General features: G+C 73.2%; 54 protein-coding genes and 1 riboswitch (2 of these 55 running past the window's edge). Of the genes, 11 read left to right on the forward strand and 43 right to left on the reverse strand.

The genetic code is table 11. From position 1 onward, the window contains the following. The 8 genes from trpA to P4R38_RS07710 form a co-directional block, all read right to left on the reverse strand. Positions 1–579: the 5' portion of a tryptophan synthase subunit alpha gene (gene trpA / locus P4R38_RS07675; RefSeq protein WP_275238542.1), read on the reverse strand. Its footprint begins 222 nt before the window's first position; 579 of the gene's 801 nt are visible here — the first part of the coding sequence; the start codon lies at positions 577–579; the stop codon falls past the left edge of the window. After that, positions 576–1,784, reverse strand: a complete 1,209-nt coding sequence (gene trpB / locus P4R38_RS07680) for a tryptophan synthase subunit beta (protein ID WP_275238543.1) — start codon at positions 1,782–1,784, stop codon at positions 576–578. The genes trpA and trpB overlap by 4 nt, the downstream gene beginning before the upstream one ends. Then, positions 1,781–2,587: an indole-3-glycerol phosphate synthase TrpC gene (gene trpC / locus P4R38_RS07685; protein ID WP_277191723.1), complete on the reverse strand. Its 807-nt coding sequence runs from the start codon at positions 2,585–2,587 to the stop codon at positions 1,781–1,783. The genes trpB and trpC overlap by 4 nt, the downstream gene beginning before the upstream one ends. A 47-nt stretch (positions 2,588–2,634) precedes the next feature. Next, positions 2,635–2,874: an HGxxPAAW family protein gene (locus tag P4R38_RS07690; protein ID WP_275238546.1), complete on the reverse strand. Its 240-nt coding sequence runs from the start codon at positions 2,872–2,874 to the stop codon at positions 2,635–2,637. Positions 2,875–2,949: 75 nt separating this feature from the next. Beyond that, complete coding sequence (locus P4R38_RS07695) at positions 2,950–3,537, reverse strand: Trp biosynthesis-associated membrane protein (RefSeq protein WP_277191726.1); 588 nt, start codon at positions 3,535–3,537, stop codon at positions 2,950–2,952. Continuing rightward, the gene (locus tag P4R38_RS07700) at positions 3,534–5,075 is read right to left on the reverse strand and encodes an anthranilate synthase component I (protein WP_275238548.1); all 1,542 of its coding nucleotides are present in this window, start codon (positions 5,073–5,075) and stop codon (positions 3,534–3,536) included. Before P4R38_RS07700 ends, P4R38_RS07695 begins: the two co-directional genes overlap by 4 nt. Beyond that, entirely contained in the window at positions 5,072–5,428 is a 357-nt protein-coding gene (gene hisI / locus P4R38_RS07705) for a phosphoribosyl-AMP cyclohydrolase (protein WP_275238549.1), read from the reverse strand. Before hisI ends, P4R38_RS07700 begins: the two co-directional genes overlap by 4 nt. Positions 5,429–5,473: 45 nt before the next feature. Next, positions 5,474–6,100, reverse strand: coding sequence for a class I SAM-dependent methyltransferase (locus P4R38_RS07710; protein ID WP_277191729.1), 627 nt, complete (start codon positions 6,098–6,100; stop codon positions 5,474–5,476). Positions 6,101–6,249: 149 nt separating this feature from the next. Here P4R38_RS07710 and P4R38_RS07715 point away from each other — a divergent pair, with 149 nt between their 5' ends. Continuing rightward, positions 6,250–7,347 carry a hypothetical protein gene (locus P4R38_RS07715; protein ID WP_277191731.1) on the forward strand — a complete coding sequence of 366 codons (1,098 nt, stop codon included), beginning with the start codon at positions 6,250–6,252 and terminating at the stop codon, positions 7,345–7,347. Between the two features lie 19 nt (positions 7,348–7,366). Here the strand turns inward: P4R38_RS07715 and P4R38_RS07720 are convergent, their stop codons facing one another. Then, complete coding sequence (locus P4R38_RS07720; protein WP_277191732.1) at positions 7,367–9,160, reverse strand: ABC transporter ATP-binding protein; 1,794 nt, start codon at positions 9,158–9,160, stop codon at positions 7,367–7,369. After that, on the reverse strand, positions 9,157–10,944 hold the full coding sequence (locus tag P4R38_RS07725; RefSeq protein WP_277191734.1) for an ABC transporter ATP-binding protein: 1,788 nt from the start codon (positions 10,942–10,944) through the stop codon (positions 9,157–9,159). The genes P4R38_RS07720 and P4R38_RS07725 overlap by 4 nt, the downstream gene beginning before the upstream one ends. A 237-nt stretch (positions 10,945–11,181) precedes the next feature. Between P4R38_RS07725 and P4R38_RS07730 the strand changes: the two genes are divergently transcribed. Further along, positions 11,182–11,835, forward strand: a complete 654-nt coding sequence (locus tag P4R38_RS07730; protein ID WP_275238554.1) for a TIGR03085 family metal-binding protein — start codon at positions 11,182–11,184, stop codon at positions 11,833–11,835. A gap of 145 nt (positions 11,836–11,980) precedes the next feature. Here P4R38_RS07730 and hisF read toward each other — a convergent pair whose 3' ends face one another. Further along, positions 11,981–12,736, reverse strand: coding sequence for an imidazole glycerol phosphate synthase subunit HisF (gene hisF / locus P4R38_RS07735; protein WP_277191737.1), 756 nt, complete (start codon positions 12,734–12,736; stop codon positions 11,981–11,983). Between the two features lie 24 nt (positions 12,737–12,760). On the opposite strand from hisF, the gene P4R38_RS07740 reads away from it, so the two are divergent. After that, positions 12,761–13,354 (forward strand): uridine kinase family protein, encoded by a 594-nt coding sequence (locus tag P4R38_RS07740; RefSeq protein ID WP_277191739.1) that lies wholly within the window; start codon positions 12,761–12,763, stop codon positions 13,352–13,354. Then, on the forward strand, positions 13,351–14,499 hold the full coding sequence (locus P4R38_RS07745; RefSeq protein ID WP_275238557.1) for an FUSC family protein: 1,149 nt from the start codon (positions 13,351–13,353) through the stop codon (positions 14,497–14,499). The genes P4R38_RS07740 and P4R38_RS07745 overlap by 4 nt, the downstream gene beginning before the upstream one ends. On the opposite strand, the gene P4R38_RS07750 is transcribed toward P4R38_RS07745, so the two are convergent. From P4R38_RS07750 to ribD, 9 genes are read right to left on the reverse strand one after another with little or no spacing between them, the layout of a single operon-like run. Next, positions 14,500–14,943, reverse strand: a complete 444-nt coding sequence (locus P4R38_RS07750; protein ID WP_275238558.1) for a PH domain-containing protein — start codon at positions 14,941–14,943, stop codon at positions 14,500–14,502. It lies immediately after the preceding gene. After that, positions 14,940–15,785: an ATP phosphoribosyltransferase gene (hisG, locus tag P4R38_RS07755; RefSeq protein ID WP_277191741.1), complete on the reverse strand. Its 846-nt coding sequence runs from the start codon at positions 15,783–15,785 to the stop codon at positions 14,940–14,942. The genes P4R38_RS07750 and hisG overlap by 4 nt, the downstream gene beginning before the upstream one ends. A gap of 8 nt (positions 15,786–15,793) precedes the next feature. Continuing rightward, complete coding sequence (locus P4R38_RS07760) at positions 15,794–16,057, reverse strand: phosphoribosyl-ATP diphosphatase (protein ID WP_277191743.1); 264 nt, start codon at positions 16,055–16,057, stop codon at positions 15,794–15,796. Between the two features lie 19 nt (positions 16,058–16,076). Beyond that, the gene (locus P4R38_RS07765) at positions 16,077–18,590 is read right to left on the reverse strand and encodes a bifunctional FO biosynthesis protein CofGH (RefSeq protein ID WP_277191745.1); all 2,514 of its coding nucleotides are present in this window, start codon (positions 18,588–18,590) and stop codon (positions 16,077–16,079) included. A gap of 10 nt (positions 18,591–18,600) precedes the next feature. After that, the gene (gene ribH, locus P4R38_RS07770) at positions 18,601–19,074 is read right to left on the reverse strand and encodes a 6,7-dimethyl-8-ribityllumazine synthase (RefSeq protein ID WP_277191746.1); all 474 of its coding nucleotides are present in this window, start codon (positions 19,072–19,074) and stop codon (positions 18,601–18,603) included. Next, the gene (gene ribB, locus P4R38_RS07775) at positions 19,071–20,285 is read right to left on the reverse strand and encodes a 3,4-dihydroxy-2-butanone-4-phosphate synthase (RefSeq protein ID WP_277191748.1); all 1,215 of its coding nucleotides are present in this window, start codon (positions 20,283–20,285) and stop codon (positions 19,071–19,073) included. Before ribB ends, ribH begins: the two co-directional genes overlap by 4 nt. Further along, positions 20,282–20,986, reverse strand: a complete 705-nt coding sequence (locus P4R38_RS07780) for a nicotinamide mononucleotide transporter family protein (RefSeq protein WP_275238564.1) — start codon at positions 20,984–20,986, stop codon at positions 20,282–20,284. Before P4R38_RS07780 ends, ribB begins: the two co-directional genes overlap by 4 nt. After that, complete coding sequence (locus P4R38_RS07785) at positions 20,983–21,594, reverse strand: riboflavin synthase (protein WP_277191750.1); 612 nt, start codon at positions 21,592–21,594, stop codon at positions 20,983–20,985. Before P4R38_RS07785 ends, P4R38_RS07780 begins: the two co-directional genes overlap by 4 nt. Next, a complete protein-coding gene (gene ribD / locus P4R38_RS07790) occupies positions 21,594–22,616 on the reverse strand; it encodes a bifunctional diaminohydroxyphosphoribosylaminopyrimidine deaminase/5-amino-6-(5-phosphoribosylamino)uracil reductase RibD (RefSeq protein WP_277191752.1) in 1,023 nt (340 codons plus the stop codon). The genes P4R38_RS07785 and ribD overlap by 1 nt, the downstream gene beginning before the upstream one ends. Before the next feature lie 158 nt (positions 22,617–22,774). Next, a riboswitch (FMN riboswitch) is annotated at positions 22,775–22,906 on the reverse strand. A gap of 184 nt (positions 22,907–23,090) precedes the next feature. Here ribD and P4R38_RS07795 point away from each other — a divergent pair. Further along, positions 23,091–24,125 (forward strand): glycosyltransferase, encoded by a 1,035-nt coding sequence (locus tag P4R38_RS07795; protein ID WP_277191754.1) that lies wholly within the window; start codon positions 23,091–23,093, stop codon positions 24,123–24,125. Beyond that, complete coding sequence (gene glf / locus P4R38_RS07800) at positions 24,125–25,258, forward strand: UDP-galactopyranose mutase (protein ID WP_277191756.1); 1,134 nt, start codon at positions 24,125–24,127, stop codon at positions 25,256–25,258. Before P4R38_RS07795 ends, glf begins: the two co-directional genes overlap by 1 nt. A gap of 10 nt (positions 25,259–25,268) precedes the next feature. Here glf and rpe read toward each other — a convergent pair whose 3' ends face one another. From rpe to def, 4 genes are read right to left on the reverse strand one after another with little or no spacing between them, the layout of a single operon-like run. Next, positions 25,269–25,925, reverse strand: a complete 657-nt coding sequence (gene rpe, locus P4R38_RS07805) for a ribulose-phosphate 3-epimerase (RefSeq protein WP_277191823.1) — start codon at positions 25,923–25,925, stop codon at positions 25,269–25,271. Positions 25,926–25,945: 20 nt separating this feature from the next. Next, entirely contained in the window at positions 25,946–27,463 is a 1,518-nt protein-coding gene (locus tag P4R38_RS07810) for a transcription antitermination factor NusB (protein ID WP_277191759.1), read from the reverse strand. After that, on the reverse strand, positions 27,456–28,388 hold the full coding sequence (gene fmt / locus P4R38_RS07815; RefSeq protein WP_277191761.1) for a methionyl-tRNA formyltransferase: 933 nt from the start codon (positions 28,386–28,388) through the stop codon (positions 27,456–27,458). The genes P4R38_RS07810 and fmt overlap by 8 nt, the downstream gene beginning before the upstream one ends. Next, a complete protein-coding gene (gene def, locus P4R38_RS07820) occupies positions 28,389–28,898 on the reverse strand; it encodes a peptide deformylase (RefSeq protein WP_277191763.1) in 510 nt (169 codons plus the stop codon). A gap of 178 nt (positions 28,899–29,076) precedes the next feature. On the opposite strand from def, the gene P4R38_RS07825 reads away from it, so the two are divergent. Then, positions 29,077–30,609, forward strand: a complete 1,533-nt coding sequence (locus P4R38_RS07825; RefSeq protein ID WP_277191766.1) for a hypothetical protein — start codon at positions 29,077–29,079, stop codon at positions 30,607–30,609. A gap of 3 nt (positions 30,610–30,612) precedes the next feature. On the opposite strand, the gene P4R38_RS07830 is transcribed toward P4R38_RS07825, so the two are convergent. The 7 genes from P4R38_RS07830 to mihF form a co-directional block, all read right to left on the reverse strand. Continuing rightward, entirely contained in the window at positions 30,613–31,311 is a 699-nt protein-coding gene (locus P4R38_RS07830; protein ID WP_277191768.1) for an HAD family hydrolase, read from the reverse strand. Positions 31,312–31,355: 44 nt separating this feature from the next. After that, positions 31,356–33,422, reverse strand: coding sequence for a primosomal protein N' (locus P4R38_RS07835; protein ID WP_277191770.1), 2,067 nt, complete (start codon positions 33,420–33,422; stop codon positions 31,356–31,358). Between the two features lie 103 nt (positions 33,423–33,525). Then, a complete protein-coding gene (gene metK, locus P4R38_RS07840) occupies positions 33,526–34,746 on the reverse strand; it encodes a methionine adenosyltransferase (protein ID WP_275238575.1) in 1,221 nt (406 codons plus the stop codon). 56 nt (positions 34,747–34,802) lie between these two features. Beyond that, the gene (gene coaBC / locus P4R38_RS07845) at positions 34,803–36,020 is read right to left on the reverse strand and encodes a bifunctional phosphopantothenoylcysteine decarboxylase/phosphopantothenate--cysteine ligase CoaBC (protein ID WP_277191773.1); all 1,218 of its coding nucleotides are present in this window, start codon (positions 36,018–36,020) and stop codon (positions 34,803–34,805) included. A 28-nt stretch (positions 36,021–36,048) separates the two neighbouring features. Next, the gene (rpoZ, locus tag P4R38_RS07850) at positions 36,049–36,312 is read right to left on the reverse strand and encodes a DNA-directed RNA polymerase subunit omega (protein WP_275238577.1); all 264 of its coding nucleotides are present in this window, start codon (positions 36,310–36,312) and stop codon (positions 36,049–36,051) included. A 15-nt stretch (positions 36,313–36,327) separates the two neighbouring features. Further along, positions 36,328–36,900 (reverse strand): guanylate kinase, encoded by a 573-nt coding sequence (gene gmk, locus P4R38_RS07855; RefSeq protein WP_277191774.1) that lies wholly within the window; start codon positions 36,898–36,900, stop codon positions 36,328–36,330. A gap of 7 nt (positions 36,901–36,907) precedes the next feature. Next, complete coding sequence (gene mihF / locus P4R38_RS07860; RefSeq protein WP_275238579.1) at positions 36,908–37,225, reverse strand: integration host factor, actinobacterial type; 318 nt, start codon at positions 37,223–37,225, stop codon at positions 36,908–36,910. A 223-nt stretch (positions 37,226–37,448) separates the two neighbouring features. On the opposite strand from mihF, the gene P4R38_RS07865 reads away from it, so the two are divergent. Further along, the gene (locus P4R38_RS07865) at positions 37,449–38,339 is read left to right on the forward strand and encodes an RNA polymerase sigma-70 factor (protein WP_277191775.1); all 891 of its coding nucleotides are present in this window, start codon (positions 37,449–37,451) and stop codon (positions 38,337–38,339) included. 36 nt (positions 38,340–38,375) lie between these two features. Here the strand turns inward: P4R38_RS07865 and pyrF are convergent, their stop codons facing one another. The 7 genes from pyrF to P4R38_RS07900 all read right to left on the reverse strand — a co-directional run bounded on the left by pyrF (position 38,376) and on the right by P4R38_RS07900 (position 49,625). Then, positions 38,376–39,236 (reverse strand): orotidine-5'-phosphate decarboxylase, encoded by an 861-nt coding sequence (gene pyrF / locus P4R38_RS07870; RefSeq protein WP_277191776.1) that lies wholly within the window; start codon positions 39,234–39,236, stop codon positions 38,376–38,378. After that, entirely contained in the window at positions 39,233–42,604 is a 3,372-nt protein-coding gene (gene carB / locus P4R38_RS07875) for a carbamoyl-phosphate synthase large subunit (RefSeq protein ID WP_277191777.1), read from the reverse strand. The genes pyrF and carB overlap by 4 nt, the downstream gene beginning before the upstream one ends. Further along, positions 42,604–43,845, reverse strand: coding sequence for a glutamine-hydrolyzing carbamoyl-phosphate synthase small subunit (gene carA / locus P4R38_RS07880; RefSeq protein ID WP_409201246.1), 1,242 nt, complete (start codon positions 43,843–43,845; stop codon positions 42,604–42,606). Before carA ends, carB begins: the two co-directional genes overlap by 1 nt. Further along, entirely contained in the window at positions 43,842–45,161 is a 1,320-nt protein-coding gene (locus tag P4R38_RS07885; RefSeq protein WP_277191778.1) for a dihydroorotase, read from the reverse strand. Before P4R38_RS07885 ends, carA begins: the two co-directional genes overlap by 4 nt. After that, positions 45,158–46,093 carry an aspartate carbamoyltransferase catalytic subunit gene (locus P4R38_RS07890; protein WP_277191779.1) on the reverse strand — a complete coding sequence of 312 codons (936 nt, stop codon included), beginning with the start codon at positions 46,091–46,093 and terminating at the stop codon, positions 45,158–45,160. Before P4R38_RS07890 ends, P4R38_RS07885 begins: the two co-directional genes overlap by 4 nt. Further along, positions 46,090–46,698: a bifunctional pyr operon transcriptional regulator/uracil phosphoribosyltransferase PyrR gene (gene pyrR / locus P4R38_RS07895; RefSeq protein WP_275238586.1), complete on the reverse strand. Its 609-nt coding sequence runs from the start codon at positions 46,696–46,698 to the stop codon at positions 46,090–46,092. Before pyrR ends, P4R38_RS07890 begins: the two co-directional genes overlap by 4 nt. A gap of 161 nt (positions 46,699–46,859) precedes the next feature. Then, on the reverse strand, positions 46,860–49,625 hold the full coding sequence (locus tag P4R38_RS07900; RefSeq protein ID WP_277191780.1) for a helix-turn-helix transcriptional regulator: 2,766 nt from the start codon (positions 49,623–49,625) through the stop codon (positions 46,860–46,862). Positions 49,626–49,794: 169 nt separating this feature from the next. Here P4R38_RS07900 and P4R38_RS07905 point away from each other — a divergent pair, with 169 nt between their 5' ends. Continuing rightward, positions 49,795–50,877, forward strand: a complete 1,083-nt coding sequence (locus P4R38_RS07905; RefSeq protein ID WP_277191781.1) for a class I SAM-dependent methyltransferase — start codon at positions 49,795–49,797, stop codon at positions 50,875–50,877. Positions 50,878–50,902: 25 nt separating this feature from the next. Further along, positions 50,903–51,199: a hypothetical protein gene (locus tag P4R38_RS07910; protein WP_277191782.1), complete on the forward strand. Its 297-nt coding sequence runs from the start codon at positions 50,903–50,905 to the stop codon at positions 51,197–51,199. A gap of 30 nt (positions 51,200–51,229) precedes the next feature. Here P4R38_RS07910 and P4R38_RS07915 read toward each other — a convergent pair whose 3' ends face one another. Genes P4R38_RS07915 through efp form a run of 3 tightly spaced genes read right to left on the reverse strand, consistent with a single transcriptional unit; the run spans position 51,230 to position 53,014 of the window. Then, positions 51,230–51,982, reverse strand: a complete 753-nt coding sequence (locus P4R38_RS07915) for a DUF1624 domain-containing protein (RefSeq protein WP_277191783.1) — start codon at positions 51,980–51,982, stop codon at positions 51,230–51,232. Positions 51,983–52,033: 51 nt separating this feature from the next. Beyond that, positions 52,034–52,450 carry a transcription antitermination factor NusB gene (gene nusB, locus P4R38_RS07920; RefSeq protein ID WP_275238588.1) on the reverse strand — a complete coding sequence of 139 codons (417 nt, stop codon included), beginning with the start codon at positions 52,448–52,450 and terminating at the stop codon, positions 52,034–52,036. A gap of 3 nt (positions 52,451–52,453) precedes the next feature. Next, a complete protein-coding gene (efp, locus tag P4R38_RS07925; RefSeq protein WP_275238589.1) occupies positions 52,454–53,014 on the reverse strand; it encodes an elongation factor P in 561 nt (186 codons plus the stop codon). A gap of 188 nt (positions 53,015–53,202) precedes the next feature. Between efp and P4R38_RS07930 the strand changes: the two genes are divergently transcribed. Beyond that, positions 53,203–54,777: an FMN-binding glutamate synthase family protein gene (locus tag P4R38_RS07930; RefSeq protein ID WP_277191784.1), complete on the forward strand. Its 1,575-nt coding sequence runs from the start codon at positions 53,203–53,205 to the stop codon at positions 54,775–54,777. Here P4R38_RS07930 and P4R38_RS07935 read toward each other — a convergent pair. Continuing rightward, complete coding sequence (locus tag P4R38_RS07935) at positions 54,774–55,526, reverse strand: helix-turn-helix transcriptional regulator (RefSeq protein WP_277191785.1); 753 nt, start codon at positions 55,524–55,526, stop codon at positions 54,774–54,776. The two genes, P4R38_RS07930 and P4R38_RS07935, sit on opposite strands and share 4 nt — an antisense overlap. Positions 55,527–55,557: 31 nt before the next feature. After that, positions 55,558–56,173, reverse strand: partial view of a 3-dehydroquinate synthase gene (gene aroB / locus P4R38_RS07940; protein WP_277191786.1) — the 3' portion only. Its footprint extends 461 nt past the window's final position; the window shows 616 of its 1,077 coding nt (coding positions 462–1,077); its start codon lies beyond the right edge, outside the window; the stop codon is at positions 55,558–55,560.

Raw genomic sequence — 56,173 nt, forward strand, 5'->3', positions numbered from 1 at the left:
CGCGGCGCTGCCGACGCTCGTCCGGGCTCCCGTCACGCCCATCAGGGCGGTGGCGTAGACGAACCCGCGCGAGGCTGCGGTCGTGGACTGCAACCGCTCCGGGGTCGAGCTCGGGGCGACCAGGAACACGCGGTCCAGGTCGTGGGCCTCGCTCGCCTCGAGCCAGTCCTGCGCCTCGTCAGGGACGAGGTCGGGCGTGATGAGCCCGGAGACGCCGGCGCCGGCCAGCTCGGCGGCGAACCGGTCCGCGCCGTACCGCAGCACCGGGTTCCAGTACGTCATCACCAGCGCGCCCGCGCCGGTGGCGCTGACCGCCCGGCCCGCCCGGAAGACGTCGGCCACCCGGACCCCGCCCTCCAGCGCCCGCGTCGCCGCCGTCTGGATGACCGGGCCGTCCATCAGCGGGTCGGTGTAGGGCAGGCCGATCTCGACGATGTCGACGCCGTTCTCGACGAGGACCTCCATCGCGCGCAGCGACCCCTCGACGCTCGGGAAGCCGACCGGGAGGTAGCCGATGAGGGCCGCGCGCCCGTCGTCCTTGGCCGCGGCGAGGACCTTGCTGACCGTGCTGGCGCTCACGCCTGGTCCTCCTGCCCCGGGAGCAGACCGAACCAGCGGGCCGCCGTGTCGACGTCCTTGTCACCGCGACCGGACAGGTTCACCAGGACCAGCCCGTCGGGTCCGAGCTCGCGCCCGACCCGCATCGCACCGGCCAGCGCGTGGGCGCTCTCGATCGCCGGGAGGATGCCCTCGGTCTGCGACAGCAGCCGGAACGCCTCCATCGCCTCGTCGTCGGTCACCGGGTAGTACTCGGCGCGGCCGATGTCCTTGAGGTAGGAGTGCTCCGGCCCCACGCTCGGGTAGTCCAGGCCCGCGGACACCGAGTGCGACTCGATCGTCTGGCCGTCGTCGTCCTGCAGGACGTAGGTGTACGCGCCGTGCAGCACGCCCGGGGTGGCCTGGCCGCTGAACCGGGACGCGTGCCGTCCGGACGCGACGCCCTCGCCGCCGCCCTCGAGCCCGATGAGGCGGACGCCCTCGTCGTCGACGAAGCGGTGGAAGATGCCCATCGCGTTGGAACCGCCGCCCACGCACGCGCACACCGCGTCGGGCAGCCGGCCGAACTGGTCGAGCACCTGCTGACGCGCCTCGACCCCGATGATCCGGTGGAAGTCGCGGACCATCTCGGGGAAGGGGTACGGACCGGTCACGGTGCCCAGCACGTAATGGGTGTCCTCGACGTTGGCGACCCAGTCGCGGAACGCCTCGTTGACGGCATCCTTGAGCGTGCGGCTGCCGTGGTCGACCGGGACGACCTCGGCTCCGAGCAGACGCATCCGCGCGACGTTGAGCGCCTGGCGCTCGGTGTCGACCCGCCCCATGTAGACGACGCACTCCAGTCCGAGCAGCGCCGCGGCGGTCGCGGTGGCGACGCCGTGCTGACCGGCGCCCGTCTCGGCGATGACCCGCTTCTTGCCCATCCGCCGGGTGAGCAGCGCCTGTCCGAGGACGTTGTTGATCTTGTGCGACCCGGTGTGGTTGAGGTCCTCGCGCTTGAGGACGACCCGCGCGCCGCCGCAGTGCTCGGCGAACCGGGGCACCTCGGTGATGATGCTCGGCCGGCCCGTGTACGTACGGTGCAGCTGGGCCAGTTCTCCCAGGAACCCCGGGTCGTGCATCGCCTTGGAGCGGTGCTCGTCCAGCTCCTCGAGCGCGGCGACCAGCGCCTCGGGGACGTAGCGTCCGCCGTAGTCGCCGAACCGGCCGATCCGTGTGTCACTCATGCCGTCTGCCCTCCAACCGCGTCCTGTCCCCGCAGTGCTCTCACCGCGGCCGCCGGCTCCCCGCCGGTGACCAGGGCCTCGCCGACCAGGACCGCGTCCGCGCCCGCAGCGACGTACTCGGCGACGTCGGCCGGACCGCGTACGCCGGACTCCGCGACCCGGACGACCTCGTCCGGGAGCCCCGGAGCTAGCCGTGCGAACGTCGCGCGGTCGACCTGCAGGGACTTCAGGTTCCGCGCGTTGATACCGATGACGTCGGCGCCGAGAGCGATCGCGCGCTCCAGCTCGGGCTCGTCGTGCACCTCGACCAGCGCCGTCATCCCGAGCTCGGACGCCTGCTGGTGCAGGTCGCGCAACCGGGCGTCGTCCAAGGCGGCGACGATCAGCAGGACCACGTCGGCGCCGTGCGCGCGGGCCTCCCAGACCTGGTAGTCGCTGACCATGAAGTCCTTGCGCAGGACCGCGACGTCGACCGCGGCGCGCACGGCGTCCAGATCGTCCAGCGAGCCGCCGAAGCGACGCTGCTCGGTGAGGACGGAGATGACCGAGGCGCCACCGGCGGCGTACGACGCCGCCAGCGCGGCCGGGTCGGCGATGGGGGCGAGAGGCCCCTTGGACGGGCTCTGCCGCTTCACCTCGGCGATCACCTTGACCGGCCCGGGCTCGCGGAGTGCGGCGCGCGCGTCGCGCGCCGGCGGGGCGGCTGCGGCGCGCTCCTGCAGGCGCGCGACGGGGGTCAGGCGTTCGCGGGCGGCGAGGTCCTCGCGCACTCCGCTGATGATCTCGTCGAGGACTGTGGACACCACGGCAGGCTAACGCGCGGGCTCACCGGCCCTCGGGCCGAGTCTGCCTAGCGGACGCCGGTGCGCTGCTGGGGCGGGAGCCGCTTGGCGTGGACGCCGAACCCGGTCCGGGAGAGGACGAAGGCGGCGACGAGACCGAGGACGGCGACGACCAGGCCGATGATCGTCCACAGGTGGGCACCCCAGGCGACGCCGACCGCGATGAGGGCGGAGGCGAAGATCAGGGCGAAGACGCCGGTCCACGCCGCCACGCTGTGGCCGTGGTCGTCGTGGTGCTCAGCAGACATGCGTGGGGACTCCTTGTGTCAGAGATCGATCGGCCCGGAGGCGAGTGCCCATTGTGGCAGGCGACCCGCCGAGGCTCACCGGGGCGGGTCGCCGGCCGCGTCGCCGGGCTCGACCGTCGGGTCCTCGCCCTGGCTGAGCCGCTCCCAGTCCGACACCCGCGTCGCGTGCCCTCGGCCGGTCGGTGCCTCGTAGCGGGAGGACAGCCCCGCCCAGCGGCGGATGCCGACGAACGCGAGCGCGCCGGCCGCCGCGAGCAGCACACCGCCGAGCAGCGCGACCCAGACCCACGTGGTCACCGTCCCGTCGGCCGGCACGGTGCCGGTCCGCCCGGTCGTCTGCGCGGCCTGGCGGCCGACGACGTCCGCGGGGTCCAGCAGCACCCGTACCGTCAGCACGATCGCGAGCACGCCGGCCAGGACCGTCGCGACGGCCCCGACCCGCCGCACGACGCGGCCGCCAGTCGCCGTGGCCACCGCCGCGGCCGCGCCGACCAGGCCGGCGGCCAGCACGCCGGACGCCGCGTCGTTGCCGTCGACCGACACCGTGCTGTCCTGCAGGACGGCGTCGTGCAGCGTGCCCTCCACCCAGGTGCGCCCGGCCGTCGCCAGCAGGACGACGGCGCCGAGCAGCGCCAGCAGCAGCACGTTCCGCTTCGAGGTCATCGCGGCGCCCGCATCCCGGTCGCCGTCGACACCGCGCGCAGCGCGGCCGCCGCCTTGGAGATCGTCTCCTGGTACTCCGTCTCGGGCACCGAGTCCGCGACGATGCCCGCACCCGCCTGGACGTGGGCGACGCCGTCCTTGAGCACGGCCGTCCGGATGGCGATCGCCATGTCGAGGTCACCAGCGAAGTCGAGGTAGCCGACCACTCCCCCGTACACGCCCCGGCGCAGGCCCTCCCGCTCGTCGATGATCTGCATCGCCCGCGGCTTGGGCGCCCCCGAGAGGGTGCCCGCCGGGAAGGTGGCGACGAGGGTGTCGTACGCGGTACGGCCGTCCTTCAGCTCACCGACGACGGTCGACTCCAGATGCATGATGTGGCTGTAGTAGCGGACCTGCATGAACTCCACCGTGTCGACCGTGCCCGCCCGGCAGACCCGTTGCAGGTCGTTGCGGGAGAGGTCCACGAGCATCAGGTGCTCGGCCCGCTCCTTGGGGTCGGCGCTCAGCTCGTCGGCGAGGCGCTGGTCGTCCTCGGGCGTCTTGCCCCGCGGTCGCGACCCCGCGATGGGATGGGTGATGACGCTGCGTCCGCTGACCTTGACCAGCGCCTCCGGGCTGGACCCCACGACGTCGTACGTCGAGCCGTCGGGGTGGGGCAGCCGCAGCAGGTACATGTACGGGCTGGGGTTGGAGGCCCGCAGCGCGCGGTAGACGTCGAGGGCGTCGGCGGCGCAGTCGACGCTGAACCGCTGCGACACCACGATCTGGAACGCCTCACCCGCGCGGATGTCCTCCTTGCAGCGCTCCACCATGTCGTGGAACCCCTCGCGGGTGTGCGTGCTGCGCGGCGCCAGCTCCGCCGGCGTCGGGACGGCCACCGTGGAGGCGGCCGGGGCGGCGAGCTGGGCGGTCATCCGGTCCAGCCGGGCGACGGCGTCCGCCCACGCCTGCTCGACGCGCTCGTCGGTGGCGTCGTAGTTGACGGCGTTCGCGACCAGCAGCAGCGAGCCGTCGCGGTGGTCCAGGACCGCCAGGTCGGTGGCGAGCATCATCGCCAGCTCGGGCAGGTCCAGCTCGTCGGCGCCGGTGTCCGGCAGCCGCTCCCAGCGTCGTACGGCGTCGTACGTCACGGTGCCGACCATGCCTCCCGTGAGCGGCGGCAGCCCCGGGATGGGGCGGGTCGCCAGCGTCGCGACGGTGTCGCGCAGGGCGGTGGTCGGGTCACCGTCGACGGGGACGCCGACGGGCGGCTCTCCCAGCCACACGGCCTCGCCGTCGCGCTCGGTGAGCGTGGCGTGGCTGGCTGCTCCGACGATGGAGTAGCGGGACCAGACGCCACCGTGCTCGGCGGACTCCAGCAGGAAGGTCCCCGGCCGGTCCTGCGCGAGCTTGCGGTAGACCCCCAGCGGCGTCTCGCCGTCCGCGAGCAGCCGACGCACCACCGGGATCACCCGCCGGTCGCGGGCCAGCTCGGAGAAGGTCGCGAGCCCGGGCCAGGTCGTGCCCCAGGTCAGGTCGGCATGGGCGTCCGCGGTCACCGGGACACCGCCTCGAGGTCGGTGAAGAAGCAGGTGCGCTGCCCGGTGTGGCATGCAGCGCCCACCTGGTCGACGCGTACGAGCAGCGCGTCGCCGTCGCAGTCGAGCGCGACCGAGCGCACGTGCTGGACGTGGCCGGAGGTGTCCCCCTTGCGCCAGTACTCCTCCCGGCTGCGGGACCAGAAGGTGACCCGACCCTCGGTGAGCGTGCGGTGCAGCGCCTCGTCGTCCATCCAGCCCAGCATCAGCACCTCGCCGGTGTCGTGCTGCTGGACCACCGCGGCGACCAGGCCGTCGGCGTCGCGCTTCAGCCGCGTCGCGAGCTCGGGTGAGAGGGGTGACTGATCAGGCACCGCGCCATTGTCGCCGATGGCCCGCGGGGCCTGCGGCCCGCCCGCTCACCGGCAGCGCAGCACCAGCCACTGGTAGTGCAGGTCCGCCGACCCGGGCCAGGTACGCCACCGCTCGACGACACCGAAGGCGTCGACGGCCGCCCGCAGGTCCCCGTCGCTGCGCAGGCTGAAGAACCGCGACCCGAACCGGGCGTCCTCCTCCCAGTGCTCCTCCCGGGAGACCGGCGCACCCCAGACGCCGATCGCCAGCGGCGCTCCCGGACGCAGCACCCTGGTGATCTCCGTGAGCGCGGCGGTCAGGTCCACGGCGGGTACGTGCAGCAGCGTGCTCATCGTCCAGCCGGCGTCGAACGCGTCGTCGTCGTACGGCAGCGCGTGCACCGAGGCGACCCTCGCGTCAAGCCCGTGCTGGACGCACCGCCGCACGCTCTCGGGCGCGAGGTCGACCCCGGCGTACGCCAGCCCGGCCGCGCTCAGGGCGACGCCGTCACGACCGGGGCCGCACCCGACCTCCAGGACGGACGTCCGGCCCTCGCTCGTGAGCAGCTCGACGAACTCCGCACGGACCTCCTCGCGATCGGCCGGGAGCCGGGAGTCGTGGCGGTGACCGGCCTCCCGGTCGTAGTAGTCGGTGAGCGCGCTCTCCAGCGCGGCGCGGTCCGTCGTCGGCACGGGGTCGCGTCCTCTCCTGCGGTGCTCGGCGCACCCGGAGCGGCCGCGGTTCTGGTGGAGAACGGCGCGGCCTGGGTACGTTGGCCAGATCACAGTGTCGCCGACGGCTGCACGTGGCGCGCCGGTGGCTGCCTTCGAAGGAGGACAGCATGGACGACAAGTACTGGGTCTGGATCGCCGTGATCGTGGTCGTACTGCTCGTGGTGGGCCTGCTCGCCGTCATGGCCGGCCGGCGCGCGCGCGCCCGGAACGCTGTGCCGGAGCGGACCGCTCCCGCCACGGCCGACCGGACGCGGGCCGAGCGCCACCAGCGCGAGGCGACCTCCGCGCCGGGCCGCCGGCCCGGTGTGGACGAGGCGTCAGGATCCGCGGCGACGCCCACCGTGCGAGACAAGGTGAGCCCCGCCCCGAGACTGCGCGACGACGAAGGCCCGCCGGCTGCCCCCTCCTCCCGCGAGGACGACCGGTCGACGACACCCGGGGTGGGTTCGCTCCAGCACGAGCGTCCCGCCGACGTCGGGCGCAGCGACCGCGAGGCCGCACCCACGCCGCCCGAGCCCCACCGCACGGACGACGTGCCCGCGACCTCGGACGCGGCCCTCGCCTCCGGCCCGCCGCCGGCCGGTCCGCCTCCTCCCCCGCCGCCCTCGCAGGCAGGTGCGGAGTCTCCGGCGGCACCGGTGACACCTCCTCCCCCGCCGGCACCGCGCCCGGGTACGACGCCGTCGCCGTCACCATCACCGGCTCCGTCACCGGCGGTCGCCCCCTCACCGTCGGTCCCGGAACCCTCTGAGCCCCGCAATGACCGAGCGAGCGGGGACACCGCGGCGGCGTCCACCCCCGACCACCCGGTCGAGCACCAGAGGGGCGGTGCGCGTCGGGTGGGTCAGGACTTCTGGCAGGCCGACGACGACGGGACGGCACCGTCGACACCGACGGCGCCGACGGCGCCGACGGCGCCGACGGACGGTGACACCGCCGGCGGAGGTCTGCGGGACCGGTTGACCGGCGAGGGCGGCGTGCGAGGCCGCTACGAGCGCGACGGCGGCTGGAAGGACCAGGCCAAGCACCGCGCCGACGACCTGCGCGAGCGCTACGAGCGCGACGGCGGCTGGAAGGACCAGGCCAAGGGCCGCGCGGACGACCTGCGCGACCGGTACGAGCGCGAGGGAGGGTGGCGCGACCGGGCGAAGAAGGGCGTGGAGGACCTGCGCCGGCGCGCGGACGAACGACGCCACCCGCACTGACCCGCCCCGGCGGGGGTCGTCAGGTCTGCTGGCGCGCCCAGCTCGCGTGCAACCGGGCGTAGACGCTCCCCGTCTGCCGGACGAGCTCGCTGTGCGGGCCTCGCTGCACGACACGGCCGCGGTCGACGACGATCACCTCGTCGGCGGCCTCGGCCGTGGACAGCCGGTGCGCGATGGCGATCGACGTCCGGCCCGTCGTCAGGCCGTCGAGCGCTCGCTGGATACGCACCTCGGTCGACGGGTCGACCGCGGAGGTGGCCTCGTCCAGGACGAGCAGGTCGGGGTCGGCGAGATAGGCCCGGGCGAGCGCGACCAGCTGGCGCTCGCCCGCGGAGAGGGACTCACCGCGCTGCCCGACCTCGGTGTCCAGGCCGTGCGGCAGGCCCTCCACCCAGCCGTCGAGGCCCAGCTCGGTGAGCGTGAGCCGGACGTCGTCGCGCGTCGCGTCGGGCCGGCCGAACCGGATGTTCTGCAGGAGGGTGGCGTCGAAGAGGAAGCCTTCCTGCGGCACCATCACCACGCGGGATCGCAGCGAGCGGAAGCGCACCCGCCGCAGGTCGACGCCGTCCAGCAGCACCCGGCCGGTCGCCGGGTCCATCAGCCGGGTCAGGAGCTTGGCGAGGGTGGTCTTGCCGGACCCGGTCTCACCGACCACGGCGACCCGCGACCGGGGCGGGATGGTCAGCGAGACGTCGGAGAGCACGGTGTCGCCGCCCGGGTAGGCGAACGACACGTCGTCGAACTCGACGGTGATCGGCCCGCGGGGCAGGTCGACGCCCTCCTCGCTCGGGTCGCTGACGTCGGCCGGGGTGTCGACGATGCCGATGACCCGCCGCCAGCCGGCGATGGCGTTCTGCATCTCGTTGAGGATCTCGGTCGCCGTCTGCACCGGCTGGGTGAACAGGTTGACCAGGAACAGGAAGGCGAGCAGCTCGCCCAGTGTGAGCGAGCCGCGCGCCGCCATGACGGCACCGACGGCGAGGACGGTCATCGTCGTCAGGCCGGCCACCAGCTGCCCGGAGCTGAACGCGACGACGGCCTTGATCTGCGCCGCGATGGCCGAGCGCCGGTGTCGGTCGATGGCCGCGTCGATGCGGCCGCCGGTGCGCTCCTCGACGCCGTACGCGCGGATCGTCACCGCCCCGACGACCGACTCGGAGATGGCCGCGAGCATGTCGCCGACCCGCTCGCGCACCAGGGTGTACGCCCGTCCGACGACGCCCTGGAACCGGCGGATGACGATGAACAGCGGCACGAAGCACACCCAGACCAGGAGGGCGAGAAGCGGGCTGTAGATCGCCATCAGCACGGTCGCGACCGTGACCTGGCCGATCGACACGATCAGCATCAGGCCGCCGAACTGGACGAACTGGGAGATCGTGTCGACGTCGCTGGTCACTCGCGAGACCAGCGAGCCACGTCGCTCGCTGCTCTGGGTCAGCGTCGACAGGTCGTGGATGTGCCGGAAGGCCTTGACCCGCAGCGTGGCCAGCCCGCCCTCGGAGGCGCGGAAGAGCCGCAGGTTGACCACGTAGGAGGTCAGGCCGGTGAACGTCACCGCCGCAGCCGCCAGCAGCGTCAGGCGCACCACCAGCGCGGTGTCGGGACCGCCGCGGGCCAGGATGCCGTTGTCGATCGTCTGCTGGACCACGAAGGGCACCATCACGCGCCCGATCGTCGACACGAGCGCGAGACCGAGGGTGACCAGCAGCCCGGCGCGCAGCTCGGGCGACAGCGCGATCCCGCGCTTCAGCGTGTCGGTCGTGCTGAGCTCGGTGCCGCCACCGATCTCGCTGGACGTCGCCGTGCTCACGAGGCCTCCTCGTCGGCCGCGACCGCGGCCCGCTCCTGCGCCTCGCGGGTGTACGCGGTCACCAGGCGCTCGTACCCCTCGCAGCGCTCCATCAGCTGCCGGTGCGTGCCCTGGTCGACCACCCGGCCGCGCTCGAGGTAGCAGACCCGGTCGGCCATCGAGATCGTCGACATCCGGTAGGCGACGACGAGCACCGTCATGCCGCGGCTGCGCTCGCGCAGGCCGTCCAGGATCGCGGTCTCGACGGCGGGGTCCACGGCCGACGTCGCGTCGTCGAGCACGAGCAGCCGCGGCTTGCGGATGACGGCGCGGGCCAGCGCGATCCGCTGCCGTTGGCCGCCGGACAGGCTGGCGCCGCGCTCACCCACCCGGGTGTCCCGACCGTCGGACAGCTCGGCGACGAACCCGTCGGCCTGTGCCACCCGCAGGGCGTCGTCCACCTGCGCCTCGGACAGGTCCTCGCCGAGGGTGACGTTGCCACGGACGGTGTCGTCGAACAGGAAGCTCTGCTGGGCGACCAGGGTCGCCACGTCCGGAACCCCGCCGCGACGGACCGAGCGCAGGTCGCGGCCGTCGATCTCCACGACGCCGCCCTCGGGGTCGACCAGTCGCAGCACGATGGTGGCCAGGGTGGACTTGCCCGAGCCCGTCGGACCGACGACCGCCGTGGTGAGGCCGGCCGGCACGTCGATGGTCACCTCGCTCAGGGCCACCACCTGCTCACCCGTCGGAGCGGACTCGGGCTCGGCGTCCCGGGCTTCCGCGCCGAGGTCGGCTCGCTCGGTGGCGGCGTAGGCGTACGACACGTCCCGCAGCGAGGAGGCACCGTCGCCGTCGGTCGGGAGGTCGTCCGGGCCGTAGCGCATCTCGCCCTTGGCGGAGAGGACGGCGTTCACGCGGTCCCACCCCACGACCGTCCGGGGCAGCTCGGCGAGCACCCAGCCGAACGAGCGCACCGGGAAGGCGAGCACCGAGAAGAGGTAGGCGATCTGGACGACGTCCGCGGCGTCGATGTCCCCCGCGGCCACCCGGGCGGTTCCGACGCCGAGGACCGCGAGCGTGCCCAGCGTCGGGATCGCCTCGATGACCGGGTCGAAGGTGCCGCGCGTGCGCCCCACCTCGACGGCGGCCGCGCGCAGCCGGTCGGTCACCTCGGCGAAGCGCTCGGTCTCCTGCTCCTCGCGGCCCATCGCCTTGACCAGCAGGCCGGCCTCGATGCTCTCGTGCGCGACCTCGCTGACCTCCGCGCGCAGCTGCTGGGCGAGCGTCACCCGGGGCGACATGCGCGACTGGAAGACCAGGTTGGCGACGAACAGCGCCGGGAACACCAGCATCCCGATGACCGCGAGCCACAGGTCGACCCGGAACATCTCGATCGCGCCGACCACCAGCATCACCAGCACGCCGATCGCCATCGGCAGCGGCTGGAAGACGTTCCAGGTCGCCTCGACGTCGGCATTGGCGTTGGACAGCAGCTGGCCGGAGGGGTGCCGGTGGTGCCAGCTGAGCGGGAGCCGCAGGTACTGCCGGGTGACCCGGCGCCGATAGCTCGCCTGCAGGTTGTAGAACGCCATCCCGGCGCCGATCCGGCGCAGGACGACGCCGACCACCGTGAGCAGGACCGCCAGGGACATCTGCCAGACGATGGTCCACACCTGGCCGGCGGAGATCTCGCCGGCGCGCACGGCGGGCTCCACCACGGTCGAGACGAGGTGGGCGATGACCCGGGCCATCGCCACCGTCATCACGCCGTACACGGCCGACCCGACCACTGCGACGGCCAAGACCTTCCGCTCCTCGGCGAAGCCTCGGCCCACCACTCGCAGACCCCGGCGAAGGGTGTCCGGTCGAGCCGACATCGTCCGTGCGGCCGAGCTCACGTGCGGCGTCCTTCCGATCGAGGTGGGCGGCCGTCCGAGCACGCCCCACCGCTGCGCTGCGACCGGGTCCAACCCTCTCACGCGGTCCGGACACAGCCACCACGGGTTTGTCGCCGCGCCGGCGGTGGGCAGGATGGCGTCATGCCCGGACCCGCAGCGCATGAACGCCAGGCCCTGAGTGACTCCTTCGAGCGGATCGGACCGGACGCGCCCACCCTGTGCGCCGGCTGGTCCACCCGCGACCTGCTCGTCCATCTGATCGTCCGGGAGTCTCGCCCGGACGCGGCGGCCGCGCTGATCCTGCCGCCGCTCGCCGGTCACGCGCGGTCGGTGTCGGCCAAGATCGCCGCCCGCCCCTGGGACGCCCTGGTCGAGACGTTCCGCAACGGCCCACCGCGGCTGTCCCCGTTCGCCCTGCCGGGGGTCGACGAGCGCGCCAACGTCGGGGAGCTGTTCGTCCACCACGAGGACGTGCTCCGGGCGCAGGATCCCACGGCGCGACGCACGCTCTCCCCCGACCTGCAACGTGCTCTCTGGAAGGGCCTGCCGGTGCTCGGCCGGCTGACCCTGCGCTCGGTGCCGGTCGGCGTACGCGCTCGGTGCGAGGGGTACGGCGAGCGGACGCTGCGCTCCGCGCGGTCCGGCGGCGGGACCGTCGCGCTGGTAGGCCGGCCCGGCGAGGTCGTCCTGCAGATCTCGGGGCGCGCCGGCAACGACGGCGACCGGGTCGACGTCGACGTGCAGGGCGAGGCCGCGGCGGTGACGGCGTTCCGCACGGCCAGCACGGGCATGTAGGCGCCCGGCGCTGGGCCGTCCCCGGCCTGGACCCTGTCGAAACTGCGTTCGGTGTTCCTGACGCGGTTCGAACTGCGTCAGGAACACCGAACGCAGTTCGAGTCCGGAGGCGAGGCCGAGCTCGGTACGGGCTCGTCCCGCCGGGCTAGCGAACGGGGTACCCGGCCGTCCGCAGCGCGTCCTTGACCGCGGAGATGGTGAGCTCGCCGAAGTGGAAGACCGACGCTGCCAGCACGGCGTCGGCACCCGCGGCGACCGCCTCGACGAAGTGCTGCGCCGTGCCCGCGCCACCGCTGGCGACCAACGGCACGTCCACCGCGGCGCGGACCTCCCGGATCAGCTCCAGGTCGAACCCGTCCTTGGTGCCGTCGGCGTCCATCGAGTTCAGCAGGATCTCCCCCGCGCCGAGCTCCACCGCGCGGGCGCACCACTCGATCGCGTCCAGCCCGTCACTGCGGCGGCCACCGTGCGTGGTCACCTCGAAGTGGCCGCGCGCCGAGCGCCGGACGTCGGCCGACAGCACGATGACCTGGGACCCGAACCGGTCGGCGATCTCGGCGATCACCTCGGGACGGGCGAGCGCGCCGGTGTTGATGCCGACCTTGTCCGCGCCCGCCCGCAGCAGCCGGTCGACGTCCGCGACGACCCGTACGCCGCCGCCCACGGTCAGCGGGATGAAGACCTGCTCTGCCGTCGCGCCCACCACGTCGTACGTCGTGGCCCGGTCGGCCGACGACGCGGTCACGTCCAGGAAAGTCAGCTCGTCGGCACCCTGGGCGCCGTAGGCGGACGCGAGCTCGACCGGGTCGCCCGCGTCGCGCAGGTCGGCGAAGTTGATGCCCTTCACCACACGCCCGGCGTCGACGTCGAGACACGGGATCACACGAACCGCGACACTCACGCTGGACACCCTAGTTTGGGAGCCGTGACCGAGGACCACCATGTCTGGGGCGTGAACCACGCGCGGCCCGAGCACGCCGACCGGGTGGCGAACGCAGCGCGCGGCACCCGCACGGACGACGACACCCCCGTGGTGGTCGCCGTGGACGGGCCGGCCGGTTCGGGGAAGTCCTCGCTGGCTGCCCTGGTGTGTGACCGGCTCGGCGACGTCGCGTGCGTCCATCTGGACGACGTCTTCCCAGGATGGGACGGCCTCGCGTCCGCACCGGCGCTGCTCGCCGCCCAGGTGCTCGCCCCGCTCTCGCGCCGTGAGCCGGCCGGGTACCGCCGGTTCGACTGGCCGACCGGACGGTACGCCGAGCTCGTGCCGGTGCCGGCGCGTCGCTTCGTGGTCGTGGAAGGGTGCTCCTCCACGGTGGGGATCGCCCGGCCGTACGTCGACGTGCGGGTCTGGGTGGAGGCCGAGCACGACACCCGGATGCGGCGGGGGCTGGAGCGCAGCGGCGATGAGTTCGGGCCGAACTGGGAGCGCTGGGCCCGGCAGGAGGAGGCCGTCTTCGCCGCCGACCGGACCCGCGAGCACGCCCACCTGATCTTTCGCACCGACGGCGACCGATGAGCGACCAGCGCCCGCCCGCCGCCGTCGCCCGCGACTGGGGGCAACGGCTGGACCCCCGGCCCCAGCTCACCCGCCGCTCGTTCGCCGACCGGGTGGAGCGGCTGCGCAACCGGTCCTTCCTGATCCTGCAGTGCGCGGTGTTCGGGTCGATCGCGTGGCTGCTCGCGCACAACCTCCTGGACCACCCGCAGCCGTTCTTCGCCCCCATCACCGTGCTCGTGACGCTCGGCCTCACCTACGGCCAGCGCATCCGGCGGGTGCTGGAGCTGACGGTCGGGGTGGCGGTCGGGGTCCTCATCGGCGACACGTTCGTCCACGTCTTCGGTACGGGCGCCTGGCAGCTCGCCGTCGTGGTCACGTGCTCCATGAGCGTCGCCGTCCTGCTGGGGGCGGGCGGCCTCATCATGATCCAGGCGGGGGTGCAGTCGCTGGTCGTGCTGATCCTGGTCGCTCCGCCGGGCACCGCGTTCAGCCGCTGGCTGGATGCGGTCATCGGCGGTCTCGTGGCGCTCGTCGCCGCCACGATCACGCCGACCTCACCGGTCCGCCGCCCACGCGTGCAGGCAGGGGTCGTGGTCACCGAGCTCAGCGCCGTCCTCACCGAGACCGCGACCGCCGTCCGGCGTCGTGACCAGGAGCGGGCCGACGCCGCACTGGAACGCGCACGCTCCTCCGAGGAGCTGCTGGAGGAGCTGCGTGAGGCCACGACCGAGGGCATCGCCGTCACCCGCCAGTCGCCGTTCCGGCGTCGGCACGGCGCCTCGGTGGTGGGCATCGCCGACATCCTCGAACCCCTGGACCGCGCGGTCCGCAACCTGCGGGTGCTGGTGCGCCGCGGAGCGGTCGCGGTCTGGTCCGGCGAGGCCGTGCCGCCGTCCTACCTGGACCTGGTCGACGACCTGGCCGCGGTGATGGAGCGCATGGCCGGCCTCCTGCTGGACCGCAAGGACGCCGAGGAGCTGCGTCCGGACCTGCTGCGCATCGCGCGGCGCAGCGGCGTTTCGTCCCGTCGCAGCTCGTTGTCCGGCGAGGTGATCCGTGCGCAGGTGCGGTCGATCGTGGTGGACCTGCTCATCCTCACCGGCCTGACGTACGTGCAGGCGCGCGAGCAGGTACCCGCCCGCGCCGACGACCTCGACGACTGATCAGCGCTGCGGGCGGGAGCCCTCGACGAGCGCGGCCAGGCGGCGCGCCTCCTGGACGGCCCGGTCGCCGTCCGAGCGCTGGATGGCCATGACCGCGAGGGTGTCGGTGTCGTCCAGCTCCAGGACCGCCCACGGGCTGCCGCCGCCGAACTGGACGTTGACCACCTGCGCCCACTCCACCCGGCGCTCGCTGAGCAGGTTGCGGACGAGGAGACCCTCGCGGCTGGGGACCGCACGCACCTGGGCGAACCGCAGCAGCCCCGCGCCGAACAGCAGCCCGAACCCGATCAGCATCACCCGGTCGGGCGTGCTCCAGCCGACGCTGCCCTTCCCCGGGATCGTCAGCGCGACCACCGTGAAGACGAGCACGCTGATGACCGCGACGACCACCGGCACGACTCGTCCCCGGCGCGGCCGGAAGACGGCGTACGGGTCGTCGGTCATATCCGGCACGCCGCGATGTCGGTGACGAGGATGGCGCGGGCGCCCAGGTCGTACAGGTCGTCCATCACCTGGTTGGTCCGCTGGCGCGGCACCATCGAGCGGACCGCGACGTAGCCCTTGTCGTGCAGCGGGGAGACGGTCGGCGACTCCAGGCCCGGGGTGAGGGCACACGCCTGCTCGACCAGCTCGACCCGGACGTCGTAGTCCATCATCACGTAGTGCCGCGCGGTGAGGACGCCCTGCAGCCGGCGGACGAGCACGTCCACCCGCGGGTTCTCCGGGCTGCCGGCGGGACGGATCAGCACCGCCTCACTGCTCAGGATCGGCTCGCCGAAGACCTCGAGGCCGGCGTTGCGCAGCGTCGTGCCGGTCTCCACGACGTCCGCGATGACGTCCGCGACACCCAGCGTCACCGCCGTCTCGACCGCGCCGTCGAGTCGGACCACACCCGCCTCGATCCCGTGCTTGGCCAGGTCGGCCTCGACCAGCCCGGAGAAGCTGGTGGCGATCCGGCGACCGGCGAGCTCGGTGACGTCGGCGGCGACGCCCGGACGCCCCGCGTACCGGAACGTGGACCGGCCGAAGCCCAGCGGCAGGATCTCCTCGGCGGGGCTGCCGGAGTCCAGGAGCAGGTCGCGGCCGGTGAGCCCGACGTCCAGGGTGCCCGACCCGACGTACACGGCGATGTCGCGCGGACGCAGGTAGAAGAACTCGACGTCGTTGTCCGCGTCGCGGACGACCAGCTCCTTGCTCTCCCGGCGACCGCGGTAGCCGGCCTCGCGCAGCATGGCGGCGGCGGAGTCCGCGAGCGCCCCCTTGTTGGGTACGGCGACCTTCAGCATCGGTGCTCCTACAGGTGGGCGTAGACGTCGTCGAGGGTCAGGCCGGAGGCGAGCATCAGCACCTGCAGGTGGTAGATCAGCTGGCTGATCTCCTCGGCGGTGCGCTCCCTGCCCTCATGCTCGGCCGCCATCCAGACCTCGGCCGCCTCCTCGACGACCTTCTTGCCGATGGTGTGCACCCCGGCGTCCAGGGCCGCGACGGTGCCCGACCCCTCGGGGCGCTCGGTCGCCTTGCGGGACAGCTCGTCCCACAGCTGCTCGAACGTCTTCACGAGGGGCAAGGGTACGGGCTCACCGACCGGCGGTCGCCGTCCGTCCATACGTGGTGGTCCGCTCGCGCACGCCGCGGTCGATGCCGTCCGCGATGGCGTGCAGCTCGGCCACCGTCTTGGCGGACCCGTGCTCCGACCCGGCCATCCGGCTGATCGTCTCCTCCATCAGGGTGCCACCCACGTCGTTCGCGCCGCCGCGCAGCATCAGCCGGGTGCCCTCGACGCCGAGCTTGACCCAGGACGTCTGGATGTTCGGGATCCGTCCGTGCAGCATCAGCCGGGCGACCGCATGCACGGCGCGGTTGTCTCGCATCGTCGGGCCGGGACGGGCCAGCCCGGCCAGGTAGACCGGCGCGTTGTGGTGCACGAACGGCAGCGGCACGAACTCGGTGAAGCCGCCGGTCTCGTCCTGCAGCCGGGTCAGGGTGCGCAGGTGCCCGATCCAGTGCCGCGGGTGGTCGACGTGGCCGTACATCATGGTGGAGCTGCTGGGCAGCCCGACCTCGTGCGCCGTGCGAACCACCTCCAGCCACTGCGACGCCGGCAGCTTGCCCTTGGTGAGCACCCAGCGGACCTCGTCGTCGAGGATCTCGGCGGCGGTCCCGGGGATCGAGCCGAGACCTGCGTCGCGCACCTCCTCCAGCCACTGCCGTACGGGCACGCCCGCCTTGGCGGCGGCCGTTGCGATCTCCATGGGCGAGAACGCGTGCACGTGGATGCCGGGCGCCGCGTCGGTCACCGCGCGCACGATGTCGACGTACGCGCTCCGCCCGAGTGAGGGGTCGATGCCGCCCTGAAGGCAGACCTCCGTGGCGCCGAGCGCCTGCGCCTCGGCCGCCCGCTCCCCGATCTGCTCCAGCGACAGCGTGAAGGCGTCGGCGTCGGTGCGCCGCTGCGCGAACGCGCAGAACCGGCAGCCGACGTAGCAGACGTTGGTGAAGTTGATGTTGCGGTTGACGACGTAGGTGACGTCGTCCCCGACGACGTCCCGCCGGAGGTCGTCCGCGAGCCGGCACACGGCGTCCAGGTCGTCGCCGTCGCTGGTGATCAGGGCCAGGTAGTCGGCGTCGGACAGGCCCGCCGGGTCGTCCTCCGCGCGCGACAGGGCCTCCCGCACGTGAGAACCCGGTCGTTGTGGTGTCGAGTCGACGCGGTGGGCGACCTGCGCCCAGTCGCCGTACACCTCGTCGAAGTCGCTGCGCCGGTCGTCGGTACGCCCCTGGGTGTCGACCTCGCGGTGCAGGTCCACCCGGCCGGTGCCGGCGCCGTGGGCGGCGAGCCCGCCGTCCGGCTCCTGCCAGGGCCGGCCGACCGCCGGTGCGGCTTCGTCGGCGAGCCCGGTCGTGGGATCGCACAGCGCCCGTACGTGCTCGTGCAGCCGTGGGTCGATCCACGGCTCGTCGCGCTCCAGCGCGCCCAGGACGTAGCGAGGGTGCGCGGTCAGCCGCTCGGCCAGCCGCAGGCCCGACTCCGCGGTCCAGCGGCTCAGCTCCTCGACCTGCGGCCAGGGACGCTCGGGGTTCACGTGGTCCGGCGTCACCGGTGACACGCCGCCCCAGTCGTCCACGCCGGCGGCGAGCAGGCGCGGGATCTGCTGGGGCGCGGAGAGATTCGGGGGTGCCTGCACGCTGACGGACGGGCCGAGCAGGAGGCGGGTCACCGCGATCGTGGCGAGGTACTCCTCTTCCCCCACGTCCGGGGTGGCCCGCATCGCCGTGTCGTCCTTGGCGCGGAAGTTCTGCACGATGCACTCCTGCACGGCGCCGTACTCTCGCGCCACGCGCCGGATCGCCAGGATGCTGTCGAGCCGGTCCTGCACCGTCTCCCCGATGCCGACGAGCAGGCCGGTGGTGAACGGCACGCCCACCCGGCCGGCGTCCTCCAGCACCCGCAGGCGGACGGCCGGGTCCTTGTCCGGGGAGCCGTAGTGCGCACCTCCCGGCTCGGTGAACAGCGCCGTCGAGGTCGTCTCCAGCATCATGCCCATCGACGGAGCCACCGGCTTGAGCCGCTGCAGGTCCGACCACGACATGACGCCCGGGTTGAGGTGGGGCAGCAGCCCGGTCTCCTCCAGCACCCGGACGGCCATCGCCCGCACGTACGCGATCGTGTCGTCGTAGCCGTGCGCGTCCAGCCACTCGCGGGCGGCCGGCCAGCGGTCCTCCGGTCGGTCCCCGAGGGTGAAGAGCGCCTCCTTGCAGCCCTGGGCCGCACCGTCGCGCGCGATCTGCAGGACCTCGTCCGGCGAGAGGAACGCCGCGGGCAGCCGATGGGGCACCGTCGCGAACGTGCAGTAGTGGCAACGGTCCCGGCACAGGCGCGTGAGCGGGATGAACACCTTGCGCGAGTACGTGACGACCTGCGGGCGGCCCGCCCGCAGCATCGCCGCGTCCCGCACCCGGGTGGCCGGGGCGAGGAGGGCGTCGAGGTCCTCACCCCGTGCCCCGAGGAGCACCAGCGCCTCGCTCTCGCTCAGCGTCTTGCCGTCTCGCGCGCGGGCCAGGGACCGTCGCATCTCGCTGGAAGAGGTCACCCGCCGCAGGCTACGTCAGGCCCCTCAGGGTCGCAGCGGTCGCCACCGCGGCGGTCGCGGCCTCGTGGCCCTTGTCCTCGACCGAGCCCTCGAGCCCGGCCCGGTCGAGCGCCTGCTGCTCGGTGTCGCAGGTGAGCAGCCCGAACCCGACGGGCGTGCCGGTCCGCACCGACACCTCCGACAGGGCGGACGTCGCCGCCTGGCAGACGTAGTCGAAGTGGGGCGTGCTGCCGCGGATCACGACCCCGAGGGCGACGACCGCGTCGTACGCCGGCGCGAGCCGGGCGCACGCGACGCCGAGCTCGAAGCTGCCGGGGACGCGGACTACGGTCACTTGCGCGTCGGCGATCCCGGCGTCGGCGAGGGCACGGCGTGCGCCGTCCAGCAGACCGTCCATGACGGTCGTGTGCCAGGAGGCGGCCACCACGGCGACCTTCAGCTCCGGTGCGGTGACGGACAGGGTCGGCGCTCCAGCACCGCTCATGAGACTGCTCCTCGGGGGTGGGTGATGGTGTGGCCGAGTCGGTCACGCTTGGTCCGCAGGTAGTGCGCGTTGTGCGCACCGGTGCCGACGACGAGGGGGACGACGTCGTGCACGGTCAGGCCGGCGCCGGTGACGGCCTCGACCTTGGCGGGGTTGTTGGTCAGCAGCCGCACGCTCTCGACCCCGAGGTCGGCGAGCACCGCGGTGGCCGCGTGGAACTCGCGGGCGTCCACCGGGAGGCCGAGGTCGATCTGGGCGTCGACGGTGTCGCGGCCGGCGTCCTGCAGCTCGTACGCGCGCAGCTTGTCGACCAGGCCGACACCGCGGCCTTCGTGGCCGCGCACGTAGACGACGACACCGCCCTCGGCGGCGACGCGGGCCATGGCCGCCTGCAGCTGCGGGCCGCAGTCGCACCGCTGCGAGCCGAGTGCGTCGCCCGTCAGGCACTCGGAGTGCAGCCGGGTGAGCACCGCGCCCTCGCCGATGCCCCGCGGCGACACGAGCGCCAGCACCTCGGAGCCGGTGAGACGGTCGGTGTAGGCCACCAGGTCGAACGAGCCGTGCTCGGTCGGCAGCACCGTCCGGGCGACCCGCTGCACCCGGTCGTTCCGCTGCCGCCACGTGATGAGCTGCTCGATCGTGATGACCGGCAGGTCGCGCTCCTCGGCGAGCGCGTGCACCGCCGGCGCGCGCATCATCGAGCCGTCGTCGTGCACCAGCTCGACGATCGCCCCGACCGGCGCCAGCCCGGCGAGCCGGCACAGGTCGACGGCGGCCTCGGTGTGACCGGGCCGGGCCAGCACGCCGCCGGGACGGGCGCGCAGCGGCAGCACGTGGCCCGGACGGATGACGTCGGTGGGACCGGCTGACGCATCGGCGAGCACCTGCAGCGTGCGCGTCCGGTCGGCGGCGCTGATCCCGGTCGTGACGCCGGCCGCCGCGTCCACCGTCACGGTGTACGCGGTCCGCAGCGAGTCCTCGTTCCGGCCCACCATCAGCGGCAGCGCGAGCCGGTCGGCGACCTCGTCCGTCATCGGGGCGCAGATCAGCCCTGATCCGTGGCGCACGGCCCAGCCGACCCACTCCTCGGTAGCCGTCGCGGCCGCGAGGACGACGTCGCCCTCGTTCTCGCGGTCCTCGTCGTCCAGCACCAGGACCGGTCGGCCCAGCCGCAGCGCGTGCAGCGCCTGCTCGATCGTGGCCCGCGTCATGACGGCGCTCCGACCGGCTCGGCCGAGTCCGCCCGCTCGGCGCTGCGCGACACCCGCAGCCACACGACGAAGCCGTAGATCACCAGGGCCGAGTAGACGGCGTACAGCACGGCGGAGGGGTAGAACTTGGAGTGGATCAGCAGCGGGATCCCGACCAGGTCGACGCCGATCCAGGCCAGCCAGAAGTCGTTCCAGCCCCGCGCCATCGCGTACGTCGCGACCATCGAACCGACGAAGATCCAGGCGTCGGCCCAGTAATACCAGCGCGGAGCCGGCCAGCCGGCGCCGATGCTGGCGAAGATCCACTGGCTCACCAGGACGCCCGCGACCCACACGGCGAGGTACGCGGCGCGCTCGCCCGCGGTCGCCCACCGCGGGGTGATCGCTGGGGCGTCCTTGCCACGCAGCCGGCGCGACTGGTTCCAGCGCCACCAGCCGTACACCGAGGTGACGATGAAGAAGATCTGCCGGGCGGCCTGCCCGAACAGCGTCTCGCCCTGCGGGTTGGAGAAGGCGACGCCGAAGAAGACGGTGAACAGCAGCGCGTTGCCGACGATGCCGACCGGCCACGCCCACACCCGGCGGCGCAGGCCGCCGACGGCCGAGGCGAAGCCGAAGGCGTTGCCGATGATCTCGCGCCACAGGATGTGCTGCTCGCCGATGGTCAGCTGTGCCTCGAAGAGGTGCTCGAGCACGTTCACGCGAGGGCTCCTTCCCGGGTGCCGGGCGTCATCAGGCGCTCGACGTACTTGGCGATGACGTCCACCTCGAGGTTGACCGGGTCGCCGACCTGCTTGCGGCCCAGCGTCGTCAGCTCGAGCGTGGTGGGGATGAGGGAGACGGCGAACCGGTCGTGCGCGACGGAGGAGACGGTCAGCGAGATGCCGTCGACCGTGATCGAGCCCTTCTCGACGACGTAGCGCGCCAGCTCCGGCGGCAGCTCGAACGTCACGACCTCCCACCGGTCCCCCGGCTCCCGGTCGAGGATGCGGGCGGTGCCGTCGACGTGACCCTGCACGACGTGACCGCCGAAGCGGCCGTCCGCGGGCATGGCGCGCTCGAGGTTGACGCGGTCCCCGAGCTCCAGGGCGCCGAGGGAGCTGCGCCGCAGGGTCTCGGCCATCACGTCGACCTCGAAGACCTCGTCCGCGACACGCACGACCGTGAGGCACACCCCGTTGACCGAGATGGACGCACCGTGGACGGCGTCGGTCGTGACCTGCGCGCCCCGCAGCGCCAGCACCGCGGAGTCCGCGCCTGGCTCGATGCGCTCGACGGTGCCGAGCTCCTCGACGATTCCGGTGAACATCAGCGAACTCCTTCGACGGGTCGCGGCCGCAGGCGCAGCCGGACGTCCTGGTCGAGCCGCTCGACGTCGAGCAGCTCGAGGTGGTGGGCGGCGGCCAGGGTGGGCACGCCGAGAGAGGCGACGAGCGAGGGGCCGGCGCCGAGGAGGGTGGGAGCGAGGTAGACGAGCACCTCGTCGACGAGGCCGGCGCTCAGGAACGCGGCGGCCACGACCGGGCCGCCTTCGAGCCACAGGTGACGAATCTGCCGGTCGTGCAGGGTCTTCAGCACGACGGCGGGGTCACGCGTGCGCGCGTGCCACAGGTCGCCCGGCCCGCGGACGCGCGCGGCGGCGGGGACGTCCCGCTCCCCCATCACCACCCGCACCGGCTGCCGGTCGGCCGGGCGGTCGGCTGAGTCCCGCACCGTCAGGGCGGGGTCGTCGGCCAGCACGGTGCCCGTACCGACGAGGATCGCCCCGGCGCTCGCACGGCGCCGGTGGACGTCGGCTCGCGACGCCGCGCCGGTGATCCAGCGACTGGTCCCGTCGGCGGCGGCGACCCGTCCGTCGAGGGTGGCGCCGACCTTCCAGGTGACGAAGGGACGCTCGTGACGGACCGAGAAGGCCCAGTGCTCGTTGAGCTCCTCGGCTCCGGTACCCGGCACCGGGCCGCTCACCTCGACCCCGAGGTCGCTCAGTCGGGCTGCGCCGCCCCGCGCATCGGGGTTCGCGTCCGGCGCGGCGTAGACGACCCGGGCGACACCGGCGGTGCGCAGCGCGTCGACGCACGGCGGGGTGCGGCCCTGGTGGGCGCAGGGCTCGAGGCTGACGTACGCGGTGCCACCGCGCGCCCGCTCGCCGGAGGCTCGCAGGGCCATCACCTCGGCGTGCGGCGTGCCGGCGCCCTCGTGCCAGCCCTCGCCGGCGACCGTGCCGTCGCTCGCGAGGACCACGGCGCCGACGCGGGGATTCGCATCGGCGGCAGGGCCGCGCGTCGCCAGCTCGACGGCGCGCGCGAGCAGCGCCGCGTCCTGGCGCTGCATCTGCGGGACCATCCGGGTCCACTCCCTCTCGCTCGCAATCGGGCGAGCCCCGGGGTGGACGAGTGACGTGCGAGGGTCGGGACAGCCCGAGCCTTCGCCAGGTCGCGACACCTCGCGACCGGACATCACCGGCAGACGGACGTCGAGAGGACGCCCGTCACGTGCGCCTCCCATCCGGACTTTCACCGTCGGTCCTGGAGTTCCACCAGGTCAACCGCTCGCCTGTAAGAGGCGTGCGGGTCGCGGACTGTCACCGCCGGCTCGGAATTACACCGACCCCGGAGCACGTACTGCTACCCCCCAGTATGCACCCGCGTGACACGTGCTCTCCACCGCGAGCGCCCGGGGGCGAAATTCCGTTGATCGCGCGGGGTCCCGGTGCCAGGGTCCTGGTCATGGAGCAGTGAGCCGTCCCGTCCCCCTCACCACGTCGACTCGGCAGGCGCCGCAGTCGGCCTTCGACCGGATGTGCTCATGCCTACCTCCATCTCCTCGCGCGCCGAGCGCGACCGCCCGGGCCGCCGGGCCTTCGTCACGTTCCTGATGTTCAACGACAGCTACCTGCCCGGCTGCCTGATGACCGCCTACGGCCTGCGGCGCCAGGGCAGCCGCTCCGACCGGGTCTGCCTGGTCACCGAGGAGGTGTCCGACAGCGCCCGCGACGCGTTGAGCGTCCTCTACGACACGGTGCTGCAGGTCGACAAGATCCCCGTCCCGGCCGAACCGGGCAGGTCGTCGCCCGGAGCAGGCCGCACCGGCTCCGCCCGCGTTCGCGCCGCCGCACTCACCCGCTTCGCCGCCCTCCGGCTCGGCCCCGACGGGGACCTCGGCTGCGCGTACGACACGATCGTCAGCCTCGACGCGGATCTCCTGCCCGTCCGCGACTTCGAGCGGCTGTGGGACGTCCCGGCGCCCGCGGGCATCGTGAACGAGCACCGCCACCACATGGCGGAGATCGACGCGGACGGCCGCCTCATACCCCGACGGGACGCGGCGCGGACCGGCGAGTGGGTCTGGCACGACGTCTACCGGGACGTGTGTCCGCCGGGATCTCCGGTACCGCGGGAGATCACCGACCGGGTCGCCCTCGATCCCGCGAACTACGGCATCAACGCCTCCCTGCTCGTGCTCGAGCCGTCGCAGTCCACCTTCGAGGACTTCATGCGGTGGGTGGGGCGGGGCCCGGTGCGCGAGCTGGTGTGCGACCGGTGGGCCTGGACCGACCAGCAGGCGGCCACCCTCTACTGGTCCGGCCGCTGGACGAGCCTCGATCCGCGCTACTCGCTCTTCTACGGGTACCCGTCGGTCGAGCTCGGCCGCGGCCTGCACTTCGCCGGGGTGAAGCCCTGGTCGTGGCGCAAGAAGGGCTTCGCCCGCCGCATCCAGCGCTTCCCCGACTACGCGCTGTGGAGCCGGCAGTTCCTGCGGCTGATGACCGAGCTGCCCGAGCTGCGCCGCCTCGGGGGCCTGCGCCGGCTCGAGCAGGCGACCCGTGAGGTGCTGCGCTGATGGACGTCGACCTGGTCGTCGTGGGTGCCGGCCTGTTCGGGCTGACGGTCGCCGAGCGGATGGCCGTCCAGCGCGGCCGGCGCGTCCTGCTCGTCGACCGCCGTCCGGTCATCGGCGGCAACTGCTTCAGCGAGGTGGACGCCGCCACCGGCATCGAGGTGCACCGGTACGGCACGCACGTGTTCCACACCTCCAACGAAGGGGTGTGGGCGTACGTCAACCGGTTCACCCGCTTCACGGCGTACCGGCACCGCGTCCGGACCGTGCACCGCGGCGAGGTCTTCCCCATGCCGGTCAACCTGGCCACGATCAACCAGTTCTTCCGCACCGCCCTGCGCCCGGACGACGCCCGCGCGCTGATCCGAGCGCAGGCGGGGGCGTCCGACCCGGCGGCCGCGCGCGACCTGGAGACGCGCGCCATCGCCCTGCTCGGCCGCCCGCTGTACGAGGCGTTCGTCCGCGACTACACAGCCAAGCAATGGCGGACCGATCCACGGCTGCTGCCGGCGTCGGTGCTCAGCCGGCTGCCGCTGCGCTTCGACTACGAGGACTGCTACTTCGAGGACCGCTATCAGGGGGTTCCCGTCGACGGGTACACCGCGTGGGCGGAGCGGATGGTCGACGACCCGCGCATCGAGGTCCGGCTCGGCACCGACTTCCTGGACCCCACCCAGCCGGTCAGCAGGGCCGCGGTCGCCGGGCGGGTCCCGGTCGTCTACACCGGGCCCCTGGACGCGTACTTCGACCACGCCGAGGGCGAGCTGTCCTGGCGGACCCTCGACCTGGAGTTCGAGGTGCACCCGGTCGGGGACTTCCAGGGGACGAGCGTCATGAACTACGCCGACGCCGACACGGCGTTCACCCGGATCCACGAGTTCCGCCACCTTCACCCCGAGCGGTCCTACCCACGGGACCGCACCGTCATCGCGCGCGAGTTCTCCCGGCGGGCAACGCGTGCGGACGAGCCGTACTACCCGGTGAGCTCGACGGCAGACCGCGCCGCGCTGCTGCGCTACCGAGCCGCCGCTCGAGCCGAGCCCGGGGTCACCTTCGGCGGACGGCTCGGTTCCTACCAGTACCTCGACATGCACATGGCCATCGCGTCCGCGCTGACTCTGGCCGACCGGCTGTAGTCGGCCGCCGTCAGTGGGTGTGGCTCCGGGCCAGCTCCCGCAGCCGGTCCACGGCAGCCGCCGCGTCGTCGGCTCCGTAGACCGCCGAGCCCGCCACGAACACGTCCGCGCCGGCCTCGGCGCACTGCTCGATGGTCGATGCGGACACCCCGCCGTCGACCTGGATCCAGACCTCGCCGCCGTGCCGCCGGACGGCCTCGCGCACCTGCGTGACCTTGGGCATCTGGTCGGCCATGAACGACTGGCCGCCGAACCCGGGCTCCACCGTCATGACCAGCACCATGTCCAGCTCGGGCAGCAGGTCCTCGTACGGCGCGAACGGCGTCCCCGGCTTGAGCGCCATGGCCGCCCGCGCACCGGCGGACCGCAGCGCTCGCGCCAGCCGTACGGGGTCCTGCGCGGCCTCGACGTGGAAGGTGACCGAGCCCGCCCCGGCCTCGGCGTACGAGGGCGCCCACCGGTCGGGGTCCTCGATCATCAGGTGGCAGTCCAGCGGGATCGGGCTGACCTTCTGCAGCGCCTCGACGACCGGGAGGCCCAGCGTGAGGTTCGGGACGAAGTGGGCGTCCATCACGTCGACGTGGGCCCAGTCGGCGTTGCCGATCCGGTCGAGCTCACGCTCGAGGTTGGCGAAGTCGGCCGACAGGATGCTCGGCGAGATCTGCAGCAACGGGGAGGTCCCTTCGGTCACGGGGCGGTCTTGCGGATGAGGGCGAAGAACATGGCGTCGGTGCCGTGCAGGTGCGGCCACAGCTGCACCGAGGGACCGTCGCCCAGCCCGTCGACCTGAGCACCGCGGGCGTCCCGGAACAGCGGACGCGCGTCCTCCTGGACGACGTCGGAGCGCCCGCCGAGGACGTCGGCGACGACGGTGGTGGTCTCGGCCAGGTGCGGGCTGCACGTCGCGTAGCCGATCACCCCGCCCGGCCGGGTCGCGTCGATCGCCGAGGTCAGCAGCTCGCGCTGGAGGGCCGCGAGGTCGGAGACGTCGGAGGCGCTGCGGCGCCAGCGGGCCTCCGGACGGCGACGCAGCGCACCGAGGCCGGTGCACGGCGCGTCGACGAGCACCCGGTCGTAGGTGTCGGGCTCCTCCTGACCGAGGTCGCGTCCGTCGCCCGTGCCGATCATCACCTCGGCACCGGCGTCGATGGCGGCGCGCAGGGTGCTGCGGACCAGCTCGGTGCGGTGCTCGCTGACCTCGTTGGCGAACAGGACCGCACCCTGCTGCTGGGCCAGGACGGCCAGCAGCGCGGACTTGCCGCCTGGGCCGGCGCACAGGTCGAGCCACTGCTCGCCCTCGTCGCCCACGTCGTCCACGTGGGCGGCGGCGAGGGCGAGCGCCAGCAGCTGCGAACCCTCGTCCTGGACGGCCGCGCGCGTCTGACGGACCGCGGCGATCGAGGCGGGGTCTCCCCCGGGCAGGACGGCGCCGACCGGTGAGAGCTCGGACGCCTCGGCGCCGGCCTCCAGCAGCTCACCGACATCGGCCAGGCCGGGCCGGGCGACCAGGGAGACGCGGGGCGGGTCGTTGTCGGCGGCGAGCAGCCCGACCAGGTCGGCGTCGACAGCCTCCGCGTCCGAGGCCCCGTGACCGAGCAGTGCCGAGCGCAGCGCCCGGACCACCCACACGGGGTGGGAGTACTCGACGGCGAGCGCGTCGGCGCGCTCGCGGCCGGCGGTCACCTCCGCGACCCACTCCTCGCGGGACCGCTCGCTGGCGCGGCGCAGCACCGCGTTCACGAAACCCGCGGCCCCGGCGCCGTTGACACTGCGAGCGAGCGCCACGGTCTCCGAGGCGGCCGCGTGCGGGGGGACCCGCATCCCGAGCAGCTGGTGGACGCCGAGGCGGGCGGTGGCCAGGACGGGCGGGTCGATCTGACCGACCGGACGTCCGGCGGCGAGCTCGATCACCGGGTCGTACAGCCCGTGCATCCGGATCGCGCCGTAGGTCAGCTCGGTCGCGAACGCCGCGTCACGGCCGGTCAGACCGGCGTTGCGCAGGATCCGCGGCAGCTCGAGGTTCGCGTACGCGCCACGTTCGACCGCGCGCATGACGTCGTACGCCGCACGCCGCGCCGGGTCGCCCTCGCGGCGTCGCTCCGCGGGCCGGCTCGCCGACCGTGACCGGTTGCCGGAACGGCGGACGTCCGGACGCTGCCGGCCGCGGGCGTTGCGGAACCCGCGCTCGTGGGAGTCGTCAGCCACCGAGCACCTCCTGTGCCTCGATACGGGAGCCGCGGGCCCAGTCGGCCGCCGCCATCGCTCGTCTACCCGGCGGCTGGACCTCGCCCAGCCGGACCGGGGTCGTTGCGGTGCCGACGAGCACCTCGCGCTTGCCGGCGTGGATCTCGCCGGGTGCGAGCGTCGGGTCCGCGGTCTCCACGGGCTCGACCGGAGCGACCTTCAGCCGCTCGCCGCGGAAGGTGGTCCATGCGCCGGGTGCCGGGGTGCACCCGCGGACCCGCCGGTCGACGGCGAAGGCCGGCTGCCGCCAGCGGATCTCGCCGTCCTCGACCGTCAGCTTGGGAGCCATCGACACCCCTTCCGCCGGCTGCGCGACAGGCGCTGCCCGCCCCTCCTCGATCGCGTCCAGGGAGGCGACGAGCAAGCCTGCGCCGGCCGTGGCCAGGCGGTCCAGCAGGTCGCCGCTGGTGTCCGTCGCGCGTACGGGCTCGGTCAGGGTGCCGATGACGGGGCCGGTGTCCATGCCCTCCTCCAGGACGAACGTGGACGCACCCGTCATCGCGTCACCGTTGATGACCGCGTGCTGCACGGGTGCGGCGCCGCGCCAGGCCGGCAGCAGCGAGAAGTGCAGGTTGACCCAGCCGTACTCGGGGATGCCCAGCGCGCTGCGGGGCACCAGGGCGCCGTACGCGACGACCGGGCACACCTGCGGCTCCAGCTCGCGCAGCCGCTGCTGGAACTGCGGGTCGGAGGGCCGGTCAGGTGTCAGGACCTCCAGCCCCGCCTCCTCGGCGCGGGCCCGGACGGGCGACAGCGCGGACCTTCGCCCGCGGCCGGCCCGGGCGTCCGGGCGCGTGATCACGGCGGCGACCTCGTGGCGGGAGGCCAGCAGCGCGTCCAGGGACGGGAGGGCCACCTGTGGGGTCCCCGCGAACACCACCCGCATCTAGACCGCCCGCCCGTACGTCGGGTGCGGGCTCTCCCGCACGATCGGGCCGGGCAGACCGGCCCACTCCGCGTCTCGGATCTCCTTCAGGGCCAGCCGCCGCGCCTCACGGTCCAGCCGGTCCACGAACAGGATGCCGTCCAGGTGGTCGGTCTCGTGCTGCAGGCAGCGCGCCAGCCGGTGCGAGCCCTCGATCGTGACCGGCTCGCCGTGCATGTCGAAGCCGCGCGCCACGGTGCGCAGGGCCCGCGGGGTGTCGAAGACGAGGTCCGGGATGGACAGGCAGCCCTCGGGGCCGCACTCGATCTCCTCGGACAGCTCCAGCACGGGGTTGACCAGGTGACCGACCGCACCGTCGACGACGTAGGTGAACACGCGCAGGCCGACCCCGATCTGCGGAGCGGCCAGCCCGGCGCCGGGGGCCGCGAGCATGGTCTCCTCGAGGTCCCGGACGAGCCGGCGCAGCTCGGTGTCGAAGTCGGTTACCGGGACCGCCGGGGTACGCAGCACGGGGTCACCGATCAGGCGGATGGGTTGAACAGACAACAGGCGGCCTCACGGCAGGAGATGCAGGGGGACGGGTCCTCACTCTAGTGATCTCGCATCACAAACCCGGCCGCGCCAGGTGCGGAGCGCGTAATGTTCGGCCCAGGTCGTCGGAGTGCCCGTGGGTGGGGAGGTGGATCTGATGACTCGTGGCCCTGGCCGGCCCGCGCAGATCCTGGGCGACGCCTCGGACCTGGACGCGCCGGCCGTCGACCTGCGCACCCGGGTCGCCTGGCTGGCGCGGGTGTCTCGGTGTGCCTCGGCGGACCCTGCGGTCAGCAAGCAGGTCGCGTTCGCCCAGCGGATGCGCGAGGCCGGCGTCGGTGCGAGCAGCACCAAGGTGTCGCTGTGGGAGAACGCCCACCAGCCGATGACCCTGGCCGTGCTGGCCGGGTACGAGCAGGTCCTCGGGCTCCCTTCCGGTCAGCTCCAGTCGACTTGTGAGGGCCTGGGCCGCTCGATCTTCTCCTCCGGACGCTCGCCGCTGCAGCGGGCCCGCGCCCTCGGCGGCGGCCAGCAGCTGCTCGACACGGTGTACGACGCGGTCAGCCACCAGGCGACGACGGGGGGCGACTGGTTCGGGCTCACCTCCTACTGGGACCACGTGCCCGGGGCGATGGTGCCCGTGGCCATCGTCCGGCAGCTCACCGCGACCCTGCTCGGTGAGATGGTGCGCGCCTGCGGCGTCGCCTACGTCACCCGGTACCAGGCGCTGTGCCACCTGGCCGACCACCCGATCTACGCCCAGGTGCTGGTCGACACCGTGCTGGACTTCGTCGCCGTCCCCGGGGTGGAGCCGGTCATCGACGCGATCAGCCTGCTCGGTGAGGGGCTCGCCGAGCAGACCGCACCCGAGCTGCTGACGCTCGGCGCCGACCCCGTCGGACGCGTTCGCGCCGGCGCCACCGCGGCGCTGGCCAACCAGATCCGGATGGGCAGCTTCCCGCACACGCTACGGCCGCGCCTGCGCCAGCTCATCGGTGCGCTGTGCGCGGGGTCGGTGGACGACGCCCGGCTGGCTCGCCGCCTGATCGTCCGGCTGCCGGAGTCGGAGCGGGAGGAGGGGCTGGCGGTGCTGCGGCGCCGGACCACGCCGCCGTCCCAGGCTCCCTCGCCGCGCCGGACGCTCCCGACCCTCGTCCAGGTCGACACGTCGCGGTACGAGCGCGCGGCGCAGGAGGCCACCGGGCTGCCCCGTGACCCGGTGCTGCGGCGGCTGCTGCACGAGGTGCACGTGCACGACCGGATCGAGCTGCGCCACCACGCGTGCCTGCTGCTGATGGCCAGCCCGTACCGCACCGCCGTCGCCGACGTCGCGCTGACCGCGCTGCGTGAGCAGCCGCGCACCCCCGCGTGGGCCGGCGCAGCGATCCTGCTGTCCTACCTCGCGACCGAGGAGCACGCCGCCGACCTCCTCGCCCTGACCGGGCACGAGCGCGACGACGTCCGGCAGGCGGCGCTCACGGCGCTCACCCACGCGTGCGGGGTGCCTCCTGAGGTCGACCTGCTCGCGGCGTCCACCCTCGGAGGAGTCCCGGACGCCGCCGTGCGGTACGCGGCCGGCATGGCCGCCCACCCCGCGCTGGGCGAGTGGGCGCGCGCGGAGACGATCCCCACCGACATCCGCGAGCGGTGCCGGTGGTGGCAGCGGCACGGTGCCGCCGTGCGGGCCTGAGTCTCAGCGCTGCGGCTGCAGCGGCAGACCCCGCACGATGAGGTCCTCGCGCAGGTGCCCCGTGTCGGTGAACAGGATGCCGTCGAGGCCGGCCGCGATCGCCGCCTGCACGTTGGCCTCGCTGTCGTCGACGAAGATGCAGTCGTCCAGCCCGCCCAGGTGCCGGATGCGGTCGGCGAGGACCTCGAAGATCTCCGCGTCCGGCTTGGCCAGGCCCTCCTCACCGGAGACGATGATGTCCTCGAACAGGTCCAGGAATTCGAAGCGCTCCAGCGCCTGCGGGAACAGCTCCTCCGACCAGTTGGTCAGCGCCACCAGCGGGACGTCCTGGGCGTGCAGGTCGCGCAGGACCGCCACGGTGTCCTCGACGGGCCCGAGCAGCGCCTTGGAGAAGTGCGTCCGGTAGGCGAGGATCTCCTGCTCGAGGTGCGGGTGCTCCTGGACGGCGAGCCGCTCCGCGTCCTCCCAGGGGCGCCCGGCGTCCTGGATGTGGTTCCAGGCGGCGAAGTCGAAGGCAGGATCCGCCAGGAACGCCGCGGCCCGCTCCGGCCCGACCTCGGCCGCGATCGCCGGTGCGGGATCCCACCGGATCAGGACGTTGCCGAGGTCGAAGACGACGGCATCGACCGGGTTCGGAGCGACGTCGTCGTCCAGGTCGATGACGAAGGGTGCGTCCACGGGTCCCTGCGGCGGGTGGCTCATGCCGCCAGCCAACCAGTCTCCTGCGACGACCGGCCCGCCGGGGCCTACAGCAGCGAGGGGTCGGGGTCGACGCGCACGCCGATCGACGCGAGCTCCTTGTGGGCGCTGCGGGCCGCGCGCATCGACCGCAGGGCCGTCAGGACGTCCGGGGCCACGGGGTACGGGCAGCGCAGCAGGGCCCGCTGCTGGTCGCCGGCGTCGTCACGGCGCAGTGACGGGAGCGGGCCCAGCACCTCCGCCTCGCCCGGCAGGTCCAGCTCCCTCAGCGCGTCGGCGAGCGCGAGCCTCGGCCCGGTCAGCTCGGCGACCCACTGCGCCGGCGGCAGCTGCAGCTCGGCGCGCTCCCGCAGCTCCCGGTCGGCGAACCACGCCGGAGCCCAGCGCACCAGCGCCTCGACGGCCGGCACGGTCGCGTGGGACGGCGCGCCGCACACCACGACGACGCCGTCCGGACCGGGCCGGGTGAGCGCGGCGGCCGCCGTCCAGCGGCGCAGCGTCTCGGCCTGCGCCTCCAGCACCGGTCGCTCCAGCAGCGCCCAGGCGTCCAGCAGCAGCGTCGCCGCGTACCCACCGTCCGCCAGCGGCTCCGCGCCCGGCGTCGCGACGACCAGCGCGGGCGCCGAGCCCACGTCGTCGACCACCTCACCGGCTCCCGACCGGTGCAGGGGGACCCCGGGGAACGCCCGACCGAGCTCCTCGGCCGTACGCCGGGCACCGACCACCGTCGACCGCAGCTGGGTGCTCTCGCACTCCGGGCAGCAGAAGGCGCCCTCCACCCGACCGCACCACCGGCAGACCGGACGTCGGCCGGCGGCGTCCAGCGCCAGCGGTCCGTGGCAGTGCGCGCACCGCGCGGGGGTCCGGCAGCGCTGGCAGGACAGTGCCGGCAGGTAGCCGCGGCGCGGGACCTGGACCAGCACCGGGCCGCGGGCGAGTGCGGCCCGCGCGGCCTCCCAGGCCCGGGAAGGGAGATGGGCCCGGGCCGCCGGACCGGTGCGCTCGATGTCGATGTCGTCTCCGGCGACGACGACCCGCGGCAGGTCGGACCGGCCCCGAGGTGCCTCCACACCGCGCACCCGCCCGGCGCCGAGCCAGGCCTGCACCGGCACCGACCGGGTGAACCCGCCGAGCACGAGGGCCGCGCCCTCCAGCTCGGCGCGCACCGCCAGCACGTCGCGGGTGTGCGGGTACGGCGCGCGGGGCTCGCTCAGCGCATCATCCCCATCGTCCCAGCAGGCGAGCAGGCCGAGGTCCTGGACCGGCGCGTACGCCGCCGCCCGGGTCCCGACGACGCAGCGCACGTGGCCGCGCAGGACCTTCAACCACGCGGTGTACCGCGCCTGCGGCCCCTGCTCGGCCCCGAGGCGTACGTGCTGCCCGGCGCCCAGCCGCTGCGTCAGAGCGGCGTCCAGCCGGTCGACGTCCCGGCCGTCGGGGGCGACCAGCACGACCCCCCGCCCCGAGCGCAGGGTGGCCAGCGCCAGGTCGGCGAGCGCCGCCGGCCAGTCCAGCGCCGGGTCGGTCGTCGGCCGGGCGATCCAGGAGGCGGCTGGCGACTCCCCCGCCCCGATGCGGGTCAGCAGCGCGGGCCCTGCGACGTACCGCTGCCAGGGCGCGCCGGTCGGCTCGGGAGTGCGGGCGCGCTCGGCCGGCTCCAGCGGCAGGGCCTTCTCCGCGCGCGCGTGCCGTGGCGGGATCGCCAGGCGCAGCACGTCGCCGAGAGTGCCGGCGTAGCGCTCCGCGATCGTGCGGCACACGGCGAGCGTACGAGGGGTGAGGACGGGCTCGGTGCTCACCACCCGCCGCAGCGGGGCGAGCCGGCCGGTGTGCTCCGCCTGGTCGCGGCGCTCCAGCAGGTAGCCGTCGACGTCCTTGCCCGCGAACCGGACCTTCAGCCGGCAACCCGGCTGCGCGGCCTCGTCCAGCTCGGCCGGCACGACGTACTCGAACGGGCGGTCCAGGTGCGGCAGTCCGGTGTCGACGTGGACGACCGCGACGGGCCGGGTCGGCGCGAGCTGCGGACCGTCGTCACGAGGCGGCGCCGACGGGACGGCGCCCCGCAGCAGCGCGAGCTGCTCCGGGGCTGCCTGGGCCGGCTCCTGCGGACTCATGGCCGCAGTTCTACCCTCCGCGGGCGACACCGGCGGCACGGGGTGTGCGGACACGACGACGCCGCCCCGCCACACGGCAGGACGGCGTCGTCGACGGAGTGGATCAGCCGCGCACGGCCTTCTGCAGGGCCTCGACCTTGTCGGTCTGCTCCCAGGTGAAGGGACGCTCCACTCCCTCGGCCGTGGTCCGGCCGAAGTGACCGTAGGCGGCGGTCGGCTTGTAGATCGGGCGCAGCAGGTCCAGCTCGTGGATCAGCGCTGCCGGGCGCAGGTCGAAGACCGTGCTGATCGCCTGCTGGATCTTGTCCAGCGGCGCGGTCTCGGTGCCGAACGTCTCGACGTACAGACCGACCGGCTGGGCCTTGCCGATGGCGTAGGCGACCTGCACCTCGCAGCGCGTGGCGAGTCCGGCGGCGACGACGTTCTTGGCGACCCAGCGCATGGTGTACGCCGCGGAGCGGTCGACCTTCGAGGGGTCCTTGCCGGAGAAGGCGCCGCCACCGTGGCGGGCCATGCCGCCGTAGGTGTCGACGATGATCTTGCGACCGGTCAGGCCGGCGTCACCCATCGGGCCGCCGATGACGAACTTGCCCGTCGGGTTGATGTAGCTCTTGTACCCCGTGGCGTCCAGCGTGCTCCCCTCGCGCGCGAGGTCCTCCAGCACCGGGTCGATGACGAACTTCTTGATGTCCGGCTCGAGCAGGGTGTCCAGCGAGATGTCCTCGGCGTGCTGGGTCGACAGCACCACGGTGTCCAGGGAGACGGCCTTGTCACCCTCGTAGCCGATGGTGACCTGGGTCTTGCCGTCGGGACGCAGGTAGGCCAGCTGGCCGTCCTTGCGCACCTGGGTGAGGCGCTCGGAGAGCCGGTGCGCGAGGTGGATCGGCAGCGGCATCAGCTCGGCGGTGTCGTCGCAGGCGTACCCGAACATCAGGCCCTGGTCGCCCGCGCCCTGCTGGTCGTAGGCGTGGTCGGCGCCGGAGGTACGACGCTCGTGGGCGGTGTCGACGCCCTGGGCGATGTCCGGGCTCTGCTGACCGATGGAGATCGACACCCCGCAGGAGTGGCCGTCGAAGCCCTTGGCCGAGGAGTCGTAGCCGATGCCGACGATCGTCTCGCGGACGATCTTGGCGATGTCGACGTACCCGCTGGTGGTGACCTCACCGGCCACGTGCACCAGACCCGTGGTGACCATGGTCTCGACCGCCACGCGGGCGCTCGGGTCCTGCTCGAGCATCGCGTCGAGGATCGAGTCGCTGATCTGGTCACAGATCTTGTCGGGGTGTCCCTCGGTGACGGACTCGGACGTGAACAGACGTGCCACGGGTTCTCCTGTCGGTTGCAGCGGCGCAGAACGTGGCGAACCACGTCGCGGGGAGTCTAGGACGTGTGGAGCAGCGGGATGACGGCATCCCAGAGCGCGGCGGCCACCTCGGCCTTGGTCGCCGGACCGACGGTGGTCACCTCGGGGCTGCCTCGGCGCAGCAGGTGGACGGTCGTGTGGTCCTGTCCGAAGGTCAGTCCGTCGCCGACCTGGTTGGCCACCAGCAGGTCGCAGCCCTTGCGCTCGAGCTTGGCGCGGGCGTAGCTGAGCAGGTCGCCGTGCTCGTCGCCGGTCTCGGCGGCGAACCCCACCAGGACGGGACGGGCGCAGTCGCCGCGCTGGCGCACCAGCTCGGCGAGGATGTCGGGGTTGCGCACCAGCCGCACGGTGGGCGCGGCGTCGGGGTCGGCCGGGTCGTGGGTCTTCTTGATCTTGGTCCCGGCCGCCTCGGCGGGGCGGAAGTCCGCGACGGCGGCCGCCATGACCACGACGTCGGCCCGGACCGCGGTCACCTGCTCCTGCAGCTGGAGCGCGGTCTCGACCGTGACGAGGTCGACGCCGGCGGGCGTCGGCAGGGTCGAGGTGGAGATCAGCGTGACCTTCGCCCCGCGGCGCGCGGCCGCGTCGGCGATGGCGTACCCCTGCTTGCCGCTGGAGCGGTTGCCGAGGTACCGCACCGGGTCCAGGGGCTCGCGGGTGCCTCCGGCGGTGACGACCACGTGCACGCCGGTGAGCGCGTCGTCCGCCGGCGCGCTCAGGACCTGCTGGCAGTACGCCGCGATGTCCTCCGGCTCGGGAAGCCGGCCGGGACCGGTGTCGGCACCGGTGAGCCGCCCCGAGGCGGTGTCCATCACGTGGACACCGCGGCTGCGCAGCGTCGCCACGTTGGCCGCCGTGGCGGGGTGCTGCCACATCTCGGTGTGCATCGCCGGCGCCATCACGACAGGGCACCGGGCGGTGAGCAGGGTGCTGGTCAGCAGGTCGTCGGCGAGGCCGTGAGCGGCCTTGGCGAGCAGGTCGGCGGTCGCCGGAGCGACGACCACCAGGTCGGCCTGCTGGCCGATCCGCACGTGCGGCACCTCGTGGACGTCGGTCCACACATCGGTGCTCACCGGCTTGCCGGACAGCGCCGCCCAGGTCGGTTCACCGACGAACTGCAGGGCGGCCGCGGTCGGGACGACCGTCACGTCGTACCCGGACTCGGTGAAACGGCGCAGCAGCGACGCGACCTTGTACGCCGCGATTCCGCCGCCGACGCCGAGGACGATCCGCATGGGAGGTCGGAGCCGAGGCCGTGGAGCCTCAGGCCTCCTGCTTCTCCATCGTCAGCAGACGGTCGTTGATCTCCCGCAGCGCGACGGACAGCGGCTTGTCGTTGACCTGGCTGTCGACGAGCGGGCCGACGTACTCCAGCAGGCCCTCGGACAGCTGGGAGTAGTAGGCGTTGATCTGCCGCGCACGCTTGGCCGAGTAGATGACCAGTGCGTACTTGGAGTCGGCGACCTCCAGGAGGTCGTCGATCGGCGGGTTGGTGATGCCCTCGGGGGCGGCCTGGGTGCCAGACACGAAGAGGTCTCGCTTTCAGTGGGTGGGTTTGCGCATCAATGATACGAGTTCCTCGGCCGCACGCCGAACGTCGTCGTTGACGATGGTGGTGTCGAACTCGTCGACGGCCGCCAGCTCGGCCCGCGCGGTCTGCAGCCGGACGTCCTGCTCGTCGGCCGTCTCGGTGCCCCGGCCGACCAGCCGGCGGACCAGCTCCTCCCAGCTCGGGGGCTCGAGGAAGACCAGGTACGCCTCGGGCATCCGCTCCTTGACCTGCCGGGCGCCCTGCAGGTCGATCTCTAGCAGGGGCAGCCGGCCGCGGGCGATCGCGTCCAGCACCGGGCGGCGGGGCGTGCCGTAGCTCGCGCGGCCGTGCACGACGGCGTACTCCAGCAGCTCGCCCTCGTCGGCCATCCGCTGGAACTCCGCGTCCGAGACGAAGAAGTAGTGGACCCCGTCGACCTCGCCGGGTCGGGGCGGGCGGGTGGTGGCGGACACCGACAGCCACACCTCGGGGAAGTTCTCCCGGACGTAGGCGGCGACGGTGCCCTTACCGACAGCGGTCGGGCCGGCCAGGACGACCAGCCGACCGGGTACCTCAGCAGACACGAGCGGGTCAGGCTCCTTCGAAGCGGCCGAGCAGCGCGCTGATCTGGTTGGCGCCGAGGCCACGGACGCGACGGCTCTCGGAGATGCCGATCTCCTCCATGATCTGGCGGGCGCGCACCCGCCCGACCCCGGGCATCGACTCCAGCAGCGCGGACACCTTCATCTTGCCGATGACCTCGTTCTCGCGACCGGACTCGATCACGTCCCGCAGCGAGCCCTGGGCGTACTTCAGGCGGTTCTTCACCGCCGCCCGCTCCCGGCGCGCCCGCGCCGCCTTCTCCAGCGCCTCCGCACGTTGCTCGGGGGTCAAGGGCGGAAGGGCCACGGGCGGACTCCTATGGTCGGGCGAACGCGCGGACACCGGGCAGGCGTCCGTCGCGGGGAGAAGGGCTCTACCGGAACCTAGCGAGTGATCGTCAGGTGAGGCAACGCGGGCGGCTGCGCGGTGCCCGGCGGCGGGCCCGAGAGCGTCGGATCGCGCTGTCACACCCGGTCGTGCGGGCGGGGTCCACCTCCATGACACGATCGTCACGGCCACGGGAGGACGCATGACCGAGCTCGACCAGGAGAAGCCCTCGACCCGCCTCGCGGAGGAGTTCATGCAGGCGCGCCCCCGACTCGTCGGTGCGGCGTACCGCATCGTCGGCACGGTCGCGGACGCCGAGGACGTCGTCCAGGACGCGTGGCTGCGCTGGTCGACCGTGGACCGCGACGAGGTACGCGACCCCGTCGCCTACCTGCTGACCGTCACCACCCGCCTGGCCCTGAACCGCCTTCGCCAGCAGCGCAACCGGCGTGAGGACTACATCGGTCCGTGGCTCCCCGAGCCGAGCGACGACATGGACGTCGAGGCGTCGGTCGAGCTCTCGGAGTCGGTGTCGATGGCGATGATGGTGGTGCTGGAGACGCTGACGCCGCTGGAGCGCGCCACGTTCGTGCTGCACGACGTCTTCGGCCTGACGTACGCCGAGGTCGCCACCGCCATCGACCGCTCGGACGCCGCGGCCCGCCAGCTCGGGCACCGGGCGCGGGCCCACGTCGCCGCCCGCCGTCCGCGGCGGGTGGTCGACCAGGTGCGTCACCGTCAGGTCACCGACCAGTTCGTCGCGGCGGCCGCCACCGGCGACGTCAGCGCCCTGCTCGGCCTGCTCGCCCCCGATGTCGTCCTGGTGACCGACGGCGGCGGGCTGCGCCAGGCGGCGCTGCGTCCGGTGCAGGGTTCGGACAACGTGTCGCGCTTCATCGCCGGGGTGGCGCAGAAGGGCATGGACGACTCGGTCACCGTCGACGTCCTGCGCGTCAACGGCGAGTCGGCGATCGTCGTGGCACGCGGTGACGAGCTGGACACCGTCTGCTTCCTCACCGTCGAGGAGAGCGGCATCACCGCGCTTCACCTCGTGCGCAACCCGCACAAGCTCACCGCGGTCCGCAACCACTGAGCGGCGGCCGCAGGCCCCGGGCCGCGGCCGCAGCGGTCACGGGCGCAGCGCAGCCGCCTCCTGCGTCGCTCGCTCGGTCGCGGCCCGCAGGGCGAGCGGGTCCGGACCGGCGGCGAGCAGGCCGCGCGAGACCGCCGGCAGCACCTGGGACTCCGCCGCGCCGAACCCGCGACGGATGTCGTCGATCGTGGCCCCCTGCGCGCCGAGGCCGGGCGCCAGGAGCGGTGCCCTGCTGGTCGCGAGCGCGTCGGTGAGGCCGAGGTCGGCGAGGTCCTTGCCGATCGTCGCGCCGGTGACCAGCCCGAAGCTGGCGAGGCGGGTGCTCTCCGCCGCGTTGAGGGCCGTCACGCCGTCGATCACGGTCTGCGCGACGGTGACGCCGTCGCGGACGGCGTGCTGCACCGAGGCGCCCTCGGGGTTGGACGTCATCGCCAGCACGAACAGCCCACGCCCGGTCTCCCGGGCGAGGTCGACCGCCGGGGCCAGGGAGCCGAACCCGAGGTACGGGCTGACCGTGACGGCATCGGCGCGCAGCGGTGAGGCGTCACTCAGGTAGGCGTCGGCGTAGGCGCCCATCGTCGAGCCGATGTCGCCGCGCTTGACGTCCAGCAGGCTGAGCGTCCCGCTCCCGCGCAGGGCGGCGAGGACGTCCTCCAGGACGGCCACGCCGCGGGAGCCGTGCCGCTCGAAGAACGCCGACTGCGGCTTCACGACCGCCACGCGACCGGCATACGCCTCGAGGCAGATGTCGGCGAACCGGCGCAGCCCGTCCACGTCGTCCGCGAGCCCCCAGTCGCTCAGCAGGCTCGCGTGCGGGTCGATACCCGGGCAGAGCGGCCCGAACCGGTCGACGGCCTCCGTCAGCCGGGCACCGAACGTCGCGACCGGCGTGCTCACGCGCTCTGCTCCACAGTCCGACGCCCGTACAGGTCCAGGTCGGCGGCGTGCTCCTGGAGCGGCTTCACCGACATGGGTCCGGCCATCTGCGCCTCGATGCCCTGCACCGCGGCCGCGAGCTGCTGGACCGTCGTGATGATCGGCTTGTCCATGCTGGTGGTCGCCGCGCGGATCGCGTAGCCGTCGGCGCGCGCGTGGCTGCCGGACGGCGTGTTCACGACCATGCCGACCTCGCCCGACAGGATGTGGTCGACGATCGTGGGCTCGCCGTCGGCGCGCCTGCCCTCGTGGTGCTTGTGCACGACCTCGGCGTGAATCCCGTTGCGCCGCAGCACATCTGCCGTGCCGCTCGTCGCGAGCAGCCGGAACCCGAGGTCGGCCAGCCGCTTGACCGGGAAGATCATCGCCCGCTTGTCGCGGTTGGCGACCGAGACGAAGACCGTGCCGCTGGTCGGCAGGCCGGTGACCGAGCCGAGCTGACTCTTGGCGAACGCCGAGCCGAAGTCGGCGTCGATGCCCATGACCTCGCCGGTGCTGCGCATCTCCGGACCGAGCAGGCTGTCGACGACCTCGCCCTCGCGGGTGCGGAACCGCTTGAACGGCAGCACCGCCTCCTTGACGCAGACAGGCGCGTCGGCCGGCATCGCACCTCCGTCTCCCTCGGCCGGGAGCAGACCCTCGGACCGCAGGTCGGCGATGGTCGCGCCCAGCATCACCCGCGCGGCCGCCTTGGCCAGCGGCACGCCGGTCGCCTTCGCGACGAACGGGACCGTCCGGCTGGCGCGCGGGTTGGCCTCCAGGACGTACAGGACGTCCTGGGCGAGCGCGAACTGGACGTTCATCAGACCGCGGACGCCGATGCCCTCGGCCAGCGCGAGCGTCGAGCGGCGGACCCGCTCCAGCTCCCCCGCGCCGAGCGTGACCGGCGGCAGCACGCACGCTGAGTCGCCGGAGTGGATGCCGGCCTCCTCGATGTGCTCCATGATCCCGCCGAGGTACATCTCGTGGCCGTCGTACAGCGCGTCCACGTCGATCTCGATGGCGTCGTCGAGGAAGCGGTCGACCAGCACCGGGTGCTCCGGCGAGGCGGTGGTCGCCCGGGTGACGTACTCGCTGAGCGTCTCGTCGTCGTACACGATCTCCATGCCACGGCCGCCGAGGACGTACGAGGGCCGCACGAGCACGGGGTAGCCGATCTCCTGGGCGACCGCCACGGCCTCGTCCGCGCTGTAGGCGGTCCCGTGCCTCGGCGCCGGCAGGCCCGCCTCGGCGAGCACGCGGCCGAACGCGCCACGGTCCTCGGCCAGGTCGATGGCCTCCGGCGAGGTCCCGACCACCGGGACGCCCTCGGCCTTGAGCGCCTTGGCCAGGCCGAGCGGCGTCTGGCCGCCGAGCTGGACGATGACGCCGGCCAGCGGGCCCGCCTGCGCCTCGGCGTGGACGACCTCGAGGACGTCCTCCAGGGTGAGCGGCTCGAAGTAGAGCCGGCTGGAGGTGTCGTAGTCGGTCGAGACCGTCTCGGGGTTGCAGTTGACCATCACGGTGTCGAAGCCCTGCTCGCGCAGCGCGAAGCTGGCGTGCACGCAGGAGTAGTCGAACTCGACGCCCTGGCCGATGCGGTTGGGCCCGGAGCCGAGGATCAGCACGGCGGGGTTCTCCCGGGGCAGCACCTCCGACTCCTCGTCGTAGGAGCTGTAGTAGTACGGCGTCTCCGCGGCGAACTCGGCCGCGCAGGTGTCGACGGTCTTGTACACCGGGCGGACGCCGAGAGCGTGCCGGACGCCGCGCACGACCGACTCCGGCATCGCGCGCAGCTCGGCGATCTGGGCGTCGGAGAAGCCGTGCCGCTTGGCCGTGCGCAGCAGCCGGGGCGTCAGCTGGCTCGCGTCCGCGAGCTGCTCGGCGACGTCGTTGATCAGCTGGATCTGGTCCAGGAACCACGGATCGATCTTGGTGGCGTCGTGGACCTCCTCGACCGACAGGCCGCCGCGCAGCGCCTGCTGGACCAGCACCAGGCGGCCGTCGGTGGGCCGCTGGGCCTCCTCCAGCAGGGCCAGCGCCATCTCGCGCGAGGGCGCGGTGTCGCGCGACCAGTGGAACGAGGAGCCCTTGCGCTCCATCGAGCGCAGCGCCTTCTGCAGCGCCTCGGTGAAGCACCGCCCGATCGACATCGCCTCACCGACCGACTTCATCGTGGTCGTGAGCGTGGTGTCGGCCGCCGGGAACTTCTCGAACGCGAACCGGGGCACCTTGACCACGATGTAGTCGAGGGTGGGCTCGAAGCTCGCGGGCGTCTCCCGGGTGATGTCGTTCGGGACCTCGTCGAGGGTGTAGCCGATGGCCATCTTCGCGGCGATCTTGGCGATCGGGAACCCGGTCGCCTTGGACGCCAGCGCCGAGGAGCGGGAGACGCGCGGGTTCATCTCGATGACGATCATCCGACCGTCCTCGGGGTTGATCGCGAACTGGATGTTGCAGCCGCCGGTGTCGACGCCGACCTCACGGATCACGGCGATGCCGACGTCGCGCATCCGCTGGTACTCGCGGTCGGTCAAGGTCAGCGCCGGGGCGACGGTGATCGAGTCGCCGGTGTGCACGCCCATCGGGTCGAGGTTCTCGATGGAGCACACGACCACGACGTTGTCGGCATGGTCGCGCATGACCTCCAGCTCGTACTCCTTCCAGCCCAGGATCGACTCCTCCAGGAGCACCTCGGTGGTCGGGCTGGCCTGCAGGCCGGCCCCGGCCATCCGGCGCAGGTCCTGCTCGTCGTAGGCGAAGCCGGAGCCCAGGCCGCCCATGGTGAAGGACGGGCGGACGACGACGGGGTAGCCGAGCTGCTCGGCCGCGGCGAGCGTGCGCTCCAGGGCGAAGGCGACCTTCTCCCGGTCGGTCGCACCGGCCGGCGCGTCGTCGGCGTTGCAGATGAACGACGCGGCCGACTCGGCGCCGCAGCGCTCGACGACGCCCTTGAACCGCTCCCGGTCCTCACCGAGCTGGATCGCCTCGACGTTGGCGCCGATCAGCGGGCAGCCGTACTTCTCCAGCACGCCGGCCTCGTGCAGCGCGATCGCGGTGTTCAGCGCCGTCTGGCCGCCCAGCGTCGCCAGGACGGCGTCGGGGCGCTCCTTGGCGATGATCGACTCGACGACCTCGGGGGTGATCGGCTCGACGTACGTCGCGTCGGCGAACTCCGGGTCGGTCATGATCGTCGCGGGGTTGGAGTTGACCAGGACGACCCGCAGGCCCTCCTCGCGCAGCACCCGGCACGCCTGGGTGCCGGAGTAGTCGAACTCGCACGCCTGCCCGATGACGATCGGGCCGGACCCGATCACGAGCACGCTCTTGATGTCCTCACGCTTGGCCATCAGGCCGTCTCCTCACTGGTCGAGCGGGCGGACGCAGAGCGCTCTGGCGAGGCCGTGCCCATGAGCTCGATGAACCGGTCGAACAGGTACGCCGCGTCGTGCGGGCCGGCCGCGGCCTCGGGGTGGTACTGCACGGAGTACGCAGGCAGGTCGAGGCAGTCCAGTCCCTCGACGACGTCGTCGTTGAGGCAGATGTGGGAGACCCGCACCCGCCCGTAGGAGGTGCCGTTGTCCGCGTCGGACGGGGCGACCGTCTCACCCTCCAGCGGCGCGTCGACGGCGAACCCGTGGTTGTGCGCGGTGACCTCGACCTTGCCGGTGGTCCGGTCCAGCACCGGCTGGTTGATGCCGCGGTGGCCGTACTTGAGCTTGTACGTGCCGAAGCCGAGCGCCCGGCCGAGGATCTGGTTCCCGAAGCAGATGCCGAAGAACGGCAGCCGCGCGTCGAGCACCTCGCGCAGGACGTCGACCTGCGGTGCGGTCGCCGGGTCGCCGGGGCCGTTGGAGAAGAACACGCCGTCCGGCTGTACCGCGCGGATCTGCTCGAACGTCGCGTCGGCGGGCAGGACGTGCACCTCGATGCCCCGCTGCGCCATCAGGGCCGGCGTCATCGCCTTGATGCCCAGGTCCAGGGCCGCGACGGTGAAGCGCCGCTCCCCCCGCGCCGGGACGACGTACGCGTCATCGGTCGAGACCTGCGAGGCCAGCTCCGAGCCGGCCATCTCGGGCGCATCCTGGACGCGAGCGAGCAGGTCGTCCGCTCGCACGTCCAGGTGCTCACCGCTGAAGATGCCGACTCGCATCGCGCCGCGCTCGCGCAGGTGGCGGGTCAGCGCCCGGGTGTCGATGTCGCAGATGCCCACCACGCCCTGGTCGCGCAGGTCGTCCTCCAGCGTGCGGGCCGACCGCCAGCTCGACGGGCGGATCGCGGGGTCGCGCACGACGTAGCCCGCGACCCAGATGCGCCGCGACTCGGCGTCCTCGTCGTTCATCCCGGTGTTGCCGACGTGCGGGGCGGTCATGACCACGACCTGCTGGTGGTAGCTCGGGTCGGTGATCGTCTCCTGGTAGCCGGTCATGCCGGTGGAGAAGACGCCCTCGCCGACCGTCGAGCCGACTGCGCCGTACGCCAGCCCGGAGAACGTCCGACCGTCCTCGAGCACCAGCACCGCCGGCTCGCGCTGCGGGACCCGCGTCGCGCTCACACCCGTCTCCATCTCCACTGTCCGGTCGTCGCTCATCGGGTCACGCCTCCGTCGAGGTAGGTGGCCCGGCCGCGCAGGAAGGTCGCGTGCACCGCTCCCTTGAGGACGCGCCCGTGCCAGGGGTTGTTGCGGGAGAGCGACAGGGACCGGTCGCGGTCCACGGCACCCTCCGCGGAGGGGTCGAGCAGGACGAGGTTGGCCGGCTCCCCCGCCGCGAGCCGGCGGCCGTGACCGGTCAGGCTCGCGATCTGCGCCGGCCGGTGGGACATCGCCGCTGCGACCTCGTCCCAGGTCATCAGGCCGCTCTCGACCATCACCGTGGTGACGACCGCGAGCGCCTGCTCCAACCCGAGCATCCCGAACGCCGCCTCCGCAAAGGCGTGCTCCTTGTCGTGCCGGGCGTGCGGTGCGTGGTCGGTGGCGACCGCGTCGATGGTGCCGTCGGCGAGGGCCGCGCGCAGCGCCTCGACGTCCTCCTGCGGCCGCAGCGGTGGGTTCACCTTGAAGACCGGGTCGTACCCGCCGAGCAGGTCGGTGGTCAGCAGCAGGTGGTGCGGCGTCACCTCGGCCGTGACGGCGATGCCCTGGCTCTTGGCCCAGCGGAGCACCTCGACCGAGCCCGCGGTCGAGACGTGCGCGATGTGCACCCGCGAGCCGGTGTGGCGGGCGAGCATGACGTCGCGGGCGACGATGACCTCCTCGGCGACGCCGGGCCAGCCGGGCAGGCCGAGGCGGCCGGACAGCTCGCCCTCGTGGCAGCAGGCCTGACCGTCGGCCAGCCGCGGCTCCTGGGCGTGCTGGGACACCACGCCGCCGAACGCCTTGACGTACTCCAGCGCCCGGCGCATCAGCCGCGCGTCGTGAACGCACTTCCCGTCGTCGGAGAACACCCGGACGCCGGCGCGCGAGCGGGCCATCAGGCCGAGCTCGGCGAGCTGCTCCCCCGCCAGCGCCTTGGTGACCGCGCCGACCGGCTGGACGTCGACCAGACCGACCTTCTGACCGAGGTCGAGGACCCGCTCGGCCGCCTCGGCGGTGTCGGTGACCGGGTCGGTGTTGGCCATCGCGAGGACGGCGGTGAACCCGCCCGCGGCGGCCGCGGCGGAGCCGGTCTCGATGGTCTCGGCGTCCTCGCGTCCGGGCTCGCGCAGATGGGTGTGCAGGTCGACCAGACCGGGCAGCGCGACCAGGCCGTCCGCGTCGAGCACCGTCACGTCCTTCGGCGCGGACAGTGAGCCGACCTCGACGATCACGCCGTCGCGCAGCAGCAGGTCCGCGCGTCCCCCGCCGACCAGGTCGGCGCCGCGGACGACGTACGCCTGTCCGTCGCGAGTCGGGTTGGCGTGAGTCACTTCTCGGCTCCTTCGCTCGAGGCCAGCAGGTGGTAGAGGACGCTCATCCGGACGGCCACGCCGGCCGAGACCTGGTCCAGGATCAGCGAACGCGCCTCGTCCGCGGCGTCGGCGGTGATCTCCAGGCCGCGGTTCATCGGGCCCGGGTGGCAGATGACGGCGTGCTCGGGCAGCACCTTCAGCCGCTCGCGGGTGAGTCCGTAGCCGACGGTGTACTCGCGCGGCGTCGGGAAGTAGCCGCCGCTCATGCGCTCCTTCTGGACCCGCAGCATCATCGCGACGTCGACCTGCGGCAGCACCTCGTCCAGGTCGTAGGAGGTGTCGAAGCCATCCTCCTTGGCCCAGGCGCCGACGCCGCTGGGCATCAGCGTCGGCGGCGCGACCAGGGTCACGTGCGCGCCGAGGGTGCGCAGCAGGATCAGGTTGCTGCGCACCACGCGGGAGTGGGTGAGGTCGCCGACGATCGCGACGTGCCGTCCGTCCAGGTCACCGATCCGGCGGCGGATCGTGTACGCGTCCAGCAGCGCCTGGGTGGGGTGCTCGTGAGTGCCGTCGCCCGCGTTGACGACCATGGCGTCGACCCACTGGGCGACCTGCTGGGGTGCACCGCTGGCGTGGTGCCGGATCACCAGTCCGTCCACGCCCATCGCGGCCACCGTCATGACGGTGTCGCGCAGCGACTCGCCCTTGCTCACCGAGGACCCCTTCGCAGACACATTGATGACGTCGGCGGACAGCCACTTGCCGGCGATCTCGAACGAGCTGCGGGTCCGGGTGGAGTCCTCGAAGAAGAGGTTGACGATCGTGCGCCCGCGCAGCGCGGGGAGCTTCTTGACCTCGCGGTCCTGGACCTGGTGCATCTGCTCGGCGGTCTGCAGGATCTGCAGCGCCTCGTCGCGGGCCAGGTCGGCAGCGCTCAGCAGGTGCCTCATCGGGCCTGTCCTTCCGTCGGGCCCGCCACGATGCGGACCTCCTCGATGCCGTCGTGGTCCTGCAGCCGGACGCGGACCCGTTCGGCCTTCGCGGTGGGCAGGTTCTTGCCGACGTGGTCGGCCCGGACGGGCAGCTCGCGGTGACCGCGGTCGACGAGGACGACGAGCCGGACCGCTCGCGGTCGTCCGAGGTCGCCCAGCGCGTCCAGCGCCGCGCGCACCGTGCGCCCGGAGTAGAGGACGTCGTCGACCAGCACGACGATCTTGTCGTCGATGCCGCCGCTGGGGATCGTCGTGGCATGCGCCGTGCGGACCGGCTGACGACGCAGGTCGTCGCGGTACATGGTCACGTCGAGCGCACCGACCGGGACGTCGACGCCCTCGACCTGGGCGATCGCCGCGACCAGCCGTTCGGCGAGCTCGACGCCGCGGGTCGGGATGCCGAGCACGACCAGGTCGTCGGCTCCCTTGTTGTGCTCGAGCACCTCGTGCGCCATCCGCCGCAGGGCGCGGGAGACATCGGCGGAGCTGAGGACCACACGACCGGACGACGGAGCCGAGGGCTGCGACGCCGCCGGGGGTAGGGCAGAGTCAGGACGCGACATGGCGTCAGGACCTCCTTCGCCGCCTCACGGGACGGATCGTTAAAGGATGTCTGTCGGCCAGAGATGTTACCCGGCCGCAACGGCCGGACCGGCACCGGGCACGCCCGCTTCCCGCGTCGGCGCCTTCCACGACCCCCGGCGAGCGACCGGCCGGTCCTCGCTCAGTCGCGCATGGCCGCGCGCAGCTCCTCACGCGAGCTGATGCCGAGCTTGAGGTAGACGTGCCTCAGGTGGTACTCGACCGTCTTGGGACTCAGGAAGAGCGCGACCGCGGCCTGGCGCGTCGTGCTGCCGGCCGCCAGCAGCCCGGCGATCTGCCGCTCCTGCGGCGTCAGCGCCGCCGTCGCGCCCTCCCCGTGCCGCACGGCGGTGTCACCCGTCGCCTCCAGCTCGGCGGCGGCCCGGTCCGCCCACGGTGCGGCGCCCAACCGTTCGAACGTCGACAGCGCCGCCCGCAGGGGCCGACGCGCGTCGACGCGGCGTCGCGAACGCCTCAGCCAGGCGCCCAGCACCAGCCGCGTCCGCGCCGACTCGTAGTCGTCCGGCGAGCGGTCGTGGCAGGCCAGCGCCGCGGCGAACTGCTCCTCCGCCTGCTCGCCGTCCACCGTCAGCGCCTTCGCCCGGTGGGCACGGGCGAGCGCCCACGGCTGTCCCTTCGCCTCGGCCGACCCGAGGAAGGTGTCCGCCAGGGCCGGCGCCCGTTCGCCGTCGCCCTGCAGCCGGTGGCACTCGACCAGCTCGGGCGCCGGCGACAGGTCGGGGTCGGTCACCCCGAGCCCGTCCAGCAGGTCGCCGACCGCGGTGTACGCCGCGGTCGCCTCGGCGATCTGCCCCGCCGCCATGGCCCGGTCCGCCAGCGCCCAGGCGGCCCATACCGACGCGAGGTGCGCGTCGTGCACCTGCGCCAGCCGGCCCCCCTCCTCCGCGTGCCGCCGGGCGGCCTCGTCGTGCCCGCGGCGTGCCTCGAGCCAGGCGAGCCCGCCGAGAGCGAGCGCCAGGTCGGTGAGATGGCCGGACTCCCGGGCCAGGCGGACGGCCTCGGTGTACGTCGCCTCGGCGTCGGCCCAGCGGTCGGAGCCGGCCTGGTCGCGCGCGATGAGCAGGAGGAGGAACGGCAGCATCCCGACCGAGGCACTCTCACGGACTCGCTGCACGGCCGCAGTCATCGCCGCCCGTACGGCGGTGCTGCCCTCCCGCAGGAAGAGCGGTCCGACGAGGGACCAGCGGAACTGCCACTGGTCGGTGTCGGCGCAGGCCGCGTCGTGGGACATCCCGCGTCGCACCAGCTCGGATCCTCGGCCCGCCTGACCCCCGAGCACCAGCGCGACGCCCGCGGCCAGATCAGCCACCCGCTGCGACCCCGGATCGACTCCGGCCGCACGCAGCGCGAGAAGTCTCTCGGCCGCGGCCAGCCCGGAGGTGGTGTCGCACAGGTACAGACAGGTCTCGACCGCCTCCGCGAGCATGAGCGTGGCCGCCCCGGGGTCGCTCGACTCGACCAGCCGGGCGGCGCCGAGCTGCAGGTCGCGGGCGGTCGCCAGGGAGCCGCACCGCCCCTCGATCGCGCCCAGCCGCGCCATCGCGACCGCTTTCACCGGCGGTGTCCGCGCGAGGTCCAGCGCACCGCGCACCAGAGCCGTCGCGTCGGTCGTCCCTCCGGCCAGCCACGCCTGCTCGCCCGCGTGCAGCAGCCACTGCGACCGGCTGTCGGTCTCCTCGGTGAGGGCCGCCGCACGCTGCCACTGGGCCGCGGCGACGCCGTACGCCCCTCGCCGACCGGAGTCGCGCGCCGCGTCGACCAGGAGGCCCGCGGCATCGGGGTCGGGGCCGACGGCCGCCTCGGCGAGGTGCCAGGCCCGGCGCCCCAGCCGGCCCTCGCCCCGCGCCTCCGGCCCGGCCTCGATGGCCGCGGCCAGAGCGGTGTGGGCCGCCCGTCGGGCAGGGGGGTCGGCCGCTCCGAGGACGGCGGCCCGGACGAGCGGGTGACGGAACTCCAGCCGGCCTCGGTCGAGCTCGACCAGCCCGGCGCGTTCGGCGTCGGCCAGCGAGGCGGCGTCCAGGCCCTGCGCCGCGCAGGCCCGCCGGAGCACGGCCACGTCGTGGCTGTCGGTGGCTGCGAGGAGGAGCACTCCCTGGACGTCGGCGTCCAGGGCTCGCACCCGTCGGGAGTAGGCCGCGAGCAGGGTGCCGGTGAGCGGCAGCACCGTTCCCGGTGGAGCCGCGGCGAGGCGGTCGGCCTCATCGGCCAGCTCCACGACGGCCAGCGGGTTGCCCCCGGTCGCCTCGTGGAAGCGCGTCAGGCCGGCGCCCGTACGGCCGACGGCGACACCGGACGTACCCGGTGCCCGGAGGCCCTCCAGGAGCGTTCCCGTCTCCTCGAGCGTGAGCGGGCCGAGGGTGAGGTACGGCAGGTCCACGAGCGGGGACGCCGGATCAGGGCGCATCGCGACGAGGACGCCGACCGGGTCGGAGACCAGCCGGCGCGCGGCGAACGCGATCGCCTGGGCCGACGGCGTGTCGAGCAGGTGGGCGTCGTCGACCAGCGCGAGGACGGGAGCATCGTCGGCCGCCCTGGTCAGCAGTCCCAGCAGCGCCGCCCCGACCGCGAACCGTTGCGGCACACCGCCGCGCCGCAGGGCGAGGGCGACCGCCAACGCGTCCGTCTGAGGGCCGGGGAGCTCCTCGAGCAGGTCCAGCAGCGGCGTGCACAGCTGGTGCAGGCCCCCGAAGGCGACCTCGCGCTCGGCCTCCACGCCGCGGACGGTGATGAGCCGCAGACCCTCCGCCTGCTGCTCGGCACGACGCAGGAGGGTGGTCTTGCCGATACCGGGATCACCGCTGACCACGAGGACGCGGCTCTGGCCGAGACGGGCTCCGGCAAGGAGTCGTTCGACGGCACGCTGCTCGACCTCGCGCCCCACCAGCACCCTCTCGATTCTAGGGCCGGATCACGGGCAGCCGAAGGGCGTCGCAGCCGCCGACCCATGGGTGGTGGACCGCTCATCACCAGGGGGGTCACCGGATTCGGCCGGCGCCCCGCCGCCTCTACCGTCCGAAGCACGAGCACCTCGCTCGACCGGAACAAGGAGTGCACCCATGACCACCGAGACCAGCGCGGCACCAACGATCGATGCGGACCGGCTGATGGCCTTCGTCTTCAAGGCCGTCGACGAGGTCGGAGCCACGCTCAACACCGCCCTCGTCGTCCTGGGCGACAAGCTCGGCTACTACCGGGCGATGGCGGAGTCGGGACCGACGACGGCGTCACGCCTCGCACAGGACACCGGCACCGACGAGCACTACGCGCGGGAGTGGCTCAACGCGCAGGCCGCCGGCGGCTACGTCACCTACGACGCCGCGGACGGCAGGTACACCCTCCCGCCGGAGCAGCAGGCGGCGCTGACGGACCCGAGCAGCCCGGCCTACCTCCCCGGCTTCTTCCAGATCGCCCTCGGCACCGTGCACGGCACCGACCGCATCGTGGCCGCCGCACGCAGCCAGTCCGGAGTGGGCTGGCACGAGCACGACGCGGACGTCCACGACGGCTGCGAGCGGTTCTTCCGCACGATGTACAACGCCCACCTGGTGGGCGAGTGGCTGCCGGCCCTGGACGGTGTCGTGGACAAGCTGGAGCGCGGCGCCCGGGTCGCTGACGTCGGGTGCGGGCACGGCGCGTCCACGATCATCATGGCTCAAGCCTTCCCGCGCTCGACCTTCGTCGGCTCCGATTACCACGAGGCCTCCGTCGAGCAGGCGCGCGCCCGCGCGCAGCAGGCGGGAGTGGCCGACCGGGTGACGTTCGAGGTGGCCACCGCCCAGACCTTCTCCGGCAGCGGGTTCGACCTCGTCACGACCTTCGACGCCCTGCACGACATGGGCGACCCCGTCGGGGCCGCTCAGCGGGTGCGCGCATCGCTCGACCCGGACGGGACCTGGATGGTGGTCGAGCCCATGGCCGGGGACACGGTCGCGGACAACCTCAACCCGGTCGGGCGGGCCTACTACGGCTTCTCCACCCTCCTGTGCACGCCCGCGTCCCTGGCTCAGGAGGTCGGTCTGGCGCTCGGGACGCAGGCCGGCCCGGCCCGGATCCGCGACGTGGTGACGACGGGCGGGTTCACCCGGTTCGCCAGCGTGGCGCAGACCCCGTTCAACCGGGTTCTTGAGATCCGCCCCTGACCGGACGGGGAGGACACTGGTCCCGATGGGTCCTGCGGTCGAGGTGGCACCGGCCGCCGAGCACGGCACCGTCATGGAGCTCACCGCCTGCCGGACGCCGTTCCTCTACGTCCCGCTACGGCACCACTTCGAGCAGAACTTCCACGTCCGGCACCGGCTGGAGCAGTATCACGCCGGGACGATGCTGCCGTACGAGCAGGCAGCCGACCCGGACGCGCTGGCGGCCGCGATCGTCCGGCACCTCGGACGCGAGGTCGACTACCTGCCGGTCGAGAGCGACGGAGCCGCGCGCGCGGCCGCGTGGCTGGCCGAGCTCGTCTGAGACGCGCGGCTCGACCGGGGACGAGACCGCTCAGCGCAGCAGCACGTAGCCGTGCAGCAGCACGAGCAGCACGGGCTGGTGGAGGAGGTAGATCGCCAGCGTGTGACGGCCCAGGAAGGCCAGTGCACCGCCGGCCCCCCGCTCGGGACGCCAGGACGCGAGCCGCTCCTCGGTCGCCGACCCCTGCAGGGACCGCATCACGAGCACACCGGCCAGGGTGAGCGCGAGCATCGGCAGCAGCGGCGCGCTGTCGATGGTCGGACGGACGCCCTCGGTGAGGCCGGTCCAGGACCACCAGCGGGAGTCGCCGGGGATCGTGACCAGCTGCGGGAGCGCGACCGCGAGACCGATCGCGCCGACGGCGGTGGCGCGCGAGGCGTGGACGAACGGCAGCGCCAGCACCGAGCTCACCGCGATGGCGTGCAGGATGCCGAAGGACACCCACTGGTGAGGGAGGAAGAGGTACGTCGCGACGCTGACGAGAACGGCGTACCCGACCAGCTGCACCTCGCGCCGCCAGAAGGACGCCGCCCGGAAGCGCTCGCGGTGCGCCAGCACCAGGCTCACCCCGACCAGCAGCAGGAAGGTGCCGGCGATCGTGTGCGAGATCGCCCGCCCCCAAGGGGTGCTGCCGATGTGGGTGCCGATGAGGTCCAGCGAGCCCAGGTCCCAGGTCAGGTGGAACGCGATGACCGCGAGGATCGCGACCCCGCGGACGACGTCGACGGCAACCAGACGGGTCGCGGTGGTGGACGCGGGACGGCGGCGGGCGGTCAGAGTCATCCTGGGTCGGACTCGGGTCGGCTCCATCTGGCTCCCTCGCGGCATCGCGCGTCAGACCAGGGTCGGCTTGACCTCGGCCAGGCGCGCGAGGAGGCCGTTGACGAACGAGGGCGACTCGTCGGTCGACAGCTCGGTGGCCAGCGCGACCGCCTCGGAGATGACGACGGCGTCCGGCACGTCGTCCTCGTACAGCAGCTCGTACGTCGCGACGCGCAGCAGGGCGCGGTCGACCGCGGGCATGCGCTCCAGGGGCCAGCCCTGGGAGTAGGTCGTCAGCGCCTCGTTGATCGGGTGCCACTTGCCGACGACCCCGCGCACGAGCTCACCGGTGTACGCCGGCAGTGGCGCCGGCGTCACCGGTGCGACCACCCGCTCGTCCAGCAGCGTCACGGCGTTCACGCCGCGCTGCTCGGCCTCGAAGAGCAGGTCGAGGGCCCTCTTACGGGCCTTGGTCCGAGCGGAGGCCATGGGTCAGCTGACCCGGCCGAGGTAGGAGCCGTCGCGGGTGTCGACCTTGACCTTGGTGCCCTGCTCGAGGAACAGCGGGACCTGGATCTCGGCGCCGGTCTCCAGGGTCGCCGGCTTGCTGCCGCCGGTGGAGCGGTCGCCCTGCAGGCCCGGCTCGGTGTGCGCGATCTCCAGCACGACCGAGGCGGGGAGCTCGACGTACAGGACCGTGCCCTCGTGCTGGGCGACGATCGCCTCCTGGTTCTCCAGCAGGTAGTTCGCGACGGTGCCGACCGTGGCCTCGGGGATGTGGATCTGGTCGTACGTCTTGGTGTCCATGAAGACGTAGTCCGTGCCGTCCTTGTACAGGTACTGCATGTCGGAGCGGTCGACGCTCGCCGTCACGACCTTGACGCCCGCGTTGAAGGTCTTGTCGACGACCTTGCCCGAGAGGACGTTCTTGAGCTTGGTACGGACGAAGGCCGGGCCCTTGCCCGGCTTGACGTGCTGGAACTCGACGACGGACCACAGCTGGCCCTCCAGGTTGAGCACCAGGCCGTTCTTCAGGTCGTTCGTGCTTGCCACGCGTTCATCTCTCTCGTACGCCGGGAGGGCACCGGCGCGGGCCTCGGCCCGGGCATGACGGCACCCGTACAGATCTGGGGTTTCCGGTCGAGTCTACCGGCTCGCTCGGGTGGAGGGGTACGCGCGCGGCCCGGCGCCGAGCGGACGGCGAATGGCGTGGCGTACGGATCGGGGCCAGACTGCGCGGCATGACGAAGTGGTCCCGAGCGCTGTCCGCCGTCCCGCTGCTCGCCACGGCGGGCCTGGCCGCCTGGGACATGACCCAGAAGAAGCACGCCCTGCTGCGCAACTTCCCGGTGATCGGCCACGGCCGCTACCTGCTGGAGAAGATCGGCCCCGAGCTGCGGCAGTACATCATCACCAGCAACGACGCGGAGCGGCCGTTCAGCCGCGACCAGCGCAGCTGGATCTACGCCTCGTCCAAGGGCGAGAACAACTACTTCGGCTTCGGTACCGACGACGACATGGAGGACAACGTCGGGTACCCGGTCATCAAGCACCGCACCTTCACCGCCACGCCGCCGCCCAGCGGCTCGCACACCGCCGACGACGTCGTCCTGCCCGGCGCCAAGGTCCTCGGCGGCCCGCGCGGGCGTCGGAAGGCCTTCCGGCCGGGCTCGGTCGTCAACGTCTCGGCGATGAGCTTCGGGTCCCTGTCCGGACCGGCGGTCGAGGCGATCAACCAGGGTGTGCGGCTGGCCGGTGCCCTGCACAACACCGGCGAGGGCGGGCTGTCGCGGCACCACCGCCAGGGCGGCGACCTGGTCCTGCAGATCGGCACCGGCTACTTCGGCTGCCGGGACGAGCGCGGCAGGTTCGACCTGGGGCTGCTCAAGGAGGTCGTGGCGAGCGCGCCGGTCAGGGCCATCGAGGTCAAGCTGAGCCAGGGCGCCAAGCCCGGCCTCGGCGGCGTGCTGCCCGCGGCCAAGCTCACCTCCGAGATCGCGCAGATCCGCGGTGTTCCGCTGGGCCACGACGTGGTGAGCCCGTCCCGGCACGCGGAGTTCACCGACATCGACTCGATGCTGGACTGGATCGAGCGCATCGCCGACGAGACCGGCCTGCCCGTCGGGATCAAGTCCGCGGTGGGCGACCTCGGCTTCTGGGACGACCTCGTCGAGCAGATGGCCCGTGGTGACCGCGGCGTCGACTTCGTCACCGTCGACGGCGGCGAGGGCGGGACGGGCGCCGCACCGCTGGTGTTCAGCGACGCCGTCGCGCTGCCGTACTTCGTCGCGTTCACGCGGGTGTACGGCCGGTTCGCCCGCGCGGGTCTGACCGACGAGGTGACCTTCATCGGCTCCGGCAAGCTCGGGCTGCCCAAGGCGGCGACGATGGCCTTCGCGCTCGGGGCCGACCTGGTCAACGTGGCCCGCGAGGCGATGCTGTCGATCGGCTGCATCCAGTCGCAGAAGTGCCACACCGACACCTGCCCCACCGGCGTCGCGACGCAGAACCCGTGGCTGGTCCGCGGCCTGGACCCGGCCCTGAAGTCGGTGCGCCTCGCGACCTACCTGCGCACCCTGCGGCGTGACCTGCTCAAGGTGTCCGAGGCCGTGGGCGTGCTGCACCCCGGCCTGATCGACCCGGACGACATCGAGCTGCTCGAGGGGACCCGGCACGGTGTGCCACTGCGTGAGGTGTACGGCTACGAGCCGGGATGGGGCCGCCTCGGCGACGCTGTCGCACAAGAGATCAGCGCGCTGATGACGGGCACGGCACCCGTCGGCGGATCGGCAGCGCCCTCGGCCACGGCGGATTAGCGCCCGTCCAGCCAGCGCGCCCACGCCACGCCGAGCTCGAGCCGGCTCCGGGTCCCGAACGCCGCGGCGAGCTCGGCCACATCCGCGCGCACCGTCCGGCTGGTGATACCGAGGACCCGCGCCACGGACTCGTCGCCGGCACCTTGCGCCAGCAGCGCCATGATCCGCAGCTGGCGGTACGTCGGCGCGATTGCCTTCGACCGCCAGGACGGCTGGATCGGCACGGAGATCTCCGCGAGGCGGTCCAGGTACCGGTTCGCCGAGCGCACCACGCTGCGGTCCGTCGCGACGATGAGCGCCGGGTCGTTGCGGCCCGTGCCCACGAGGACGATGCGCCGGTCGAGCACGGTGAGTGAGAGTGGGGTCCGCGGCGCCTTGGCGAGCGAACCCACGGCGTTCGGGCCGGCCAGGTATGCGTCCGTGTAGGCGGGGGCGAACCCGTCCATCCGGACCCCGCGGGCCAGCGACCGGGCGTTGAGCATAGTCGAGTGCTCGCTCGAGTAGCTTCGGGGAATGCGGGAAACCCGTCTCAGCGAGTCCCGGCATCCAGGCTCGAGTGACGCCATCCCCCGATCGGCCTCGTGCTCGCCCATCCAGATGGCGTCAATGCCCGAGATGTCAGCCGCGGACCGCTCGCAGAGCAGCGGGTGCGTCGACGGCACCGCCTCCGGCGTCTCCAGGGTCGCCGCGATAGCGATCGTCTCGCGCAGGAACGGCATCGGCGCCTTCAGGGCGCTCTCGTCGGTCACGCGTCCTCCACCACAGGTCGCTGTCCCCTCGCTATCGCTGCGCCCGCACTGCCTCGAAGGCCGACCGCAGCTGCGCGCCGGTCGGGCCTTCCAGACGCGTGGGCCGGGCGACGCTCTCGAGCACGACGAAGCGCAGCAGCGAGCCCCGCGACTTCTTGTCGCGGCGCATGGCCGTGAGCAGGGCCTCCCACGACCCGCCGTCGTACGAGGTCGGCAGCCCGACCGATCGCAGCACCTCCCGGTGCCGCTCGACGACGCCGCGGTCCAGCACGCCGGCGGCGGCGCCGAGCTCGGCCACGTAGACCATGCCGACGGAGACGGCCTCCCCGTGCCGCCAGGTGTACGCCTCGACCTGCTCGATCGCATGCCCGAAGGTGTGCCCGTAGTTGAGGATCTCGCGCAGCGAGGACTCGCGCAGGTCCTGGGAGACGACCTCGGCCTTGACCGCGACCGCGCGCTCGACGAGCTCGCGCAGCACCGGGCCGTCGACGTCGAGAGCGGCTGACGGGTCGGCCTCCACCAGCTCCAGGATGCGCGGGTCGGCGATGAACCCGCACTTGATCACCTCGGCCAGGCCGGCGACCAGGTCGGCGCGCGGCAGCGTCCGGAGGGTCCAGAGGTCCGCGAGCACACCGGCCGGCGGATGG

The sequence above is a fragment of the Luteipulveratus flavus genome (genome assembly GCF_029439465.1).
GTDB classification, from domain to species: domain Bacteria; phylum Actinomycetota; class Actinomycetes; order Actinomycetales; family Dermatophilaceae; genus Luteipulveratus; species Luteipulveratus flavus.

Coding starts and splice junctions, on each gene's coding strand:
- P4R38_RS07825 (WP_277191766.1), top strand. CDS start 29,077: ATGACTCGTGGCCCTGGCCGGCCCGCGCAGATCCTGGGCGACGCCTCG.
- fmt (WP_277191761.1), bottom strand. CDS start 28,388: ATGCGGGTGGTGTTCGCGGGGACCCCACAGGTGGCCCTCCCGTCCCTG.
- coaBC (WP_277191773.1), bottom strand. CDS start 36,020: ATGCGGATCGTCCTCGGCGTCGGCGGCGGAATCGCGGCGTACAAGGTC.
- P4R38_RS07745 (WP_275238557.1), top strand. CDS start 13,351: ATGAGCGACCAGCGCCCGCCCGCCGCCGTCGCCCGCGACTGGGGGCAA.
- P4R38_RS07715 (WP_277191731.1), top strand. CDS start 6,250: ATGGACGACAAGTACTGGGTCTGGATCGCCGTGATCGTGGTCGTACTG.
- P4R38_RS07890 (WP_277191779.1), bottom strand. CDS start 46,093: ATGAGGCACCTGCTGAGCGCTGCCGACCTGGCCCGCGACGAGGCGCTG.
- pyrR (WP_275238586.1), bottom strand. CDS start 46,698: ATGTCGCGTCCTGACTCTGCCCTACCCCCGGCGGCGTCGCAGCCCTCG.
- P4R38_RS07915 (WP_277191783.1), bottom strand. CDS start 51,982: ATGACTCTGACCGCCCGCCGCCGTCCCGCGTCCACCACCGCGACCCGT.
- P4R38_RS07785 (WP_277191750.1), bottom strand. CDS start 21,594: ATGTTCACCGGAATCGTCGAGGAGCTCGGCACCGTCGAGCGCATCGAG.
- P4R38_RS07795 (WP_277191754.1), top strand. CDS start 23,091: ATGCCTACCTCCATCTCCTCGCGCGCCGAGCGCGACCGCCCGGGCCGC.
- P4R38_RS07690 (WP_275238546.1), bottom strand. CDS start 2,874: ATGTCTGCTGAGCACCACGACGACCACGGCCACAGCGTGGCGGCGTGG.
- P4R38_RS07865 (WP_277191775.1), top strand. CDS start 37,449: ATGACCGAGCTCGACCAGGAGAAGCCCTCGACCCGCCTCGCGGAGGAG.
- ribH (WP_277191746.1), bottom strand. CDS start 19,074: ATGAGCGGTGCTGGAGCGCCGACCCTGTCCGTCACCGCACCGGAGCTG.
- carB (WP_277191777.1), bottom strand. CDS start 42,604: ATGGCCAAGCGTGAGGACATCAAGAGCGTGCTCGTGATCGGGTCCGGC.
- trpB (WP_275238543.1), bottom strand. CDS start 1,784: ATGAGTGACACACGGATCGGCCGGTTCGGCGACTACGGCGGACGCTAC.
- ribB (WP_277191748.1), bottom strand. CDS start 20,285: ATGACGCGGGCCACGATCGAGCAGGCGCTGCACGCGCTGCGGCTGGGC.
- P4R38_RS07930 (WP_277191784.1), top strand. CDS start 53,203: ATGACGAAGTGGTCCCGAGCGCTGTCCGCCGTCCCGCTGCTCGCCACG.
- P4R38_RS07835 (WP_277191770.1), bottom strand. CDS start 33,422: ATGAGTCCGCAGGAGCCGGCCCAGGCAGCCCCGGAGCAGCTCGCGCTG.
- P4R38_RS07830 (WP_277191768.1), bottom strand. CDS start 31,311: ATGAGCCACCCGCCGCAGGGACCCGTGGACGCACCCTTCGTCATCGAC.
- P4R38_RS07910 (WP_277191782.1), top strand. CDS start 50,903: ATGGGTCCTGCGGTCGAGGTGGCACCGGCCGCCGAGCACGGCACCGTC.
- P4R38_RS07750 (WP_275238558.1), bottom strand. CDS start 14,943: ATGACCGACGACCCGTACGCCGTCTTCCGGCCGCGCCGGGGACGAGTC.
- P4R38_RS07730 (WP_275238554.1), top strand. CDS start 11,182: ATGCCCGGACCCGCAGCGCATGAACGCCAGGCCCTGAGTGACTCCTTC.
- nusB (WP_275238588.1), bottom strand. CDS start 52,450: ATGGCCTCCGCTCGGACCAAGGCCCGTAAGAGGGCCCTCGACCTGCTC.
- ribD (WP_277191752.1), bottom strand. CDS start 22,616: ATGCAGCGCCAGGACGCGGCGCTGCTCGCGCGCGCCGTCGAGCTGGCG.
- hisG (WP_277191741.1), bottom strand. CDS start 15,785: ATGCTGAAGGTCGCCGTACCCAACAAGGGGGCGCTCGCGGACTCCGCC.
- P4R38_RS07695 (WP_277191726.1), bottom strand. CDS start 3,537: ATGACCTCGAAGCGGAACGTGCTGCTGCTGGCGCTGCTCGGCGCCGTC.
- P4R38_RS07905 (WP_277191781.1), top strand. CDS start 49,795: ATGACCACCGAGACCAGCGCGGCACCAACGATCGATGCGGACCGGCTG.
- glf (WP_277191756.1), top strand. CDS start 24,125: ATGGACGTCGACCTGGTCGTCGTGGGTGCCGGCCTGTTCGGGCTGACG.
- carA (WP_409201246.1), bottom strand. CDS start 43,845: ATGAGCGACGACCGGACAGTGGAGATGGAGACGGGTGTGAGCGCGACG.